This is a genomic window from Rhodoglobus aureus, assembly GCF_039527955.1.
GTDB classification, from domain to species: Bacteria; Actinomycetota; Actinomycetes; order Actinomycetales; family Microbacteriaceae; genus Rhodoglobus; species Rhodoglobus aureus.
Map to the genome: position 1 here is coordinate 57,672 of NZ_BAAAKW010000030.1, position 57,671 is coordinate 115,342.

50 protein-coding genes and 1 tRNA gene (2 of these 51 cut by a window edge) are annotated in these 57,671 nt (G+C 58.2%); 40 read left to right on the forward strand and 11 right to left on the reverse strand.

Going from position 1 to position 57,671, the window contains the following annotated elements; genetic code table 11:
* The 19 genes from ABD112_RS08540 to pyk all read left to right on the forward strand — a co-directional run.
* Window positions 1–562, forward strand: the 3' end of a protein-coding gene (locus ABD112_RS08540; protein ID WP_343924981.1) for a primosomal protein N' family DNA-binding protein. The gene continues 1,415 nt to the left of window position 1, outside the view; only the last 562 of its 1,977 coding nucleotides appear in the window; its start codon lies beyond the left edge, outside the window; it ends in the stop codon at window positions 560–562.
* 54 nt (window positions 563–616) lie between these two features.
* A complete protein-coding gene (gene fmt, locus ABD112_RS08545; RefSeq protein WP_343925157.1) occupies window positions 617–1,537 on the forward strand; it encodes a methionyl-tRNA formyltransferase in 921 nt (306 codons plus the stop codon).
* On the forward strand, window positions 1,534–2,898 hold the full coding sequence (locus ABD112_RS08550) for an RsmB/NOP family class I SAM-dependent RNA methyltransferase (protein ID WP_343924983.1): 1,365 nt from the start codon (window positions 1,534–1,536) through the stop codon (window positions 2,896–2,898). The genes fmt and ABD112_RS08550 overlap by 4 nt, the downstream gene beginning before the upstream one ends.
* A 13-nt stretch (window positions 2,899–2,911) precedes the next feature.
* Window positions 2,912–3,574: a ribulose-phosphate 3-epimerase gene (gene rpe / locus ABD112_RS08555; RefSeq protein WP_343924984.1), complete on the forward strand. Its 663-nt coding sequence runs from the start codon at window positions 2,912–2,914 to the stop codon at window positions 3,572–3,574.
* Window positions 3,575–3,610: 36 nt separating this feature from the next.
* On the forward strand, window positions 3,611–3,985 hold the full coding sequence (locus ABD112_RS08560) for an FKBP-type peptidyl-prolyl cis-trans isomerase (protein WP_343924985.1): 375 nt from the start codon (window positions 3,611–3,613) through the stop codon (window positions 3,983–3,985).
* Between the two features lie 61 nt (window positions 3,986–4,046).
* A complete protein-coding gene (locus tag ABD112_RS08565; protein WP_343924987.1) occupies window positions 4,047–4,310 on the forward strand; it encodes a phosphoribosyl-ATP diphosphatase in 264 nt (87 codons plus the stop codon).
* Window positions 4,311–4,354: 44 nt separating this feature from the next.
* On the forward strand, window positions 4,355–5,197 hold the full coding sequence (hisG, locus tag ABD112_RS08570) for an ATP phosphoribosyltransferase (protein WP_343924989.1): 843 nt from the start codon (window positions 4,355–4,357) through the stop codon (window positions 5,195–5,197).
* A gap of 2 nt (window positions 5,198–5,199) precedes the next feature.
* Window positions 5,200–5,952 carry an imidazole glycerol phosphate synthase subunit HisF gene (hisF, locus tag ABD112_RS08575; RefSeq protein ID WP_343924991.1) on the forward strand — a complete coding sequence of 251 codons (753 nt, stop codon included), beginning with the start codon at window positions 5,200–5,202 and terminating at the stop codon, window positions 5,950–5,952.
* A complete protein-coding gene (gene hisI / locus ABD112_RS08580; RefSeq protein ID WP_343924993.1) occupies window positions 5,949–6,326 on the forward strand; it encodes a phosphoribosyl-AMP cyclohydrolase in 378 nt (125 codons plus the stop codon). Before hisF ends, hisI begins: the two co-directional genes overlap by 4 nt.
* On the forward strand, window positions 6,319–7,845 hold the full coding sequence (locus ABD112_RS08585) for an anthranilate synthase component I (RefSeq protein ID WP_343924995.1): 1,527 nt from the start codon (window positions 6,319–6,321) through the stop codon (window positions 7,843–7,845). The genes hisI and ABD112_RS08585 overlap by 8 nt, the downstream gene beginning before the upstream one ends.
* On the forward strand, window positions 7,842–8,411 hold the full coding sequence (locus tag ABD112_RS08590) for a Trp biosynthesis-associated membrane protein (protein ID WP_343924997.1): 570 nt from the start codon (window positions 7,842–7,844) through the stop codon (window positions 8,409–8,411). Before ABD112_RS08585 ends, ABD112_RS08590 begins: the two co-directional genes overlap by 4 nt.
* A gap of 60 nt (window positions 8,412–8,471) precedes the next feature.
* Window positions 8,472–8,702 carry a DUF6704 family protein gene (locus tag ABD112_RS08595; RefSeq protein ID WP_343924999.1) on the forward strand — a complete coding sequence of 77 codons (231 nt, stop codon included), beginning with the start codon at window positions 8,472–8,474 and terminating at the stop codon, window positions 8,700–8,702.
* 1 nt (window position 8,703) lies between these two features.
* Window positions 8,704–9,474 (forward strand): indole-3-glycerol phosphate synthase TrpC, encoded by a 771-nt coding sequence (trpC, locus tag ABD112_RS08600; RefSeq protein ID WP_343925001.1) that lies wholly within the window; start codon window positions 8,704–8,706, stop codon window positions 9,472–9,474.
* Window positions 9,474–10,709: a tryptophan synthase subunit beta gene (gene trpB, locus ABD112_RS08605; RefSeq protein ID WP_343925003.1), complete on the forward strand. Its 1,236-nt coding sequence runs from the start codon at window positions 9,474–9,476 to the stop codon at window positions 10,707–10,709. Before trpC ends, trpB begins: the two co-directional genes overlap by 1 nt.
* The gene (trpA, locus tag ABD112_RS08610) at window positions 10,709–11,491 is read left to right on the forward strand and encodes a tryptophan synthase subunit alpha (protein ID WP_343925004.1); all 783 of its coding nucleotides are present in this window, start codon (window positions 10,709–10,711) and stop codon (window positions 11,489–11,491) included. The genes trpB and trpA overlap by 1 nt, the downstream gene beginning before the upstream one ends.
* Before the next feature lie 33 nt (window positions 11,492–11,524).
* Window positions 11,525–12,607: a prolipoprotein diacylglyceryl transferase gene (gene lgt / locus ABD112_RS08615; protein ID WP_425563817.1), complete on the forward strand. Its 1,083-nt coding sequence runs from the start codon at window positions 11,525–11,527 to the stop codon at window positions 12,605–12,607.
* Window positions 12,608–12,680: 73 nt separating this feature from the next.
* On the forward strand, window positions 12,681–17,255 hold the full coding sequence (gene gltB / locus ABD112_RS08620) for a glutamate synthase large subunit (protein WP_343925006.1): 4,575 nt from the start codon (window positions 12,681–12,683) through the stop codon (window positions 17,253–17,255).
* On the forward strand, window positions 17,248–18,705 hold the full coding sequence (locus tag ABD112_RS08625; RefSeq protein ID WP_343925007.1) for a glutamate synthase subunit beta: 1,458 nt from the start codon (window positions 17,248–17,250) through the stop codon (window positions 18,703–18,705). Before gltB ends, ABD112_RS08625 begins: the two co-directional genes overlap by 8 nt.
* 61 nt (window positions 18,706–18,766) lie before the next feature.
* Window positions 18,767–20,212, forward strand: coding sequence for a pyruvate kinase (gene pyk, locus ABD112_RS08630; RefSeq protein WP_343925009.1), 1,446 nt, complete (start codon window positions 18,767–18,769; stop codon window positions 20,210–20,212).
* Between the two features lie 158 nt (window positions 20,213–20,370).
* Here the strand turns inward: pyk and ABD112_RS08635 are convergent.
* Window positions 20,371–20,453, reverse strand: a tRNA-Leu gene (locus ABD112_RS08635).
* Between the two features lie 39 nt (window positions 20,454–20,492).
* On the opposite strand from ABD112_RS08635, the gene ABD112_RS08640 reads away from it, so the two are divergent.
* Complete coding sequence (locus ABD112_RS08640; RefSeq protein WP_343925011.1) at window positions 20,493–21,098, forward strand: ANTAR domain-containing response regulator; 606 nt, start codon at window positions 20,493–20,495, stop codon at window positions 21,096–21,098.
* Window positions 21,099–21,139: 41 nt separating this feature from the next.
* On the opposite strand, the gene ABD112_RS08645 is transcribed toward ABD112_RS08640, so the two are convergent.
* Window positions 21,140–21,571, reverse strand: coding sequence for a PaaI family thioesterase (locus ABD112_RS08645; RefSeq protein WP_343925013.1), 432 nt, complete (start codon window positions 21,569–21,571; stop codon window positions 21,140–21,142).
* 59 nt (window positions 21,572–21,630) lie between these two features.
* Between ABD112_RS08645 and polA the strand changes: the two genes are divergently transcribed.
* The 4 genes from polA to rpsA all read left to right on the forward strand — a co-directional run bounded on the left by polA (window position 21,631) and on the right by rpsA (window position 28,138).
* Window positions 21,631–24,297 (forward strand): DNA polymerase I, encoded by a 2,667-nt coding sequence (gene polA, locus ABD112_RS08650; protein WP_343925014.1) that lies wholly within the window; start codon window positions 21,631–21,633, stop codon window positions 24,295–24,297.
* 50 nt (window positions 24,298–24,347) lie between these two features.
* Window positions 24,348–24,614, forward strand: a complete 267-nt coding sequence (locus ABD112_RS08655; RefSeq protein WP_343925015.1) for an HPr family phosphocarrier protein — start codon at window positions 24,348–24,350, stop codon at window positions 24,612–24,614.
* Window positions 24,615–24,656: 42 nt separating this feature from the next.
* Complete coding sequence (locus ABD112_RS08660; protein WP_343925017.1) at window positions 24,657–26,375, forward strand: DUF885 domain-containing protein; 1,719 nt, start codon at window positions 24,657–24,659, stop codon at window positions 26,373–26,375.
* A 296-nt stretch (window positions 26,376–26,671) separates the two neighbouring features.
* A complete protein-coding gene (rpsA, locus tag ABD112_RS08665) occupies window positions 26,672–28,138 on the forward strand; it encodes a 30S ribosomal protein S1 (RefSeq protein WP_343925019.1) in 1,467 nt (488 codons plus the stop codon).
* 185 nt (window positions 28,139–28,323) lie between these two features.
* On the opposite strand, the gene ABD112_RS08670 is transcribed toward rpsA, so the two are convergent.
* Complete coding sequence (locus tag ABD112_RS08670) at window positions 28,324–28,911, reverse strand: DUF4126 domain-containing protein (RefSeq protein WP_343925021.1); 588 nt, start codon at window positions 28,909–28,911, stop codon at window positions 28,324–28,326.
* 39 nt (window positions 28,912–28,950) lie between these two features.
* On the opposite strand from ABD112_RS08670, the gene coaE reads away from it, so the two are divergent.
* Both coaE and uvrB read left to right on the forward strand, forming a co-directional pair.
* Complete coding sequence (gene coaE / locus ABD112_RS08675; RefSeq protein ID WP_343925023.1) at window positions 28,951–29,568, forward strand: dephospho-CoA kinase; 618 nt, start codon at window positions 28,951–28,953, stop codon at window positions 29,566–29,568.
* Between the two features lie 76 nt (window positions 29,569–29,644).
* Window positions 29,645–31,717: an excinuclease ABC subunit UvrB gene (uvrB, locus tag ABD112_RS08680; protein ID WP_343925025.1), complete on the forward strand. Its 2,073-nt coding sequence runs from the start codon at window positions 29,645–29,647 to the stop codon at window positions 31,715–31,717.
* Between the two features lie 10 nt (window positions 31,718–31,727).
* On the opposite strand, the gene ABD112_RS08685 is transcribed toward uvrB, so the two are convergent.
* Entirely contained in the window at window positions 31,728–32,765 is a 1,038-nt protein-coding gene (locus ABD112_RS08685) for a glycosyltransferase (RefSeq protein WP_343925027.1), read from the reverse strand.
* An 82-nt stretch (window positions 32,766–32,847) separates the two neighbouring features.
* Here ABD112_RS08685 and uvrA point away from each other — a divergent pair, with 82 nt between their 5' ends.
* The 10 genes from uvrA to ABD112_RS08735 all read left to right on the forward strand — a co-directional run bounded on the left by uvrA (window position 32,848) and on the right by ABD112_RS08735 (window position 44,209).
* The gene (gene uvrA, locus ABD112_RS08690) at window positions 32,848–35,721 is read left to right on the forward strand and encodes an excinuclease ABC subunit UvrA (RefSeq protein ID WP_425563815.1); all 2,874 of its coding nucleotides are present in this window, start codon (window positions 32,848–32,850) and stop codon (window positions 35,719–35,721) included.
* A 73-nt stretch (window positions 35,722–35,794) separates the two neighbouring features.
* Complete coding sequence (gene uvrC, locus ABD112_RS08695) at window positions 35,795–37,738, forward strand: excinuclease ABC subunit UvrC (RefSeq protein ID WP_343925032.1); 1,944 nt, start codon at window positions 35,795–35,797, stop codon at window positions 37,736–37,738.
* A gap of 12 nt (window positions 37,739–37,750) precedes the next feature.
* Window positions 37,751–38,626, forward strand: coding sequence for an RNase adapter RapZ (rapZ, locus tag ABD112_RS08700; RefSeq protein ID WP_343925034.1), 876 nt, complete (start codon window positions 37,751–37,753; stop codon window positions 38,624–38,626).
* Between the two features lie 45 nt (window positions 38,627–38,671).
* A complete protein-coding gene (gene whiA, locus ABD112_RS08705; protein WP_343925036.1) occupies window positions 38,672–39,652 on the forward strand; it encodes a DNA-binding protein WhiA in 981 nt (326 codons plus the stop codon).
* 108 nt (window positions 39,653–39,760) lie between these two features.
* Window positions 39,761–40,387: a superoxide dismutase gene (locus ABD112_RS08710; RefSeq protein ID WP_343925038.1), complete on the forward strand. Its 627-nt coding sequence runs from the start codon at window positions 39,761–39,763 to the stop codon at window positions 40,385–40,387.
* A gap of 109 nt (window positions 40,388–40,496) precedes the next feature.
* Entirely contained in the window at window positions 40,497–41,504 is a 1,008-nt protein-coding gene (gene gap, locus ABD112_RS08715) for a type I glyceraldehyde-3-phosphate dehydrogenase (protein WP_343925040.1), read from the forward strand.
* Between the two features lie 12 nt (window positions 41,505–41,516).
* On the forward strand, window positions 41,517–42,734 hold the full coding sequence (locus ABD112_RS08720) for a phosphoglycerate kinase (RefSeq protein ID WP_343925042.1): 1,218 nt from the start codon (window positions 41,517–41,519) through the stop codon (window positions 42,732–42,734).
* A complete protein-coding gene (gene tpiA / locus ABD112_RS08725; RefSeq protein ID WP_343925044.1) occupies window positions 42,722–43,519 on the forward strand; it encodes a triose-phosphate isomerase in 798 nt (265 codons plus the stop codon). Before ABD112_RS08720 ends, tpiA begins: the two co-directional genes overlap by 13 nt.
* 46 nt (window positions 43,520–43,565) lie before the next feature.
* Window positions 43,566–43,814 (forward strand): preprotein translocase subunit SecG, encoded by a 249-nt coding sequence (gene secG / locus ABD112_RS08730; RefSeq protein WP_343925046.1) that lies wholly within the window; start codon window positions 43,566–43,568, stop codon window positions 43,812–43,814.
* 32 nt (window positions 43,815–43,846) lie between these two features.
* A complete protein-coding gene (locus ABD112_RS08735; protein WP_343925047.1) occupies window positions 43,847–44,209 on the forward strand; it encodes an RNA polymerase-binding protein RbpA in 363 nt (120 codons plus the stop codon).
* 100 nt (window positions 44,210–44,309) lie between these two features.
* On the opposite strand, the gene pgl is transcribed toward ABD112_RS08735, so the two are convergent.
* From pgl to tkt, 6 genes are read right to left on the reverse strand one after another with little or no spacing between them, the layout of a single operon-like run.
* Complete coding sequence (pgl, locus tag ABD112_RS08740) at window positions 44,310–45,113, reverse strand: 6-phosphogluconolactonase (protein ID WP_343925048.1); 804 nt, start codon at window positions 45,111–45,113, stop codon at window positions 44,310–44,312.
* On the reverse strand, window positions 45,113–46,084 hold the full coding sequence (locus ABD112_RS08745) for a glucose-6-phosphate dehydrogenase assembly protein OpcA (protein WP_343925050.1): 972 nt from the start codon (window positions 46,082–46,084) through the stop codon (window positions 45,113–45,115). The genes pgl and ABD112_RS08745 overlap by 1 nt, the downstream gene beginning before the upstream one ends.
* A complete protein-coding gene (gene zwf / locus ABD112_RS08750) occupies window positions 46,081–47,622 on the reverse strand; it encodes a glucose-6-phosphate dehydrogenase (protein ID WP_343925052.1) in 1,542 nt (513 codons plus the stop codon). Before zwf ends, ABD112_RS08745 begins: the two co-directional genes overlap by 4 nt.
* Window positions 47,623–47,657: 35 nt before the next feature.
* Window positions 47,658–49,256: a glucose-6-phosphate isomerase gene (locus tag ABD112_RS08755; RefSeq protein ID WP_343925054.1), complete on the reverse strand. Its 1,599-nt coding sequence runs from the start codon at window positions 49,254–49,256 to the stop codon at window positions 47,658–47,660.
* The gene (tal, locus tag ABD112_RS08760) at window positions 49,253–50,365 is read right to left on the reverse strand and encodes a transaldolase (protein ID WP_343925056.1); all 1,113 of its coding nucleotides are present in this window, start codon (window positions 50,363–50,365) and stop codon (window positions 49,253–49,255) included. Before tal ends, ABD112_RS08755 begins: the two co-directional genes overlap by 4 nt.
* Before the next feature lie 23 nt (window positions 50,366–50,388).
* Complete coding sequence (gene tkt / locus ABD112_RS08765) at window positions 50,389–52,482, reverse strand: transketolase (protein WP_343925058.1); 2,094 nt, start codon at window positions 52,480–52,482, stop codon at window positions 50,389–50,391.
* Window positions 52,483–52,718: 236 nt separating this feature from the next.
* Here tkt and ABD112_RS08770 point away from each other — a divergent pair, with 236 nt between their 5' ends.
* Window positions 52,719–53,639 carry a heme o synthase gene (locus tag ABD112_RS08770; protein ID WP_343925060.1) on the forward strand — a complete coding sequence of 307 codons (921 nt, stop codon included), beginning with the start codon at window positions 52,719–52,721 and terminating at the stop codon, window positions 53,637–53,639.
* Window positions 53,640–53,653: 14 nt separating this feature from the next.
* Here ABD112_RS08770 and ABD112_RS08775 read toward each other — a convergent pair whose 3' ends face one another.
* On the reverse strand, window positions 53,654–54,595 hold the full coding sequence (locus ABD112_RS08775) for a COX15/CtaA family protein (protein ID WP_343925061.1): 942 nt from the start codon (window positions 54,593–54,595) through the stop codon (window positions 53,654–53,656).
* 246 nt (window positions 54,596–54,841) lie between these two features.
* Between ABD112_RS08775 and sufB the strand changes: the two genes are divergently transcribed.
* The 3 genes in view from sufB to ABD112_RS08790 are tightly spaced (each overlapping or abutting the next) and all read left to right on the forward strand, a layout consistent with a single transcriptional unit that may run on beyond the window.
* Complete coding sequence (gene sufB, locus ABD112_RS08780) at window positions 54,842–56,260, forward strand: Fe-S cluster assembly protein SufB (RefSeq protein ID WP_343925063.1); 1,419 nt, start codon at window positions 54,842–54,844, stop codon at window positions 56,258–56,260.
* Window positions 56,261–57,448: a Fe-S cluster assembly protein SufD gene (gene sufD, locus ABD112_RS08785; protein ID WP_343925065.1), complete on the forward strand. Its 1,188-nt coding sequence runs from the start codon at window positions 56,261–56,263 to the stop codon at window positions 57,446–57,448.
* A protein-coding gene (locus ABD112_RS08790) for a non-heme iron oxygenase ferredoxin subunit (RefSeq protein WP_343925067.1) crosses the window boundary here: on the forward strand, window positions 57,445–57,671 show its 5' portion. Its footprint extends 109 nt past the window's final position; 227 of the gene's 336 nt are visible here — the first part of the coding sequence; its start codon is at window positions 57,445–57,447; its stop codon lies beyond the right edge, outside the window. Before sufD ends, ABD112_RS08790 begins: the two co-directional genes overlap by 4 nt.

Here is a 57,671-nt window from a genome sequence, read left to right on the forward strand (position 1 = left end):
ACGGGGTGCCGAACCGGTCGCTGAGGGTGGCTACCGTGCGGTGCTGCTCCTTGACGGTGCAGGCATGCTGGCCCGTGAAAGTTTGCGCGTGTCGGAGGATTGCCTTCGCTGGTGGTCAAATGCGATTGCGTTGGCAGCCGACGGTGCGCCGGCCGTGGTCGTCGGGGTGGGCGGAGCCCTAGCGACGGCTCTCGTCACGTGGCGCCAAGAAGACTTCGCAAGCTCTGAGCTCGCGGATCGCCGAGAACTGCGGTTTCCGCCGGCGATTCGTGTGGCAACGCTCACCGGCAAAGTCGCACTCGTCGCCGCAGCGATAGAGCAATTGCCGGTTGAACCGCTGGATGTATTGGGCCCAGTAGATCTTCCTGATGGCGTCGTGCGCACGATCATCCGGTTCGACTACAAGGCGGGTCCTGCAGTTGCAGAACAGCTGAAGGCACTCGTTGTGGCTGCGACGACCGTGTCGCGCAGTAATCGCAAACCGGGAATGCCGCGAGCCAGCCAGCCGGCGCCCGGGTTGCGAGTTCACCTCGACGATCTTGAGCCCTTTGTTGATCTGTAGCCGCACTGTGCGAACCCCCGTGCAATTTCGCGAGAGAATTGGTGGATGACTTCGTTGCGAATTCTCTTTGCCGGCAGCCCCGAGGTTGCTGTTCCGAGTCTCGATGCACTCCTAGAGAGTGACCACGAGATCGCCGGGGTGCTCACCCGCACCGATTCTGCGCAGGGACGCCGCCGTGTAATGACTCCGACTCCCGTTGCCGCGCGGGCCGAGCACGCCGGCATCGATGTCATTCGGGCGAACCGTCTCGATGACGAAGCAAGCGCTGCAATCGATGCGCTCGGCGTCGATCTTGGTGTGATTGTCGCCTATGGCGGTCTCGTGCCCGCGAAGGTGCTCACGGTTCCGCGCCTGGGCTGGATCAACCTACACTTTTCGCTTCTTCCTCAGTGGCGCGGTGCAGCGCCAGTTCAGCGAGCGATCATGGGCGGCGATACTCTCGCTGGCGCCACTGTTTTCCAGTTGGTTGAGAAGCTAGACGCCGGCAACATTTTCGCGACGATGACAGAGCCGATCGGTGCACAACAGACTGCCGGTGCGCTGCTTAAGCAACTCTCCTTCTCTGGTGCGGACCTGCTCTCTCGGGTGGTTGATTCGTTGGCAGACGGCAGCGCTCTCGCGGTGCCGCAGTCAGGAGAGGTCACTTTGGCTCCGAAGCTGACATTGAATGACGGCCGAATCGATTGGTCTCTGCCAGCGCAGGCAGTACACGACCAGATCCGGGGTGTCACTCCGGAGCCCGGTGCATCGACCCAGGTCGATGGCAAGAGGCTAAAAGTTCTCGAGGCAGCAATTGCGCGCGAGACACCGGCCCTGCCTGTTGGGCGCATTGACTTCGTCGGCAAGAAGGTTTTTGTCGGCACAGCAACAGAACCAATCGAGCTTCTCCGGGTTCACCCGGAGGGGCGTAATGCAATGGATGCCGCAGCCTGGTGGCGCGGCCTGAATTCAGAATCAGAGGTGGTGGCTTCGTGAGCTACGCACAGTCAGCCCGTCGAGTCGCGCTCGATGTCATCATGGCGGTGCGCGAGTCCGATGCGTACGCCAACTTGCTTTTGCCGGTTCACCTCGAACGGGCGAAGCTTTCGCCAGCTGACGCAGGTCTTGCCACCGAACTTACCTACGGCACACTGCGCATGCAGGGCTACTACGACGCCGTGATTGCGCAGGCTGCTGGGCGTGCTGTCTCGAAGATTGATCCGCCTGTCCTCGATGTGTTGAGGCTCGCGACCCACCAGTTGTTGTCGATGCGCGTTCCCTCGCACGCCGCCGTTGACGAGTCGGTTCGCTTGGCGAAGACGATTGGTTCACGTTCGGCAGTGGGTTTCGTCAACGCAGTTTTGCGCGCGATCACGAAGCACGAACCAGAGGTGTGGCGGGAGCGTGTTATTGGTGCGGCGGGGTCGGGAGAGGAAGCCCTCGCGCTGGCGTATTCGCATCCGCTCTGGGTTACGCGTGCGTTCCGGCAGGTGTTGGTCGCTGAGGGGCGTGAAGTCGAGCTTGAGGGTTTGTTGGCCGCCGATAATGTTCCTGCCCGCGTGTCTGTTGCCGCTCTGCCAGGGTTCGCGGATGCCGCACACATTGATGTGACCATCGCCGAGTATTCGCCGGTCGGTGGAATTTTGCGTGAGGGTGACCCTGGCAAGAACGCAGCAGTCGCTTCGGGGCGAGCACGCGTGCAGGACGAGGGCTCTCAGTTGGCTGCACTCGCGTTGAGCCGAGCTCGGCCAATTGTTGCGGGTGAGTCATGGCTCGATATGTGCGCTGGCCCCGGTGGCAAAGCTGCGCTGCTCGCCGCTGAAGCCCTCCTTGGTGGCGCTCAGCTAACGGCAAATGAACTCATTCCTGCTCGGGCGAAGCTTGTGCGCAACGCTCTTGCCGTGTTTGATGTCCCTCCCGAGGTGTGGGAGAAAGACGGCGTTGAGATTGGCCAGGAGCATCCGGGGGAGTTCGACCGAATCTTGCTTGACGCCCCGTGTACCGGGTTGGGTGCTCTGCGGCGTCGCCCCGAAGCGCGCTGGCGTAAACAACCAGGTGATGTCGCCCAGCTTGGCGCTCTGCAGACCGCGTTGCTCCACTCCGCTCTTGATGCGCTGAAGCCGGGTGGGGTGCTTGCGTATGTCACGTGCTCTCCGCACGCCGCAGAAACGAAAGCGGTCGTTGGTTCGGTGCTTCGCAAGGTTCCGAGCGTAACCAAGATGGATACTCCAGCGGTCGTGCGCCAAATCGCAGTGCACGAACTAGACATGCCAGAAGCGAGTCACGTGCAGCTGTGGCCGCACCGCCACGGCACCGACGCAATGTTCATTCAGCTGCTTGTGAAGGCAGACTCCTAGATAGGCTCTCGCTATGTCAGTACGTATTAACCCCAGTATTCTCGCTGCCGATTTCGTAAACCTTGAACGCGATATTTCGCGGATCTCAAATGCTGACCTCGTGCACGTTGACATCATGGATAACCATTTCGTACCAAACCTCACGTTTGGGTTGCAGATGACTGAACGTATTCAGCAGGTCTCACCGATTCCACTCGATGTGCACCTCATGATTAGCAATCCTGAACGCTGGGCGCCTGACTACGCGGACTTGGGCGCTTTTGCGGTCACCTTCCACGCAGAAGCGGCAGAGGATGCTGTTGCATTGGCACGCACGTTGCGATCTCAGGGCACACGCGCCGGCGTCGCGCTGAAGCCTGGCACGGCCGTGGAGCCCTACCTTGAACTACTTGAAGAGTTCGACCAAGTGCTCGTCATGACTGTCGAACCCGGCTTTGGCGGTCAGAGTTTCATGGAAGAGACGATGCCGAAGCTGCGCCAGTTGCGCGAACTGGTCGACAAGCGTGGGCTCGACGTGTGGCTCGAAGTGGACGGTGGAGTCGACGAACGCACGATCGAAATTGCAGCAGCGGCCGGCGCCGACACTTTTGTTGCTGGCTCATCCGTCTTTCGCGGAGCTGATCCTTCGCGTCGTGTCACCGAATTGCGCGAACGTGCGAGCGCTCACCGTCACTAGTCAGCTCGTAGCTAGCGCGTCTGGTTGACTAGTCCCATGAGCGATTCAGGAAAAACCAAGCCAGAGGTCGAGTTCTATGAGGGTCAAGCGCCCGCTGAACTCGTTGTTATTGATATTGAAGAAGGAACCGGAGCTGAGGCCACAGCCGGCGCGACTGTCAACGTTCACTACCTGGGCGTCGATTTCGAATCGGGCGAAGAGTTCGACTCCTCGTGGAGCCGCGGAGAGTCAATCAACTTTCCGCTTACCGCTCTCATCAGCGGATGGCAAGAAGGTATCCCCGGCATGAAGGTTGGCGGACGTCGTCAGCTCATCTGCCCGCCGCACCTTGCCTACGGGCCCGCAGGCGGAGGACACCAGTTGTCTGGTCGCACCCTGACCTTCGTGATCGATCTTCTCGGCACTAACTAGGCAGACGTTCGCTTCTAGTAAAACGGCGAGGGACCGTCCTTCGGGACGGTACCCTTGACGTGTGAAAGACTTTGACGAACTTTTTGCAGAGCTAACCCGCAAAGCGGTTGATCGGCCCGACGACTCAGGCTCGGTTGCCCTTCTCGATGCCGGCGTGCATTCGATCGGCAAAAAGATCGTCGAAGAGGCTGCTGAAGTGTGGATGGCAGCCGAATTCCAGTCTGACGAAGAAACTGCCGAAGAAATATCACAGTTGATTTATCACCTCCAGGTTCTGATGGTTGCCAAGGGGCTTACTCCCGAGGACGTGTGGCGACATCTCTGACGCCAGTACACCCCCTTTTTCGCGCGAACTGACTGAGAGTTGACATGTTAAAAGTTGCAGTGCCCAACAAGGGTTCACTGAGCGATACCGCTTCCGAAATGCTTTCCGAGGCCGGCTATGTTGGCCGCAGAGACCCCCGCGCGCTCAACGTGCGCGACGAACGCAATGGCGTTGAGTTCTTCTACCTTCGCCCCCGTGATATCGCTACCTATGTCGGCTCGGGCGCCCTTGACGTCGGTATCACTGGCCGAGACTTGCTCCTGGATTCGCAGTCGCCAGCGGTAGAAATCGCGAGCCTCGACTTCGGGGGATCGACGTTTCGATTTGCCGGAGCCCCAGGGCGCTTTACTGAACTATCTGATCTCAACGGTGTGCGGGTTGCGACCAGCTACGCAGGGCTCGTTGGCGCATTTCTCGAGCGCAACGGCGTAGACGCCGAGCTCGTCAGCCTCGATGGTGCTGTTGAGTCCGCGATTCGGCTCGGGGTTGCGGATGCTGTCGCTGATGTCGTGTCGACAGGGTCGACTCTCCGCGCCCAGGGTCTCGAGATCTTCGGCCCCGTCATCCTCGACTCGACTGCGGTGCTCATTAGCTCCAGCACTGCGGAAGGCGATGGCGTTGCTACCCTTCAACGCCGCTTGCAAGGTGTGCTAGTAGCTCGTCAGTTTGTACTGATCGATTACGACGTGCCCGTGCGGCTTCTTGAAGCAGCGACGAAGGTGACACCAGGAATCGAGAGCCCTACGGTTTCGCCGTTGCAGGATCCTGAGTGGGTGGCTGTTCGATCGATGGTTCGCCGCAAAGACACCAACCACGTCATGGATGAGCTCTACGCCGTCGGTGCACGCGCCATTCTCGTCAGCACCATTCACGCAGCGAGGATCTAGCGATGACTGTCGCAGTCCGGGTTATTCCGTGCCTCGACGTCGCCGATGGTCGCGTCGTGAAGGGCGTCAACTTCAAGGACCTTCGCGACGCGGGTGACCCAGTCGAACTTGCCCGTATGTATTACGAGCAGGGGGCCGATGAGGTCACTTTTCTTGATGTGACCGCAACAGTAGAGGGCCGCGCAACGATGTACGACGTCGTGAGGTCTGCTGCAGAACAAATTTTTATCCCGCTAACCGTTGGCGGAGGAGTCAGGGAGCCGGATGACGTCTCCAAGCTGCTCGCTCATGGTGCTGACAAGGTTGGCGTCAATAGCGCCGCTCTCGCTCGACCGCAGCTCATTGACGAGATTTCTCGACGATTTGGTGCTCAAGTCTTGGTGCTGAGCCTGGACATCAAGCGGCGCGGGGACGGTTGGATCGTCACTACCCACGGTGGGCGCACTGAGACCGACCGTGATGCGATCGAGTGGGCGCACGAAGTGATGGAACGGGGGGCTGGCGAACTGCTTGTCAACTCCATCGACGCAGACGGTACCAAGCAGGGTTTCGACCTCGAACTCGTGTCTGCGATCAGTGAGTTTGCTACGGTGCCCGTCATCGCCAGCGGCGGTGCAGGCGCGGTTGAGCACTTCGCCCCAGCATTCGCGGCCGGTGCTGATGCCGTGCTCGCAGCATCCGTGTTCCACAATCGCCAACTGACAGTTGGCGATGTCAAAGAAGCCCTTCGAAATCATGGATTGGTTACCCGATGAGCGACGAACTCACCCCCGCAACCGTGAGCGATGTGCTCGAGCGCGCACAGTTTGCGCCAGACGGCTTGCTGCCGGCGATCATTCAGCAGTGGGATACCAAAGAGGTACTCATGCTTGGGTACATGAACGCTGAAGCTCTCACCAGAACCCTGACGGAGGGTCGAGTAACTTTCTATAGCCGCAGCCGCCAAGAACTGTGGCGCAAGGGCGACACCAGCGGTCACCGCCAGTACGTGCGTACGGCAGCGTTGGACTGCGATCGTGATGCTCTTCTCGTGGGAGTCGAACAGGTCGGGCCGGCGTGCCACACAGGAGCGCACTCGTGCTTCGAGGTTGACCCGCTCGATCCGCTTCAGGGATTCTCCGTTGAATAGCACCACAAACCACGCAGAGTTTGAGCGACTTGTCTCAGCGGGCAATCGAGTTGTTCCGGTCATCCGTCAGGTTTTTGCCGACGGTGAAACCCCGGTTGGCGTGTATCGCAAGCTTGCCAAGGCCAAGCCAGGAACATTTCTTCTCGAGTCCGCAGGGCAAGGCGGGATCTGGTCGCGTTTCTCCTTTGTCGGAGTCGCCAGCTTCGGCGTGCTCACTCAGCACGAAGGCAGCGTCGACTGGATCGACTACGGCCTGTCACGAGAGAGAGTACTCGGTGATGATTGCCCAACAGCACCGCTAGAGGCGCTTGCGCACCTCAACGAACGGTGGAAGACCCCCAGAGTGCCCGGTCATCCGCCTCTCACTGGGGGACTAGTCGGCTTCGTCGGCTGGGAGGCAGTGCGTGAGTTGGAGAGTCTTCCCGATGCTCCGCCCGCCGATTTCGACGTTCCGAGCCAAGCGCTGAGTTTCGTCTCTGACCTCGTCGTGCTTGACCACCGCAACGGCACAGTGCTGCTCATTTCGACCATACTCAACGACGGACTCCTCGACTCGGCAACGATGTGGGCCGAAGCTCAGGCTCGATTGGATGTGCTGCAGGCTGGTCTTGCTCGACCGACGGAGGCTTTTCTCGCTGAAGTCGATAGTGAGATCGAACCCACCCCAATCCCACGAAGTACTCCTGAGCAGTACGCGCACGCGATTGCTCGCTCCAAAGAATTCATTCGTGAGGGCGATGTCTTTCAGGTGGTGATTTCCCAGCGTTTCGATCATGAGCTCAGCGCGACTCCACTTGACGTCTATCGCGTACTCCGCACGCTCAACCCCTCGCCGTACATGTATTTGCTGTCACTGGTGGATGTTGACGGCCGCCCTTATTCGATCGTCGGCGCCAGCCCCGAAGCGCTCGTCAAAGTCTCGCAAAAGCGGGTGCACATGCATCCGATCGCTGGATCGCGCCCTCGCGGTGCCGATACCGAACACGACCTCGAACTGGCAGAAGAGCTTCTCGCAGATACAAAAGAGCGTGCAGAGCACCTGATGCTTGTCGATTTGGCTCGCAATGATCTCTTGAAGGTCTGCACGCCGGGCACTGTCGCTGTCACCGAGTTCATGCAAGTGGAGCGTTTCAGCCACATCATGCACTTGGTTTCTTCGGTAGAGGGCGACCTTTTGCCGAATGCATCAGCTGTCGATGTGTTCCGTGCGACGTTCCCCGCGGGAACTCTTTCCGGGGCGCCCAAGCCCCGGGCACTTGAGATCATCGATGAGCTCGAGCCAGCCCAAAGAGGTGTCTACGGGGGAGTCGTCGGTTACTTCGACTTCGCCGGTGACGCAGATCTCGCCATTGCGATCCGCACGGTCACCATCGTTGATGGAGTCGCTCGCGTTCAGGCCGGGGCTGGCTTGGTGGCGGATTCAGACCCTGCTGCCGAACACCAGGAGACAAAGAACAAAGCCGCGGCGCCACTACGTGCGATTGCGGTCGCAAATGCGATGCGGCGGCTGAATTCATGATCCTGAAACGCTCTCGGCCCATCGTGTTGGCTGGTCTCGTGCTTCTCGGCGCCACCGTAATGCTCTCGTGGACCCAGCGGTGGTTCACGGTCAGCCTGAACGAGGGATCTAGCGTTGACGTGCTCGGCAGTGATGCTGCCGGTTCGCTCGCAGCACTTGCACTCTCCATCTTCGCGCTGGTTGCGGCGCTCGGTCTTTCTTCGCTCATGGTTCGGCGCGTTCTTGGGGTTCTTGCTGCTGTTGTTGGGGGCGCAATAGTTGCCGTTGCCCAGTCAGCAATAGCCGATCCGCTGCGTGCGTCTGGCGCATTGATCACTGACGCCACCGGAATCGGCGGGGCGGATTCCCTTCGAGCCCTAGTAGACACGGTCAACGTCAGCGGGTGGCCGATTCCGGCTATCGCTGCCGGGGGACTCATTGTTATCTTAGGATTATTCGCTACCCTCACAGCGCATCGCTGGCCAGTGCCGACCAAGAAATACGACCGTGCATCGACAGTAGTTGCCGATGATCCCGCATCTCAGTGGGACGCTCAGAGCCGAGGAATCGATCCCACTGCTAGTTGAATGGCATAACCACGAGCTTTACTCCCGCTACAATTTAGGATCAGCAAAGAATGGAGCCTGATGAGTACTGATAATGATCCCGGCCACGGAAATTCTCCGGCGGCATGGACCGCCGTTGTCATCATGTTGGTCGCGTTCACGATCGGAACCCTCGCATTCTGGTTCGTCGTGCCGTGGCTTGTATTCGCTTCGGCAGGCCTCGTCGTCGTCGGGCTGATCGTCGGACTGGTTCTTCGCAAGCTCGGCTACGGCGTCGGTGGAGACAAGCTCACCGTCGAGCCCCACAACTAGAGTGCTCTCCGATTTAGTCGACGGCGCGCTCGAAGATGCCGCCGTTCGCCGTGAAGCTGTCAGCCTCGCCGATGTCGAACAGGCTGCCGCTGAAGCTGTGCCCGCTGTGGATGCCCTTGAGGCGCTGTCACCGCGAGAGCGCGTGCACATCATTGCTGAGATCAAACGATCGAGCCCCTCGCGTGGCGCACTGGCCGAAATCAGCGATCCTGCATCGCTTGCTTTGTCGTACCAAACTGGCGGCGCCAGTGCGATCAGTGTGTTGACTGAGCAGCGTCGATTTGGTGGTTCGCTCGAAGATCTCATGATGGTGAAGTCGGTCGTGCGTCTCCCGGTATTGCGCAAGGATTTTATTGCCGAGCCGTATCAGGTGTTCGAGGCACGCGCGGCTGGTGCAGATCTCGTGCTCCTCATCGTTGCGGCTCTCGATCAGCGGACTCTCGAGACGCTGTACAACCTGATCGTTGAACTCGGTATGACCCCGCTCGTGGAGACCCATTCCGCTGAAGAGGTGTCCCGTGCCCTTGATGTCGGAGCGAGCTTGGTTGGCGTCAATGCCCGCAACTTGAGCACCTTCGAACTCGACCAGAACCTGTTCGGTGAGCTTGCCGATCAGATTCCGAGCGGCGTTATTCGTATCGCCGAGTCTGCCGTGAAATCGGCGGCTGATGTTGCTCACTATCGCAAGGCTGGCGCCGATGTGGTTCTCGTGGGAGAAGCACTCGTCACCGGCGACCCTATTGCCACCCTGCAAGAGTTTTTGGACTGCTAATGCTGAGAGATGAACTAGGCCCATATTTTGGCGAGTTCGGTGGACGTTTCGTTCCCGAGTCGCTGATCGCAGCTCTCGATGAGCTTGATGCCGCGTACAACGCGGCCAAGAATGACCCGTCGTTCCAAGCAGAACTCGCAGAGCTCCATGCGAGCTACACGGGTCGACCCTCAATTATTACTGAGGCACCTCGTTTCGCAGAGCACGCTGGCGGTGCTCGCATCATCCTGAAGCGTGAAGATCTCAACCACACCGGCTCACACAAGATCAATAACGTGCTCGGCCAGGCTTTGCTTGCTCGTCGTCTCGGCAAGACACGGTTGATTGCTGAGACCGGCGCAGGTCAACACGGTGTTGCTACAGCCACGGCTGCCGCACTCTTCGGCATGTCGTGCGTCGTCTACATGGGCGAGGTCGATACAGAGCGTCAAGCCTTGAACGTCGCTCGAATGCGTCTTCTCGGCGCCGAGGTCATCCCGGTCACGGCCGGTTCGCGCACGCTGAAAGACGCAATCAACGAAGCGCTGCGCGACTGGGTAGCCAACGTCGAAGACACTCACTACCTCTTGGGCACAGTCGCTGGCCCACATCCGTTCCCCGTCATGGTGCGCGACTTTCACAAGGTCATCGGCGACGAAGCTCGCGAGCAGGTTCTCAAGCTCACTGGTGCGCTGCCTACCGCCGTGGTGGCATGTGTTGGCGGCGGCAGCAATGCCATGGGAATCTTCCACGCATTCCTCGATGACGCGGATGTTGCGCTCTACGGTTACGAGGCCGCAGGCGAAGGCCACCTCACTGAACGCCACGCTGCAACTCTCACGCGTGGACGTCCTGGCGTCCTCCACGGCGCCCGTAGCTACATGCTGCAAGACGAAGATGGCCAGACCGTCGAATCGCATTCGATCTCCGCTGGGCTCGACTATCCGGGCGTCGGACCTGAGCACTCGTGGCTGAAAGATATTGGCCGAGCCAACTATTTGCCCATTACTGATGCCGAAGCCATGGATGCTCTGCGCTTGTTGAGCAGAACTGAAGGAATCATTCCTGCGATCGAGTCTGCACACGCATTGGCTGGAGCCCTCGATCTGGGCAAGCAGCTCGGACCAGACTCGGTGATCTTGGTGAATCTCAGTGGCCGCGGCGACAAAGACATGGAAACTGCCGCGGAATACTTCGACCTCATTGATGCTGCGGCCGCGACTACTACCGCCGAGCCTGCTGCGGAGGAGAAGTAATGAGCGCTGTAGAAGACACCATTACACGGGCGAATCGTGACCGCGCCGGAGCCCTCATCGGGTATCTGCCGGTTGGTTTCCCCACGATCGCCGACAGCATCGAAGCAGCCGTAGCTCTCGCAGAAAATGGCGTTGACGTCATTGAACTCGGGTTGCCATACTCCGACCCTGTAATGGACGGTCCTGCCATTCAGAAGGCGACCCAACAGGCTCTGGCCAATGGATTCCGACTTCAGGATGGCTTCGACGCCGTTGCAGAGATTACCTCGCGCGTGTCGACGCCGGTGCTACTGATGAGCTACTGGAATCCGATCATGCAGTTTGGCGTTGATCGTTTCGCCGATGAGCTCACGGCTGCCGGAGGAGCGGGAATCATCACTCCCGACCTCGTCAGTGATGAGGCGTCGGAATGGATCGCTGCCTCTCAGCGCACCGGCCTCGATCGCGTGTTCTTGGCAGCACCGTCATCAAGCGACGAACGCTTGGTTCGCGCAGTCGAGGCAAGCACCGGTTTCGTCTACGCGGTATCCACTATGGGAATCACTGGCGCCAGATCCGATGTCGATAGTGCTGCGAAGACGCTTGTCGCCCGTTTGCGTGACGCCGGATCGACAAGCGCGTGCGTTGGTCTCGGTATTTCTACCGCAGACCAGGTACGTGAAGTTCTTAGCTATGCCGATGGTGCAATCGTCGGGTCAGTGTTCGTTAGCGCTTTGTCTGCCGGTGGGGTGAGCGCGGTCGCAAAGACTGCAGCCTCACTTTCGACCGGTACGCTTGCTTAGTCGCAGTCCAGAAAGGTGACCGTCTTGTCATTAGTGCCGTTCAGTATCCCGAGCCCGCCTGAGTCGTGGGTCACGTTGGTCACGATTCCCTTCGGACAATGGTTGAGCGGTGTGGGGTTTGACCCGAGCCAGGCAATCCTCATCCGCACCTATGCGATCTGTATTCTGGTGGGCATAGTCGCGGCGACATGGTTGACTTCGCGTCGGCTCACGAGCCGCGGCGCTGAGCCCGGCGTCGTGCTCGACATCATCATCTGGGCTATCCCTCTCGGCTTGGTCGGTGCGCGTTTGTATCACGTATTCACTCACCCCGGTGACTACTTCTATGAGGGTGCAGACCCGTGGGAAATCATCCGCATCTGGAACGGTGGCAATGCCATCTTTGGTTCGTTGATTGGTGGCGCCGTCGGTGCCTACATCGGCGCACGTCAGACCGGTATCCGTTTCTGGAGCTTCGCGGATGCACTCGCCCCCGGCATGCTTTTGGCTCAGGCCATCGGCCGTCTCGGCAACTATTTCAATCATGAGCTGTTCGGTCAGCCCACTGATCTGCCGTGGGGCCTCGAAGTTGAGGCCGGAAACTCGGCGATCCCCGCTGGATTGCCCGTCGACACGCTCTTTCACCCCACGTTCCTCTACGAAATGATTTGGAACGTAGTCGGTATTGTTTTCTTGCTCACGATGGAGCGCCAGTACGGTTTCGTCAAGAAGCACGTGCTTGGTCTCAACCTGCCCGTCTTCACCGCTACCGGCCCGATCCGCCTTCAGTGGGGCAAGGTTTGGGCGCTGTACATGATTTGGTACGGCATCGGCCGAAGCTGGTTTGAGTCGATTCGCATCGATCCGAGCGAGGTCTACCTTGGATTACGCGTCAACGTCTGGGGCGCGATCTTCGCAGTGGCTCTCGGCGTGATCTTGTTTGTCGTACAGTCGCGTCGTCATGTCGGTGTTGAACAGAGCGCCTATGTCGATGGTCACCGGTGGACCGCCGATGGTGTTGTAAACTCCGATGAAACCTATTCCGAGCATGACATTGTCGTCAACGCTGCCGAGGAGTCCGCTCCTGTCACTGCTTCGAAAGAGTCCGCCACAAGCGGCCACACCCCTCAGGCCTAAAAACTGGCACTGAATTGTCTCTGGGCCATAGAAGTCCCTCTCCGCACCAGTAACAATGTGAGGACGGTACGGCATGGCTGTTACCCCACCCTTTGAACGCTTTGGTTCGATCCCCGCAGCTGCAGGGATGTACGACCCATCCAATGAGAAAGATGCTTGTGGGCTCGCCATGGTGGCGACGCTTCGCGGCACGCCAGGGCACGACATCATTACGACGGCGCTTGAGGCGCTGCGCAACCTAGAACACCGCGGTGCGGTGGGCTCTGATGCTGGTACCGGTGACGGTGCGGGCATCATGACGCAGATTCCGGATGCCTTCTTCCGTGACGTTGTTGACTTTGAGCTGCCCAGCAACGGCCGCTACGCCGTTGGCAACGTTTTCCTGCCCCTCGATAGCGAGGCCCGTCACGACGTCAAGGCCGGCATCGAGAAGCTGGCAGAAGAAGAGGACCTTACGGTTTTGGGCTGGCGCGATGTCCCGATTCAGCCAGACGAGTTGGGAACCCTTGCTCGGGGAGCTATGCCTGCGATTGAGCAGCTGTTCCTGCGCTCCAAGCGCGTAGACCTCAAGGGCACGCTTCGCGGCATCCACCTTGACCGCCAGACGTATCGCCTGCGCAAGCGCGCCGAGCGTGACCTACACGCATACTTCCCGTCGCTCTCGTGCCGCACCATTACCTACAAGGGAATGGTGACGACACTTCAGCTGGAGCCGTTCTACCCCGACCTTTCGGATGAGCGTTTCGCCTCGAAGCTCGCTCTCGTGCATTCGCGCTACTCGACAAACACCTTCCCATCGTGGCCCTTGGCCCAACCGTTCCGAATGGTTGCTCACAACGGTGAGATCAACACAGTGCAGGGAAACCGCAACTGGATGCGTGCCCGTCAGTCACAGCTCGAATCGGCTGTTTTCGGTGACATCAAGGACATTCTTCCCGTCAACACGCCCGGAGCGAGTGACTCCGCGTCGTTTGACGAAGTTGTCGAACTGCTAAGCCTCGCTGGTCGACCCCTGCCGCACGCGATGATGATGATGGTTCCTGAGGCTTATGAGAATCAGGTAGACGCTGATCCGCGTCGCCGCGCGTTCTACGAGTACCACTCGATGCTCATGGAGCCGTGGGATGGCCCGGCTGCGCTGGTCTTTACTGATGGCTCGCTTGTGGGAGCAACACTCGACCGCAACGGACTTCGTCCAGGGCGTTATCTCGTGACAGATGACGGACTTGTCGTTCTCGCCAGCGAAATCGGCGTTTTCGATGTAGACCCGACCAAGGTCGTTCGCAAGGGTCGTTTGCGCCCAGGCAAGATGTTCTTGGTCGACACTCAGGCCGGCCGCTTGATTGAAGACGACGAGATCAAGGCCGAGCTTGCAGCATCACAGCCGTGGGCCGAGTGGCTTGAGAGCGGTCGGATTGCGCTCGAAGAGTTGCCGGAGCGTGAACACATCGTGCACACGCCAGCATCGGTTACCCGTCGTCAGCGCACGTTCGGTTATACCGAAGAAGAAGTGCGTATTCTCATCGAGCCAATGTCTCGTTTGGGCGCAGAACCTCTCGGTGCGATGGGTTCTGACACACCGATCGCAGTGTTGTCTGAGCGTCCTCGACTGCTTTTTGATTACTTCACCCAGCAATTCGCCCAAGTTACCAACCCGCCACTGGATTCCATCCGTGAGTCTGTTGTCACGTCGATGCGTTTAGGAGTTGGCCCGCAGCGCAACTTGCTGGCGGCAACTCCTGACCACGCCAAGCAGGTCGCGCTGCCGTTCCCTGTAATCGACAATGATGAGTTGGCCAAGATCCAGCACATCGAACCGCATCCGGGATCCCGTCTAGCCACAACCATTAAGGGCCTCTATCGGGTCGACGCTGGTCCCTCTGCGATGGAAGCCCGTTTGGCGGCAATGTGTGCCGAGGCTGACGCGGCGATTGCGGATGGCGCGGAATTCATCGTGCTGTCAGACCGCGATTCCAATAAGGACTTGGCACCAATTCCCTCACTGCTCATGGTTGCGACCGTGCATCATCACCTCATCCGCCAACAGGACCGTATGAAGGTTGGCCTGATGGTCGAGGCCGGTGACGTGCGTGAGGTTCACCATGTTGCGCTGCTGGTCGGTTACGGTGCATCCGCGATCAACCCGTACTTGGCCATGGAAACCGCCGAAGAGCTCGTGCGCAACGGCACGATCACCGATGTGAGCGCCGAGAAGGCAGTTCGCAACCTGATCACGGCGCTGGGCAAGGGTGTCTTGAAGATCATGTCCAAGATGGGTATTTCGGTGGTGAGTTCCTATGCCGGGGCTCAAGCCTTTGAAGCTGTTGGGCTTTCTCAAGCATTCGTCGATCAGTACTTCACCGGCACGAAGAGCATCTTGGGCGGCGTCAGTCTTGATGCAATCGCTCGTGAAAATGCCGCGCGCCACACTTCCGCTTACCCAGAAGATCGTGCCCCGACCGTGCACGAACGACTCAACACGGGTGGCGAGTACCAGTGGCGTCGTGACGGACCGCCGCACCTGTTCAACCCCGAAACTGTCTTCAAGTTGCAGCATTCAACGCGTACGCGTCGCTACGACATTTTCCGCGAGTACACGTCTCAGGTCGACGAACAAGCGGAAAACCTGATGACGTTGCGCGGTCTGTTTCGGTTCGTAACCGAGGGTCGCAAAGCTGTACCCATCGACGAGGTTGAGTCGGTAGCGAGCATCGTCAAGCGATTTAGCACCGGCGCGATGAGCTACGGCTCGATCAGTAAAGAGGCTCACGAAACGCTTGCCATCGCGATGAACCGGCTTGGCGCACGCTCGAACACCGGTGAGGGCGGCGAGGACGTTGAGCGACTGCTCGACCCCACCCGTCGCAGTGCCATCAAGCAGGTTGCGTCCGGTCGCTTTGGAGTCACGAGTATGTACTTGACTCATGCGGATGACATCCAGATCAAGATGGCTCAAGGAGCTAAGCCTGGTGAGGGGGGTCAGCTTCCCGCAAGCAAGGTTTATCCGTGGATCGCACGGACACGTCACGGCACGCCAGGCGTTGGCCTTATTTCACCGCCGCCGCACCACGACATCTACTCGATCGAAGACCTCAAACAGCTAATCTTCGACCTCAAGCGTTCGAACCCGTCAGCTCGAGTACACGTCAAGCTGGTCAGCCAGAAGGGCATTGGAGCAGTTGCTGCCGGTGTCACGAAGGCTAAAGCAGACGTTGTATTGGTCTCCGGCCACGATGGAGGAACGGGCGCTAGCCCGCTCAACTCGCTCAAACACGCGGGAACACCGTGGGAGATCGGTCTGGCCGAGACCCAGCAGACGCTCATGCTCAACGGAATGCGCGACCGCGTGACCGTTCAGGTTGATGGCCAGATGAAGACCGGTCGCGACGTCATCATCGGCGCACTTTTGGGTGCTGAAGAGTACGGATTCGCAACGGCGCCGCTCGTCGTTTCGGGCTGCATCCTTATGCGGGTCTGCCACCTCGATACGTGTCCGGTTGGTGTAGCAACGCAGAACCCCGAATTGCGTGAACGTTTCTCCGGCAAGCCAGAGTTCATCGTCAACTTCTTTGAGTTCTTGGCCCAAGAGGTTCGCGAGTATCTAGCTGAGCTTGGGTTCCGCACGCTAGAAGAAGCTATCGGCCACAGCGAGTTGCTCGACATGAACCGAGCTATTTCACACTGGAAGACTGATGGCCTCGACCTCAGCCCGGTATTTCACGGGCCAGTGTTCGATGACAATGAGCCGCGTACTCAGTCAGTGGCTCAGGACCACGAGCTTGACGAGCATTTCGACCAGAAGCTTATTGAGCTCAGCCGCAACGCACTAGAAAACAAGACGTCTGTGGCGATAGATCTGCCAGTGCGCAATACCGATCGTGCGGTTGGCACAATGCTCGGCCACGAAGTTACACGTCGCCATGGCGAGCACGGTCTCCCGACTGACACGATCACGATAACCCTGCACGGTTCTGCCGGCCAATCACTGGGTGCTTTCGTTCCCGCCGGTATTTCGCTGAAGCTTTACGGTGACAGCAACGACTACGTCGGCAAGGGACTCTCGGGTGGTTCGGTCGTTGTCCGACCTGATCTATCGAGTGTTTTCCCTGCGGAGACAAACGTGATCGCAGGAAACGTTATTGGCTATGGCGCCACGAGCGGAAGCATTTTTATCCGCGGCAAAGTCGGCGAACGCTTCATGGTGCGCAACTCTGGCGCTACGGCTGTAGCTGAAGGCGTTGGTGACCACGCACTTGAGTACATGACCGGTGGTCTTGTCCTTATTCTCGGCACGACTGGTCGAAATCTTGGCGCCGGGATGTCGGGCGGAACCGCTTACATCCACCAACTGCGTGAAGAGCGCGTCAACGGTGAATCGTTGAGTTCAGGCGAATTGGGTCTGACCGGACTCGGCAGCGCCGATGTCGAGATCCTGAAGGACCTGCTCGAACGTCATTTCGAAGAAACAGGGTCGGTTGTTGCTGAGCAGATGCTCGTCGATATGGATGCAACGGCAGCCCAGTTCACCAAGGTCACGCCCCGCGACTATGCGGCCGTGATTGAAACCCGAGCGACCGCATTAGCCGAAGGACTCGACCCCGACGGGGACGTTACTTGGGCGCGAATCAAGGAGGTAACCGGTGGCTGATCCCAAGGGATTCCTCAAGGTACAAGAGCGTGAGCTTCCCAAGCGACGCCCCGTCAGTCTGCGACTGATGGATTTCAAAGAAGTTTACGAACAGCAAGAGTCGGGCCAGTTGGCTCGTCAGGCCGGTCGTTGCATGGACTGCGGAGTGCCGTTCTGTCACCAGGGTTGCCCCCTTGGCAACCTCATTCCTGAGTGGAACGACCTTATGCGTCGAGGTGAGAGCGCTGAAGCAATCGAGCGTCTGCACGCCACGAACAACTTCCCTGAATTCACTGGTCGGCTGTGTCCCGCGCCCTGCGAGAGCTCGTGCGTTCTGGGAATCAATCAGCCAGCAGTGACGATCAAACAGATCGAAGTTTCGATCATCGATCAGGCGTTCGCTGACGGCAACGTCACACCGCATCCGCCCGGCCGTTTGACGGGCAAGACCGTTGCCGTTGTTGGTTCTGGGCCCGCCGGTTTGGCCGCAGCCCAGCAATTGACACGAGCCGGCCACACAGTTGCTGTGTTTGAGCGTGAAGACCGCGTTGGTGGTTTGCTGCGCTACGGAATTCCCGATTTCAAGATGGAAAAGCGCCACATCGAGTTGCGTTTGGCTCAGATGCAGGCTGAGGGGACTCGTTTCCGAGCTGGCGTTACCATTGGCGTAGATATTTCTTGGAGCGATCTGCGATCGCGTTATGACGCGGTTGTCGTCGCGACTGGTGCCACTGTGCCTCGCGACCTGCCGGTCCCGGGCCGTGACTCTCTTGGTGTGCACTTCGCCATGGAATACCTTGTGCAGTCCAACAAGGTTCTCGCAGGCGACGCAGTCAGCGAGCAGGTCACAGCCGAGGGCAAGCACGTTGTTGTTCTTGGCGGTGGAGACACCGGCGCTGACTGTATCGGCACAGCACACCGCCAGGGTGCACTCTCGGTGACAAACCTTGCGATCGGTGTTCAGCCGCCAGCCGAACGCCCAGAACACCAGCCTTGGCCTCTCACCCCGACACTCTTCGAAGTGTCGAGTGCTCATGAAGAGGGCGGCGAACGCCTCTACTTGGCCTCGACCGTCGAATTCGTGACCAACTCTGTTGGCGAAGTTCGGGCGATCAAGGTCGCAGAGACAGAGTCTATTGATGGCCGTCGCGTGCCGAAAGCGGGCACCGAGCGTGAGATCGTTGCCGACTTGGTTCTGTTGGCTCTGGGGTTCACCGGCCCTGAAACTGACACCCTCGACAATCAACTTCCGTTGGCTTCGGATGACCGCGGCAATCTCACCCGCGATGCTGACTACCAGAGCGATACCCCAGGCGTTTACGTTGTCGGGGATGCCGGTCGTGGTCAGTCGCTAATCGTGTGGGCTATTGCTGAAGGCAGGGCTGCGGCATCCGCTGTAGATCGGTACCTTGAGGGAGAGACACAATTGCCTTTCCCGGTTTCGCCCAGCGATCGCGGTATGACCGTTTAGCTGTTCCATCACCACTATCACCACCACCCGTTCCACCACCACTGAATTGTCAAAGGAAGTTATGAGACGCGCTAAAATCGTCGCGACACTCGGCCCGGCTACGTCGAGCTACGAGAACATCAGGGCAATCATCGATGCAGGTGTCGATGTTGCTCGCATGAACCTCAGTCACGGAACCTATGCGGTTCACGAAGAGGTGTACGCGAACGTGCGTCGCGCCGCAGAAGACGCTGGCCGCGCAGTTGCCGTGATGGTCGACCTCCAGGGTCCCAAGATTCGTCTTGGCAAGTTCGAGGACGGCCCCTACGACCTCGCCGTCGGCGACATTTTCAAGATCACGACCGACGACATCGCGGGTAACCGCGAAATCTGCGGAACCACCTTCAAGGGCCTTCCGCAGGATGTTGCTCCCGGCGATTTTTTGCTGATCGATGACGGCAAGGTCAAGGTCAAGGTTGTTAGCTCGACCGACACCGTTGTTACGACAGAGGTCATCGTTGCTGGTGCAGTCTCGAACAACAAGGGCATCAACCTGCCCGGTGTTGCCGTGAATGTTCCTGCTCTCTCTGAGAAAGACGAAGATGACCTTCGTTGGGGACTCAAACTTGGTGCCGACCTCATCGCGCTATCGTTCGTGCGCAATGCAGAGGACATCGTTCGTGTTCACGAGATCATGGACGAAGAGGGCCGTCGCGTTCCTGTCATCGCCAAGATCGAGAAGCCGCAGGCCGTTGACCACCTCGAAGCGATCATTGACGCCTTTGACTCGATCATGGTTGCGCGCGGAGATCTCGGTGTCGAACTTCCTCTCGAGGCAGTGCCGATTGTGCAGAAGCGCACCGTTGAGCTGGCTCGCCGTATGGCGAAGCCGGTCATTGTGGCAACGCAGATGCTTGAGTCGATGATTTCGAGCCCAGTGCCAACGCGTGCAGAAACTTCTGACGTTGCTAACGCGATCTTGGATGGCGCTGACGCCGTCATGCTCAGCGGTGAGACTAGCGTGGGGGAGTACCCCGTGATCACCGTTCAGACGATGGCAAAGATTGTTGAGTCCACCGAGGAGCACGGTCTCGACCGCATTGCAGAGCTCGGCACGAAGCCAAAGACTCAGGGCGGTGCGATTACTCTCGCAGCGGCTGATGTTGCCACCTTCGTCGAGGCGAAGTACGTGTGTGTATTCACGGAGTCTGGAGACTCAGCACGCCGGATGTCGCGACTGCGGTTCCGTATCCCGATGAAGGCGTTCACACCCAACCCTGAGATTCACCGCCGCATGGCGCTAATTTGGGGCATCCAGTCGTTCGTCGTTGACCGAGTTACTCACACCGATGCGATGTATCGCCAAGTCGACGAGGTTTTGCTTGATCAGAAGCTGGCTGAAGTCGGCGACAAGGTTGTTGTAATTTCTGGTTCCCCTCCCGGAATCGCTGGATCCACCAACGACCTGCGCGTGCACATCATCGGCGATGCGATTAACGCCAAGGCTCCGGCTTGGGAGAGCAAGTAGCTCAAGCTAGCCAATTAGCGAGACTGTGCCGGCGCCGAACCTCTGGGTTTGCGCCGGCACAGTCGTTAACAGCGGCACAGTCGTTAACAGCGGCACAGTCGTTAACGAATGAAACCGAGATCAGCCGTGCTGATCTCGGTTTCATTATCCAAATGTTGTGCCGAATGTGGGATTCGAACCCACACGTCCTTTCGAACAAAGCATTTTGAGTGCTCCGCGTCTACCATTCCGCCAATTCGGCTGACTACAACGCTGATTAGAATACCGTAGGCTTGCTCCTGTGACTGACCAAAACACCAATCCAACTGCTCCTCGCCGCGTCGTCGTTGCCGAAGATGAGTCGCTCATCCGCATGGACATCGTTGAGATCCTCCGTGACGCTGGCTACGAGGTTGTCGGTGAAGCCGGTGACGGTGAGACCGCTGTGGCTCTGGCAACAGAACTGCGCCCCGACTTGGTCATCATGGATGTCAAGATGCCTCAGCTCGACGGCATCTCTGCGGCTGAGCGCCTGAGCGCCAACCACATCGCCCCGGTGGTGCTCCTCACGGCCTTCAGTCAGAAGGAACTCGTAGAGCGTGCTTCAGAGGCTGGTGCACTGGCCTACGTCGTGAAGCCGTTCACTCCGAACGACCTTTTGCCTGCCATTGAGATTGCTCTCAGCCGCTACGCGCAGATCATCACGCTTGAAGCCGAGGTCAGCGACCTCGTCGAGCGTTTTGAGACCCGCAAGCTTGTTGACCGGGCTAAGGGCCTACTAAACGAAAAGATGGGGCTGAGCGAGCCCGACGCCTTCCGTTGGATCCAGAAGGCATCTATGGACCGTCGCTTGACGATGCATGATGTCTCGCAGGCGATCATCGACCAGCTAAGCGCTAAGAAGTAATTTCCTCTGCTGCGGGGCAGTAACGCTACATCCGCGCGGTCCTATGAAGTGTGCCGATCCTTCAGGATGTTCGTGATGCGCACAGTGGAGAGCCGACGCTCTTGCTCGTCGCGGACCACAATCTCGTGAGTGGCCAGAGTTCGACTCAGTGCGATCGCGGTGCACGTGGCTGTGACGATTCCTTCGCGTACCGCCCTGGTGTGAGTCGCGTTGACTTCGATGCCCATGGCAATTCGTCCTGGACCAGCGTGGATTGCTGAAGAGATTGATCCGAGCGACTCGCCCAAGACAACGTGAGCACCACCGTGCAGGATGCCGATCACTTGGGTGTTGCCCTCTACGGGCATCGTGGCAACAGAGCGTTCCGCTCCGAGCTCCAAGAATTCGATCCCCATTTTTCGGGTGAGTGCGCCTCCGCCTGACTCAATGAGGCGTGCGACAAGTTCAGGATCAAGGTCATCGGGATACTTCACAGAGGTGCCCTTCACGCTAAGTCGTTCCGGCTGTCGGCAGGCGCGGCTAGGCTGGCTGCGTGTCGGATAATCAAAAGCCTACCCTCATGATCATTGACGGCCATTCGTTGGCCTTCCGAGCGTTTTATGCGCTTCCGGTCGACAGTTTTCAGAACCGTGAGGGGCAACACACCAATGCCATTCACGGCTTCTTGTCGATGCTGATTTCTCTACTTCAGAATGAGAAGCCCACGCATCTAGCGGTCGCCTTCGATATTTCGCGATACTCATTCCGCACCAGGGAGTACCCCGAATACAAGGGAACCCGCGGCGAGACGCCGGTAGAGTTCGTCGGTCAGATTCCGCTCCTTGAAGAAGCCCTTAAGGCGATGGGGGTGCAAACGCTGAGCAAAGAAGATTACGAAGCTGACGACATTCTGGCCACCCTCGCGAATGAGGGATCGAACAACGGATTTCGCGTACTTGTGGTCTCGGGTGACCGCGACGCCATCCAGATGGTCAACGATGACGTCACGCTTCTCTACCCGAACGCTCGCGGTGTTTCAGAGCTGAAGCGCTACGACCGCGACGCTGTCTTTGAACGCTACGGAGTTGAGCCCCACCAGTATCCGGAGGTCGCGGCTCTCGTTGGGGAGACAAGCGACAACCTCATCGGCGTCGACAAAGTGGGGGAGAAGACCGCGGTCAAGTGGATTAACCTCTACGGATCGCTCGATGAAGTGCTCGCCCACGCCGAAGAGATCAAGGGCGTCGTTGGGCAAAACCTGCGTGATCAGATGGATCGAGCGGTACGCAACCGCAAGCTCAACCATCTGCTCACCGACGTTGAGTTGCCCGTCGCTGTCGGAGACCTAGACCGTCGCCCTATTGACGAGGCCGCTGTTCAGGAAGTATTTGATCGCCTTCAGTTCAAGACGTTGCTCCAGCGCGTGCTTAAGATAGCGGCAGCGGAGCGTGGCGATGAGCCTTCGGCTTCCGTACCGGTGGACACCGCAATCACCGTTCCCGTTGTGCGCACGATGGTCGATGAAGAACTGGCTAAGTGGATCGACACCAATAGCGTTCAGGGCACAAAGCCGCTCGGGCTTACGCTCGCGATCGTTGAGGGCACCGTTACCGGTCTCGGGCTGGCCACAGCCTCCGAAACCGCCTTCGTGCCGTGGGCTGCAGACAGACTCGACTACGTTGCGCTTTCTGAATGGTTGGCCGGCGATGCACCGAAGTTTATGCACTCTGCGAAGGCGCAGCTCAAGATCGCGTCAGCGAACGGGTTGGAGATCGCGGGTGTTGCTTTCGACACCATGCTCGCAGCCTGGGTTCTCAAGCCCAGTGGCAAGCCTGAGGAGCTTGAAGCTCAGGTTTACAACTACCTCGGCGAGACAATCGAACAAAGCGACCCCAATCAGCTCGTGCCAGAAACTGAGGCGCTGAGCCCCGCAACACTGTCGTGGTACGTGGTGCGCGTGGCCAAATACCTTGCAGGCAGACTCGACGAAGGTTCACTCGGTGTTCTTACCGAAATTGAGATGCCGCTCGTTCCGGTGTTTGCGCAGATGGAGCGCACGGGTATTGCCGTGAATCGGCAGTTGCTCAACCACCTCAGCACGTCGCTGTCAGAGACTGCGGCCGAAGTCGCGCGCAACGCCTTCGAAGTGATCGGGCGCGAGATCAATCTAGGTAGTCCCAAACAGCTTCAAGACGTGCTGTTTACTCAGCTCGAAATGCCCAAAACGCGGGCGAACAAGACCGGGTATTCAACGGATGCTGCGAGCCTGACTGACCTGCAAGAACAAGCGCCGCATCCATTTCTTGACCTGTTGCTCAAGCATAGGGACGCCACAAAGCTCGTTCAGATCATCACCGGCATCGAGAAAGCGATCGACGACTCCGGCCGCGTTCACACCACCTATGAGCAGGCCGGTTCGAGCACAGGGCGCATCGCATCGAACGATCCGAACCTGCAGAATGTGCCTATCAAGACAGCCACGGGCCGTCAGATCCGCTCAGCATTTGAGGCGGGAGCTGGCTTCGACACGTTGCTGACTGCCGACTACTCGCAGATCGAAATGCGCATCATGGCTCACCTGTCGGGCGATGAGGGTCTCATTCAGGCGTTCAACGAGGGTGAAGACCTGCACCGCTTTGTTGGTTCCCGCATTTTCGGCGTCGAGCCGGCCGACGTCACCGCTGAGATGCGCACCAAGGTCAAAGCGATGTCCTATGGATTGGCTTATGGACTTAGTGCTTTTGGTCTCAGCAAACAGCTTCGGATCGAGACCAGCGAAGCCAAAGCCTTGATGACTGATTACTTTGCCCGCTTCGGTGCCGTACGTGAGTACCTGCGCAACGTAGTAGAGCGGGCACGCGTTGACGGCTACACGACCACGATTTTCGGGCGCCGTCGTCCGTTCGGCGACCTCAACTCGAAGAACCGGGTGCTGCGCGACAACGCAGAACGCCAGGCGCTGAACTCGCCTATTCAGGGTTCGGCCGCAGACATCCTCAAACTTGCGATGTTGCAGATCGATACCGACATCCGCACCGAAGGGCTAACATCGCGGATGCTGCTCCAGGTTCATGACGAACTCGTATTCGAAATCGCTGCAGGCGAACTTGAGCGAATGACTACTATTGTCCATGAGCGAATGTCAGGAGCGGCAACACTCTCCGTACCGCTAGATGTTCACATTGGAACCGGTCACAACTGGGATTCCGCTGCCCACTAGGCACCGGGACCGCCACAACACGCATTAGCCACCGCCGCGAAGGAGCCGATATGACCAGCAGAACCGTAACCATCGGATCGAAGGTGGGGCTCCACGCGCGACCTGCGTCAGTGTTTGCTCAAGCGGTAGGTACCTGTGGAGTAAAGGTGATGCTCACCGACTCCACAGACAAGACTGTCAATGCGGCGAGCATCCTCAGCGTGCTCTCCATGGGGATAGAGTTCGGCGATTCCGTGACGCTGTCGTCCGATGATGAAGGCGCCGAGACTGCGTTGGATTCGTTAGCGGCGTTGCTGTCAAGCGAACTAGACACCTAGATAACTCAGTAGAGAACTCGACACAGAGGAAACCAGACAACGATGTCAGATTCGAAGCCTCAGCCCACCGATGCTAGCGTCAACGGCCCACGCGAGACCACGCCAATCGACGCGATCGCCGAGAAGTGGGTAGAGACTCTTACGGAGCTCAACCCCGCAATCGGCACATGGATCGGATCGCCGGGGGCGCACTCAGGCTATGCGGATTATTCTCCAGAGGGCCACGCGGGCGTCATTGACGCCACTCGTAGCGTGCTGGCTCACCTCGAGGCCGCAACAGTCATTGACGACGTAGATCTTGTCACGAAGACCGAGATGGTCTCGACGTTGCGACTCGATCTTGACTCTGATGCCGCGAGCTTGTGGATGCGCGATCTCAACAATTTGGCGAGCCCGGCCCAAGACATTCGTGGCGTGCTTGATCTCATGCCAACGGCGTCGAGCGACGATTGGTCGGTAATAGCAGACCGCCTCCGCAATATTCCGGCGGCTATCGATGGCTACATCGCCACCCTTCGACATGGCATCGATCAATCAGTGGTGCCCGCTCAGCGTCAAGTCGCAGAAGTAATCACTCAGGCTAAACAGATTTCGGCATCTGGCGGCTTTTTCGACGACTTCATCGCGGGAGCTCGCTCTCTCACTGGTGGTGATTCCACCCTAGATAGCGCGCTGACCAATGGTGCTTCTGAAGCGGCCAAGAGCTACCAGAAACTCGAAGAATTTCTCCGTACTGAACTTGCTCCGCGAGCGACGCCCCAAGACGCATTCGGGCGCGATCTGTATGCGCTCGAATCTCGGGGCTTCCTCGGCGCGGAGATCGACCTCGACGAGACGTACGAATGGGGAATCGAAGAGCTTGCTCGCATGACTCGCGAGCAGGAAGCAATTGCGCGTGAGATCTTGCCTGGCGCGACAGTTGCCGAGGCAATCGAGCATCTTGACTCTGACCCTTCGCGCACCCTCCATGGCACCAAGGCGCTCCGCCAATGGATGCAAAATCTGAGCGATGAGGCGGTGGATGCGTTAGCGGGCACCCACTTCGACATCGCTGAGCCGATGCGCGCTCTCGAGTGCATGATCGCCCCAACTCATGACGGAATCATCTACTACACCGGGCCAAGTGATGACTTTTCCCGCCCTGGCCGCATGTGGTGGTCAGTGCCAGAGTCGGTAACAGAGTTCACGACGTGGCGTGAAGCGACCACCGTCTATCACGAAGGCGTTCCTGGCCACCATCTGCAGATTGCGCAGGCTGTCTACAACCGCGATCAGCTAAACACCTACCGTCGGCAGTTGGCCGGAACATCGGGTCATGCTGAGGGCTGGGCGTTGTATGCGGAACGGTTTATGAGCGAGCTTGGTTTTCTGGATGATCCAGCCGACCGTTTCGGCATGCTCGACGGACAGCGTATGCGCGCGGCACGAGTGGTCCTAGACATCGGTGTGCACTTAGGAAAGCCGAAGCTAGACGGCACAGGAGTATGGGACTGGGACTACGCGCTGGAGTTCCTGACGAACAATGTCACGCTCGACCCCGCGAACGTTCGATTCGAAGTCAACCGTTACTTCGGCTGGCCAGGGCAAGCTCCTTCTTACAAGGTGGGGCAACGCATTTGGGAAGAGCTGCGCGATGAGTGCAAGGCTCGTGAGGGTGCATCCTTCGATCTGAAATCGTTCCATCGTCGTGCGCTGAACGTTGGGGGAGTAGGTCTCGATACCCTCCGAACCGCGCTTTTGGCGCCGTACGAACAGCACTAATTGGCGCCGTACGAACAGCACTAATTGGCGCCGTACGAACAGCACTAATTGGCGCCGTACGAACAGCGTTAATTGGCGTTAGTGCTCCCGGTTCGCGCCGGGGGAGCACCGTTTCTTGCGCTGGAGAGGGAAACACGGGGCTTTGCTGGTTGGTTTTAGCTAACGAGAGGCGTTAGGCTGGAGTGTCGCAATTGCGACTTCTTATTCGCCTGCCATCGGCGATCACAAAGTTACATTTCACCGTTGGCCCAATTGTGCGCTTCTCGAAGCGCAACCCATACCGGAGCTACTACTACATGACAATCGCAACGACCGACAAGGCACCCAAGCAGGTCGCCATCAATGACATTGGATCTGCTGAAGATTTTCTCGCCGCGGTCGAAAAGACTCTGAAGTTCTTCAACGATGGTGACCTTATCGAAGGTACCGTCGTCAAAATCGATCGTGACGAGGTTCTCCTCGACGTCGGTTACAAGACCGAGGGCGTAATCCCCTCCCGTGAACTTTCCATCAAGCATGACGTTGACCCCACTGAGGTTGTCAACGTTGGTGACACTGTTGAGGCACTTGTTCTTCAGAAAGAAGACAAAGAAGGCCGTCTCATCCTGTCCAAGAAGCGCGCACAGTACGAGCGTGCATGGGGCGACGTCGAACTGATCAAGGAATCGGATGGCGTTGTCACCGGTTCGGTCATCGAAGTTGTCAAGGGTGGGCTCATCGTCGACATCGGACTTCGCGGATTCCTCCCCGCATCGCTCATCGAGCTGCGTCGCGTTCGTGACCTCACGCCGTACCTCGGCCAGGAGATCGAAGCCAAGATCCTCGAACTCGACAAGAACCGCAACAACGTTGTTCTGTCGCGTCGTGCACTTCTTGAAGAGACTCAGTCGGCTAGCCGCACTTCGTTCCTCAACAACTTGGCCAAGGGCCAAGTTCGCAAGGGTGTCGTTTCCTCGATCGTTAACTTCGGTGCGTTCGTCGACCTCGGCGGCGTTGACGGTCTCGTTCACGTTTCCGAGCTCTCGTGGAAGCACATCGAGCACGCTTCAGAAGTTGTTGAAGTTGGCCAGGAAGTCACCGTCGAGATTCTCGAAGTTGACCTCGAGCGCGAGCGCGTGTCGCTGTCGCTCAAGGCAACTCAGGAAGACCCGTGGCAGGTATTTGCCCGCACCCACGCAATCGGTCAGGTTGCGCCCGGTAAGGTCACCAAGCTCGTTCCGTTCGGTGCGTTCGTTCGCGTCGCAGACGGCATCGAGGGCCTCGTACACATCTCTGAGCTGTCGGGCAAGCACGTTGAGCTCGCAGAGCAGGTTGTTTCGGTAGGCGACGAGGTATTCGTCAAGGTCATCGACATCGACCTCGAGCGTCGTCGCATCTCGCTTAGCCTCAAGCAGGCTAACGAGGGCGTTGACCCCGAGGGAACCGAGTTCGACCCGGCTCTCTACGGAATGCTCACCGAGTACGACGACCAGGGCAACTACAAGTACCCCGATGGCTTCGACCCCGAAACCAACGAGTGGAAAGATGGCTTCGAGTCACAACGCGAGAAGTGGGAGCAGGACTATGCTGCCGCCCAGGAGCGTTGGGAACAGCACAAGAAGCAGGTTGCAGCTGCAGCGATTCAGGAAGAGTCGATCAGCAGTGCACCCGCCGGCTCGTCGTCGTTCTCGAACGATGACGCAGCATCAAGTGCAGGTGCAGGAACGCTTGCAGACGACGAGACTCTCGCCGCTCTGCGCGAAAAGCTTTCCAGCAGCAACTAGTTTCTCGTTGAACGTTTGTGGCCAGTCTCCCTCGGGAGGCTGGCCACAGTCAGTTAACCGGACTCGCTCTAGCTGGTGCACTACACCCGAGAAGCGAGAAGCAAGACACACAGTATCCAGCAGCTGGCAGTCGTGGCAGCTGGCGGGCAACCGGCGGGGAGCAAGAATCGAACGGAGCGACCGTACTAGTTCAACAGTCGTGCACGCCGCGAGCGTCGGATGCGCAACACAACCAGGGTAATCATTCCGAGAAGTACGAAAAACCCGATCACTGGCACCAGCAGTGCCATGAAACTTAGCAACACACTGCTGATGTCTTCTGCGGCGCTAACCACGGGAGCTGCGGCGCCTGCGGTCGCGGCATTTAGCGCTGGTCGCGCGAGCATCTTGGCGGCGTGGGTGCCGAAGGCGAGTACTACGCCAATGGAGACCGGAACCCAAGCACTCGAGGTGAAGAATGAGGCCGGGTCGGTAACGACAGCCGTCTCAGAGGCCGCGCCTGTGCCGAATGCGATGCCACCCGCCACAGGTCGGATAACGCTCTGAATCCAGTCGTTGACGGAGTCGACGACTGGCACCTTGTCTGCAACGATTTCAACGACAAGAAGTACGCCGAGGACTACTAGCACCCAAGGGTTTTCAAGCCACGCCCAGGCCGTGGGTAGCTCGACGAAATCGAAGACGCGCCCTGCGAGCCCCAAGATCAACAGCGGAATGTAGGCATTGAGTCCGGCTGCGACAGCCAGACCACTACCGGTAAGCAGCTCGAGCATCCGGAGTTCCTTTCAACAGGCTGAGGCTAGCATTAGCGCATGCACTTAATAGCGCTCACCGGAGGCATTGCTTCAGGAAAGTCGACCGTGGCACGGCGCTGGCAGGATCAGGGTGCTGTGGTTGTCGATGCGGATGCTCTGGCGCGGGAAGTGGTTGAGCTGGGTTCGCCCGTGCTCGACCAGATCGCACAACGTTTTGGGCCAGAGGTAATCTCTGACGACGGCTCCGTGAACCGGTCAGCGCTTGGAGCATTGGTCTTTGGCGATACCGACGCGCGAGAAGCATTGAACGGCATCACGCATCCCGCGATCAGTCGTCTTGCCCAGAGCCGCTTTGATGATGCAGCGTGCATCAACGCTGAGGCAATCATTGTCTACGACATCCCGTTGTTGGTGGAGTCTGCTCAGTCGCTCGCGCGCTTCGATTTAGTCGTGACCGTAGAAGCTGACCCTAAAGTGCGAGTACAGCGACTGATCGATCATCGTGCGATGACGAGCAGCGAGGCGGAGGGGAGAGTGGCTTCTCAAGCCACGTCACTGCAGCGTCGTGAAGTGGCCGATTTCGTGATCGAGGCGAATGATTCACTCGCTGACACTGAGCGCCGCGCCGATGAAGTGTGGTCGCTAATTACTAGTCGGTTGCACAAACGCCTGTGATCAAGCATCTCTGGTCAAGCATCTCTGATCAAGCAGCTCTGATCAAGTTGTCAGTGCGCCTGCTTAGACTTGAGTAATGCAACCTACCCGCTCAGTGCGTCCGTTCGAGGTGATTAGCGAGTACTCACCTTCTGGCGATCAGCCCGAGGCGATTCGCCAACTCGCACAGCGCATCAACGCAGGTGAAACTGACGTTGTACTTCTGGGTGCTACCGGTACTGGCAAGTCAGCGACCACTGCCTGGCTGATCGAGCAAGTGCAGCGGCCCACGCTGATCATGTCGCACAACAAGACCCTTGCTGCTCAGTTGGCTAATGAGTTCCGCGACCTTATGCCGAATAACGCAGTTGAGTACTTCGTTTCGTACTACGACTACTACCAGCCTGAGGCCTACATTCCCCAGACGGACACTTTTATTGAAAAGGATTCATCGATCAATGCTGAGGTTGAGCGGCTTCGGCACTCCACCACCAACTCGTTACTGAGCCGCCGCGACACGATCGTGGTTTCTACTGTGTCGAGCATTTACGGCTTGGGCGCTGCTGAGTCGTACCTTGAGGCGATGATTGCGCTTCAAGTAGGCATGCGCATCAACCGTGAGACGCTCATCCGAAAATTTGTCGCTATGCAGTATCAGCGCAATGACTATGACTTCTCGCGGGGCAACTTCCGCGTGCGCGGCGACACTATCGAGATCATTCCTGTGTACGAAGAGCTGGCTATTCGCATCGAGATGTTCGGTGACGAGATTGAAGCGTTGTATTCGTTGCATCCGCTCACCGGCGAGATCGTCAAGAAGATGGATGCCGTCTCCGTCTTTCCTGGCACACATTACGCTGCGAGCCCCGAAACTATCAAGCACGCAATTGTGTCGATCCAAGCAGAGCTTGCGGATCGGTTGGCAGTGCTTGAGCGTCAGGGAAAACTGCTTGAAGCACAACGATTGCGGATGCGCACGACCTACGACATCGAAATGATGGAGCAGATCGGCTTTTGCAACGGCATCGAGAACTATTCGCTTCACATGGATGGTCGCCAGCCGGGGGAGCCACCGAGCTGCCTGCTTGATTACTTCCCAGAGGACTTCCTTGTCGTCATCGATGAGTCACACGTCACTGTGCCACAAATTGGGGCGATGTATGAGGGCGATGCTTCCCGAAAGCGCACCCTAGTCGAGCATGGTTTCCGGCTGCCGAGTGCACTCGATAATCGCCCACTCAGGTGGGAAGAGTTCTTGGAACGTGTTGGGCAGAAGATTTACCTATCAGCCACCCCGGGAAAATATGAGCTCGGGATCACTGACTCGATCGTCGAGCAGGTCATCCGCCCTACCGGTCTGGTAGATCCGCAGATCGTAGTGAAGCCGTCGAAGGGTCAGATCGATGACTTGCTCGAACAGATCACCACGCGCGTCGAAAAGAATGAACGCATTCTGGTCACAACTCTGACCAAGAAGATGGCAGAAGAGCTCACCGAGTTCCTCTCGGAGCACGGCGTTCGAGTGCGCTACCTGCACGCTGACGTAGACACTTTGCGTCGTGTCGAGTTGCTCACCGAGCTTCGTCAAGGCGTGTATGACGTTCTCGTAGGCATCAACCTACTTCGTGAGGGCCTTGACCTTCCCGAGGTTTCGCTTGTCGCAATTCTTGACGCCGACAAAGAGGGCTTCTTGCGTTCGTCAACCTCGCTCATCCAAACCATCGGTCGTGCGGCGCGAAACGTCTCGGGTGAGGTTCACATGTATGCGGATGTCATTACCCGCTCCATGCAGTTCGCCATCGAAGAGACCGACCGCCGCCGTGAAAAGCAGGTCGCATACAACACCGAACACGGCATCGACCCGCAACCACTTCGCAAAAAGATTGCTGACATTACCGATGCACTCCTCCGGGAAGGTGCTGACACAGCTGAATTGTTGTCTACCCGCAACCGAGATGGCAAAAAGCGGGCCCCGACTCCGAATCTTGCGCGCGAAGGCATCGCGGCGGCCGGTGGAAACGATCTTGAGCAGATCATCTCGGATCTCAACGAGCAAATGCTTCAGGCGGCATCCGAACTGAAGTTTGAACTTGCAGCGAGATTGCGTGATGAGGTTCAAGACCTCAAAAAGGAGCTACGCCAAATGGAGCAGGCAGGCCACCTGCGCTAGAGGCCGTGTGCTAGTTGAGTGAATCGTGAAGCTCAATCATCGCGCGCGATAGTGGCATTGCATCGAATCGCAGCGCTGTTTCGCGAGCGGCACGCCTGCGGCTCTCGACGGATACCTCGCTCAGCTTGCTGACCGCGTTCACGATATGAGCAGGGTCAGCAGCGGTGGTTACTCCACCACCGCTGCGAAATTCGATTCGACTCCGGATGCTCCCGCTCACGATCACGGGGGTGCCAGACGCGAGTGCTTCGAGAGCAACGGCATGACCAACAGAGCCGCCAGCAGTTACAAGGGCGAAGTCGGCCGTTGCGAAGACCTCTGCTCGTTCGGCGAGGGATAAGTTGCTGGCTCTCAAGAATTGCACAGGAAGCCCGTGTGCACTCCGCTCAAGACGATAGCGAAGGGGGCCGTCTCCCAGGACAACTAGATGAACGTCTGTTCCGTCTTCGGTGAGCTTGCGGATCGCGTCGATCGCGATCGATACTGAGCCGGTAGCGGTGAGGGGCGCGGCGCACACAGCGATGAGGTCAGCGCCGCTCGTGTCGCGAAGCGCGGAGTTATGACGCAAAGGAGTGAATATCTCCAGATCAACACCCGGCTGCATAGTCACAATTATGCCGGCGTCGGAGCGAACAGGGGAGAGTGTTGCGCCGTCGATCCCGCACACGACGCGGTCGTAGTTCTTTAGTGCGGCATCGGTCGCCCAGTCGGCAGGGACGTCATCCGCGAATAGCACTGCTGGAACGTGATTTTCTCGAGCCCACGCTCCGAGCTGACGGAAGCTGAGTCGATCTGCGACCTCTATGCGGTCGGGGACGAGTCTGTCGAGCGCACGTCGAATCGCGAGCGGGATCCGAACAAATCCACGTCGTATCGCTGCACCACGTGCGGGAACAGTTACTAGGGTGCCGTACTCAGTCCCCGCTACCGATGCGACAGTGCCCGGTACAATAACCGAAAACTCGTGCCCCGCCGCTCGATAGGCGATGCCTCGAGCGCGAACTGCGCTGGAGGGGGAGAGCGCCGGTACTGAATAGAAATTGGTCACGTGCGCAATGTGCATCTACTCATTATCGCCTGCATAGGGCAAACGTTCAGGCAATGTCAGTGGTCTCCGTAGAATAGTGAGAGTGACTACTGCTCAGTCGATCCCCAATTCTCACCTCAGCGTCCGTGGCGCTCGAGTTCACAACCTCAAGAATGTTGACCTCGAAATACCCCGCGATTCGCTCGTTGTCTTTACTGGTCTCTCCGGATCAGGAAAATCGAGCCTCGCGTTCGACACGATCTTCGCCGAGGGTCAACGCCGCTACGTTGAATCGCTTTCCGCGTACGCACGCCAGTTTCTTGGTCAGGTTGACCGTCCTGACGTCGACTTCATCGAAGGTCTGAGCCCGGCTGTATCAATTGACCAAAAGTCGACAAACCGCAACCCTCGATCAACCGTAGGCACGATCACTGAGATCTACGACTACATGCGGCTCTTGTGGGCTCGTATCGGGGTGCCCCACTGTGCCATCTGCGGCGAAAAGATCGAACGCCAGTCGGTTCAACAGATCGCTGATCAACTCATGAAGTTAGAGAGCGGCACGCGCTACCAGATTGTGAGCCCGGTTGTTTCGCAGAAAAAGGGCGAGTTCGTCGATCTCTTTGCCGAACTAACCTCGAGCGGATACTCGCGTGCGTTAGTTGACGGCGAAGTTGTTCAGCTGAACGATCCACCCAAGCTGAAGAAGCAGGTCAAGCACGATATTTCTGTGGTCGTCGACCGCCTTGTGGCAAACGACGACATCCTCACCCGTCTGACTGACTCACTCGAGACGGCGCTTCGGCTGACCGACGGAACTGTTGCGATCAACTTCGTTGACGAAGAGGGTCAGGCTGCTTGGCGCTCCTTCTCCGAGAAGCTGTCGTGCCCGAATAATCATCCGATTCAGCTCACCGAAATTGAGCCACGAACATTCTCGTTCAACGCCCCGTTTGGCGCCTGCCCAGAGTGCTCGGGTCTGGGGACGCGCATGTCGATCGACGCCGATCTTCTCATCGCCGACGACTCGGTAAGCCTGTCAGAGGGCGCAATCTTGCCGTGGACCAACTCCGGCAAAGGCCTTTACAACTATTTTGAAAAGCTCCTCGGCGGCTTGGCGTTAGATCTGGACTTCTCGCTCCACACACCTTGGGGCGAGCTTCCCGAAGACGTTCGTGACGCAATTCTCACCGGCAACAACTTCAAGGTTTCCGTCAAGTGGAAGAACCGCTATGGCCGAGAGATGAAGTATTCCACAGGGTTCGAGGGCGTAATTCCCTACATCGAACGCAAATATCTCGAGGCCGAGACTGACGTGCAACGCCAGCGTCACGCCGCTTATCTGCGCGAAATTCCTTGCCCTGTGTGTAACGGCAAACGTCTCAAACCAGAAGTACTCGCGGTGACTGTTGCTGACCGCAACATCTCTGACATTTGCGAACTGAGTCTGAGCGATGCGTATGGCTTCATGAACGGCATCACGCTCTCCGAGCGCGATGCTCGCATTGCAGCCCAGGTATTGCGCGAGATCCGACTTCGGCTGGAGTTCTTGGTCGAGGTCGGACTGAGCTATCTCAATCTTGCGCGTGCAGCCGCAACGTTGAGCGGTGGCGAAGCGCAGCGCATCCGACTCGCTACTCAAATTGGGTCAGGGCTCACGGGCGTTCTGTATGTGCTTGATGAGCCAAGCATCGGTCTTCACCAGCGAGACAACCGCCGATTGATCGAGACCCTCGTCAAGCTAAAGAATCTCGGCAACACCCTTATTGTCGTTGAGCACGACGAAGACACCATTCGAACTGCCGATTGGATTGTTGACATCGGGCCAGGCGCCGGCGAGCACGGTGGTGAGGTCGTTCACTCTGGTTCCTACGTCGACTTGTTGAAGAACACGAAGTCGATCACCGCTGACTACCTATCCGGCCGCAGAGCAATTGAGACGCCGAAGAAGCGTCGACCGATTGACCGCGAACGGCAAGTTACTGTCGAGGGCGCTCGAGCCAACAACCTCCAGAACGTGACTGTAAAATTTCCTCTCGGCACATTTACCGCGGTGACCGGCGTCAGCGGGTCTGGCAAATCAAGCCTTGTCAACGACATTCTGTACAAAGTGCTTGCCAACGAGCTCAATGGTGCGCGTCAGATTCCTGGCAAGCACACTCGTGTGACTGGGCTCGAGAACCTCGACAAGGTTGTGCACGTTGACCAAAATCCCATTGGTCGCACACCGCGTTCTAACCCCGCGACATACACGGGCGTATTCGACAAGATCCGCACGCTCTTCTCCGAAACTGGGGATGCCAAAGCACGTGGCTACCTTCCCGGCCGTTTCAGCTTCAATGTGAAGGGTGGTCGCTGCGAGAACTGCTCCGGTGACGGCACGATCAAGATCGAGATGAACTTTCTGCCTGACGTTTACGTCGCCTGCGAAGTGTGTGGGGGAGCGCGCTACAACCGCGACACGCTCGCCGTCAAATACAAGTCGAAGAACATCGCCGAAGTACTCGACATGCCCATTAGCGAAGCTGCAGAGTTTTTCGAGGCTATATCGAGCATCCACCGCTATCTCAAGACGCTTGAAGAAGTCGGGCTCGGTTACGTCCGACTCGGACAAAGTGCGACCACACTTTCTGGTGGAGAGGCGCAACGGGTGAAGCTCGCTACCGAACTGCAGAAACGGTCGATGGGTCGCAGCATCTACGTACTAGACGAGCCAACAACTGGTTTGCACTTCGAGGATGTGCGCAAGCTGCTTTTGGTGCTCAACAGCTTGGTAAATAAGGGAAATACCGTCATCGTGATTGAACACAATCTCGATGTGATTAAGTCCGCGGACTGGATCATTGATCTTGGCCCCGAGGGTGGTGCTGGTGGTGGTGAACTGCTATTCACTGGCACGCCAGAGAAGCTTGCGAAGGTCAAAGATAGCCATACCGGGCAGTTCCTCGCAGAGGTGCTTAGCGGCAACCGTGTCTAGCGGGACCACCGGATGTCTAGTGTGAATACTGTGTTTGGTGCAGAGACCGTGTCTAGGTGCAAAGGGGAGCGGAATGGCTGAAACAGTCAGTTGGCGCCCGCGAGCGGGTGATATTCCGGCGCAGCCTGGTGTCTACCGTTTCATTGATGAACGCACACGGGTGCTGTATGTGGGCAAAGCCAAGAACTTGCGTTCGCGACTCAGCAACTATTTCGCTCCGTTGTCTTCGTTGCACGAGCGCACTCGCCGCATGGTGCTCACTGCTACGAATGTTGAGTGGACAATCGTGGGCAACGACTTCGAAGCACTGCAGCTGGAGTACACCTGGATCAAAGAGTTCGATCCACCGTTCAATGTCCAGTACAAGGACGACAAGTCGTACCCATATCTTGCTATCACCATGGGCGATGCTGTGCCTCGCGTTCTGGTGACTCGCAATCGCAGCCTGCCCAATGCCCGCTATTTTGGTCCATATTCGCGTGCGTGGGCTATTCGCGACACTGTCGATGTGATGCTCAAGGCTTTTCCGATGCGCAGTTGTTCACCATCGGTCTACAAGCGAGCACAACAGACGGGGCGCCCCTGCCTTCTCGGCGACATCGGAAAGTGTGCGGCTCCGTGTGTCGGCCGGGTCACGCTTGAGGAACACAAGTCGATAGCCCTCGATTTTGCGTCGTTCATGGCTGGCAACGATTCGCGGATGCTCAAATCTATTCGTGAACGGATGAGTCAGGCCGCGGCAACTCAGGACTACGAATCTGCTGCTCGCTATCGGGATCAGATTGGTGCGATGGAGACGGCACTGGCGAAGAACCAGATCGTGCTGTCAGAAGATGTCGATGCAGACTTCTTCGGAATCGCCCACGACGAGCTGGCCGCCGCTGTGCAGCAGTTCGTCGTGCGAGGTGGCCGAATTCGTGGGGTGCGCGGCTGGGTCGTCGACAAGGAGCTCGATGTTGATCTCGGTGGGCTTGTGGAGTCTGTGCTCCAGAATGCCTACGACGATACGTCTCCTCCACCCGACGTTCTCGTGCCGGCACTGCCTGAAGACAGTACGGCGCTGGAAGAGTGGTTGACGCAACGAAAGGGAGTAGGTGCTCGAGCGCGTTTGCGGGTAGCTAAGCGCGGCGAGAAGGCGGCGCTCGCGCAGACTGTTGAGACGAATGCGAAGAACGCGTTGATGCTCTACAAGTCGAAACGCAGCGGCGATTTTGTGGCACGCTCTCAGGCGTTGGCGGATATCCAGGACGCGCTTGGCATGGCTGAGGCCCCACTGCGTATGGAGTGTTTCGACGTCTCCCATCTGTCGGGAACCAACGTTGTCGCGTCAATGGTGGTGTTTGAGGATGGGCTGCCGAAGAAGCAGCACTACCGACGGTTCAACATCGCGGAAACCACTGACGACACAGATTCGATCTACCAGGTTCTCAAGCGCAGGCTCGCGTACCTTGCGGTCGGGGCTACCGTGCCAGAGACAACTCCTGCGGTTGCTCCCGAGACAGCAGCCGGCGCCGCACCTGATGCCAACGCGCAGTTGGAGTTGAACCACCAACCGGCGGCATCTGCAAAGTTTGCCTATCCGCCACAACTGCTCATTGTTGATGGTGGTCAGCCTCAAGTATCGGCCGCTCAGCGGGCGTTAGAAGAGTCCGGAGTTTCAGGCATCCAACTTGCGGGCATAGCAAAGAGGCTCGAAGAGATCTGGCTCCCGAATGCAGACTTTCCCGTCATCCTTCCGCGCAATAGCGACGCACTGTTTTTGATCCAGCGATTGCGAGACGAAGCGCACCGGTTCGCAATTACTCATCAACGTCAGCGGCGTTCCAAAGATGTGTCATCAGTTCTCGCGACGGTTCCGGGCCTCGGCCCAACGCGGATCAAAGCTCTCCTCCAGCACTTTGGATCGGTGGCTCGGCTCAGGGCGGCCTCTGCTGAGCAGATCATTGAGGTGCCCGGGATTGGCACGTCGACTGCCGACGCCATTATCCAGAAGCTCGCCCCGCCCGACCTCGGGTAGTCTGGGAGCACCATGAAACCTGTTATCGAACAGCAAGAGATGCTCATCGTGACTGGCATGTCAGGTGCCGGTCGATCAACCGTCGGCAATGCTCTAGAAGATCTCGGCTGGTATGTCGTCGACAACCTCCCGCCCCAGATGTTGCTTCCTCTTGTCGACCTCGCTCACCGAGTGGGGGACTCTCTGCCTCGCGTGGCCGCCATCATCGATGTGCGCGGAGGAAAACACTTCTCAGACGCGCAAGAAGCCATCCAGTCTCTCCGTGGATCAACCTCACTCAGAGTGCTATTTCTTGACGCAGAAGATGCCGCGTTGGTGCGTCGTTTTGAACAGGTCCGACGGCCACATCCGCTTCAAGAGGAAGGCACTCCGCTCGACGGAATTGCCGCAGAACGCAGGCGGATGGCTGAGATTCGTGCCAGCAGCGACATCATCATCGACACTTCTGATCTGAACATCCACCAGCTAGCAACGACAATCATCGAGAAGTTCTCCGCGGAAAACGATGCGGGTTTGCGTATTACTATTGAGAGCTTTGGATTTAAGTATGGCCTTCCAGCAGACGCCGATATGGTGGCTGACTGCAGGTTCTTGCCCAATCCTTTTTGGATGCCTGAACTCAAAGCACTCGACGGACTCGATGAACGAGTGCGCGCGTACGTGGTAGGGGCAACCGGAGCACAAGAGTTCATTGCAGACTATGCACGAGCGCTTGAACCTGTTTTCGCTGGATACCAGCGCGAGAATAAGCGGCACGCAACGATCGCGATCGGCTGTACCGGTGGCAAGCATCGGTCGGTTGCGATTGCAGAAGAACTGTCAGCGATTCTGAGCGGCTTGCCCGGAGTAGCGGTAAGCATCAAGCATCGGGATCGCGGACGAGAGTAGATTACTCATCCATGAAGACCGTCATCCTGAAAGAAAGGCCAGTTAGTGGCATTAACTGCTGAAGTAAAAGACGAACTGGCACGGATTCAGTTGGGCAAGACCACCGAGCGCGCGGCTGAACTCGCAACGATTCTGCGTTTCTCGGGTGGACTGCACCTGATTTCGGGACGCATCGCCGTCGAGTCTGAACTAGAAACTGAACTTCTCGCTCGTCGAGTGCGACGCGACATCGCCGAACTCTACGGTGTGCGCTCCGAGGTGTCGCGCGTCGCATCATCTGGTGGGCGTCGCTCAAATAATCTTTTGGTGCGAGTTCTTGACGGGGGAGAGACCCTTGCGCGTCAAACCGGGCTCCTGGATGCTCGACGCCGACCAATTCGCGGGCTCCCCAACCGTGTGACCACGGGTGGGCGGGGCGAACTTGCTGCCGTGTGGCGTGGCGCCTTCTTGGCTGCCGGATCACTCACTGATCCTGGCCGCTCCGCGGCACTTGAAGTGACGTGCCCTGGCAACGAAGCCGCAATGGCGCTTGTCGGCGCAGCCGGCCGGCTCCGGGTTGCTGCCAAAGCTCGTGAGGTGCGCGGTGTGCACCGAGTCGTCGTTCGCGATGGTGAGGCTATCAGCGCAATGCTCACCATCATGGGGGCCGAGACAACAGTTGTCAGCTGGAACGAACTGCGTCAGCGTCGCGAAGTTCGAGCGACGGCGAACCGCCTCGTGAACTTCGACGACGCAAACCTGCGCCGCTCTGCTCAGGCTGCGGTCGCAGCGTGTGCTCGCGTCGAGCGTGCCCTCGAAATTTTGGGCGACGACGTGCCCAAGCATTTGCGTTACGCGGGCGAACTGCGTTTGAGTCACCGCGATTCGAGCCTTGATGAGCTCGGACATCACGCTGATCCGCCAATGACCAAGGATGCAGTTGCCGGGCGCATTCGACGTTTGCTGGCGATGGCCGACAAGCGAGCTAGCGACCTCGGTGTGGCGGGAACTGAAGCAAACCTGCCCCCCGAGTTGGAGGAAGCTTAGCGTTCTCTCGATGCGGCACGAGTGTCGTATGGACGTGGTTAGACTGGAAGCAACGGCCTGTTCGTGCTTGCCAGCCGCGCAGGATTCAAGATTCCAGGAGGACTTCCGATGGCTGAATACACCCTTCCCGAACTTTCGTACGACTACACAGCGCTTGAGCCCAGCATCAGCGCAATGATCATGGAGCTGCACCACAGCAAGCACCATCAGGCCTATGTGACCGGCGCAAACGCTGCCATCTCAGGCCTTGCTGACGCTCGGGATTCCGGGGATCTCTCAAACGTAAACAAGCTTGAGAAAGACCTCGCCTTCAACCTCGGCGGACATGTCAACCACTCCATCTTCTGGACCAACATGTCGCCGAATGGTGGAGACAAGCCCACGGGCGACCTCGAGAGCGCGATCAACGACCACTTTGGATCGTTCGACAAGTTCACCGCGCACTTCACCGCCACCGCCATGGGCGTTCAGGGTTCGGGTTGGGCTGTGCTCGCTTGGGACTCCATCGGAGAGCGCCTCATCATCGTTCAGTTCTTTGACCAACAGGGCAACTTGCCTGCGGGCATCGTGCCGCTGTTGATGCTCGATGTCTGGGAGCACGCGTACTACCTCGATTACAAGAACGTGCGTGCTGACTATGTCAAGGCGTTCTGGAACATCGTTGACTGGGCTAACGTTCAAGACCGCTTCAGCGCCGCGCGCTCGAAGACAAACGGTCTGCTGCTACTCTCGTAGCGGCATCGTGGCCGGGTTAGGCCCCGGCTTCAGCCCTGTCTCCGCTAGATAGCATCACCCCACCACTACAGCAAGACGCGTCCTAGACGCCTGATTTTCTGGAGCAACAGTGAGCGTAAAAATCGGTATCAATGGGTTCGGTCGCATTGGTCGCAACTTCTTTAGAGCAGCTATGGCCAAGGGCAGCAACATCGAAATCGTTGCGGTCAATGACCTCACAGACAACAAAACTCTCGCGCATCTCCTCAAGTACGACACGATCACCGGTCGTCTCGACGCAGAGGTAACGTTCGACAACGATCAGATCGTCGTGAACGGAACTGCGATCAAGGTTTTCGCAGAGCGTGACCCTTCCAACCTGCCCTGGGGCGAGTTGGGCGTTGACATCGTTATTGAATCGACCGGTCACTTCACCAAGTCGGTGGATGCCGCCAAGCACATCGCCGCGGGCGCCAAGAAGGTAATCGTCTCGGCTCCTGCATCAGGCGATGGCGTCGCAACAGTTGTTCTCGGAGTCAACGAGGGCGACTACGACCCCGCCGTCCATAACATCATCTCGAATGCTTCGTGCACCACCAACTGCCTTGCGCCGTTGGCCAAGGTGTTCATGGATAACTTCGGCATCGACACCGGATTCATGACTACGGTTCACGCGTACACCGCTGACCAGAATCTTCAGGATGGTCCTCACGGAGACCTGCGTCGGGCTCGCGCCGCTGCGCAGAACGTCATCCCGACGTCGACTGGTGCAGCGAAGGCGCTCGGCTTGGTACTTCCGGAGCTCGTCGGCAAGCTCGACGGCTACGCACTGCGCGTTCCTGTAATTACCGGTTCGATCACCGACCTCACGATCACGACGTCGTCCGAGGTCACGGTCGAAAAGATCAACGCCGCGTACAAGGCCGCAGCTGAGGGTCCCCTCAAGGGCATCCTCAAGTACACCGAAGACGAGATCGTTTCGAGCGACATTGTTGGCGACCCGCACTCCTCGATCTTTGATGCCGGTCTCACCAAGGTAATCGGCAACCAGGTCAAGGTCGCATCGTGGTACGACAACGAATGGGGCTACTCCAACCGTCTCGTTGACGTTGCAGAGTACGTCGGCGAACGCCTCTAACCCCCGACGAATATGAGCCTCAGAACTCTTTCAGCGCTATCGGATCTCCGTGGAAAGCGCGTCATCGTCCGATGTGATTTGAATGTCCCGCTTAAGGACGGCCAGATTACCGACGACGGTCGAATTCGCGCTTCGCTACCGACCCTCAACGCTCTCATCAACGAGGGTGCACGAGTTGTTATCGTGTCGCACCTCGGTCGTCCCGACGGGGAACCGGATTCGCAGTACAGCCTTGAGCCGGTCGCTCAGCGTCTCTCGGAACTTCTCGGCAAGGCAGTCGTCTTTGCCAAGGACACCGTGGGACACGCTGCCGAGCAAGCTGTTGCGGAGCTCGATGAGTGTGGCGTAGCGCTGCTTGAGAATCTGAGATTCAACTCGGGTGAAACCTCCAAGTCAGAGACGGAACGCGAAGAGTTTGCTGGCAAGCTCGCTCGCTTCGGCGACGCGTTCGTCTCTGACGGTTTTGGGGTTGTGCATCGCAAGCAAGCAAGTGTTTTCGAGCTTGCCAAGATCTTGCCGAGTGCCGCTGGATTGCTCATCGAGACCGAACTTGATGTTCTCGAGCGCCTGACGGTGACCCCTGAACGGCCATACACGGTTGTCTTGGGCGGCTCAAAGGTGTCTGACAAGCTCGACGTCATCGGCTCGCTTCTTCCACGCGTGGATTCGCTCCTCGTCGGCGGAGGGATGCTCTTTACCTTCTTAGCTGCACAGGGCCACAAAGTCGGCGCAAGTCTGCTTGAGGCAGATCAACTGGAGACAGTAACGAAGTATCTCGCGCAAGCGAAGGAACTCGGCGTCGAGATCATTCTCCCGACGGATGTCGTCGTAGCCGCGTCGTTCGGGCCTGACGCGGCTCATACGGTGACTGCCGCAGACGAGATCGAGAACACCGAATTCGGCTCGAATGGCATTGGCCTCGACATCGGCCCCGAAACGGCTCTTCGATTCGCAGAAGTTGTTCGAGCATCCAAGACGGTGTTCTGGAACGGTCCGATGGGTGTATTCGAGTTCCCAGCATTCGCAGCAGGAACCCACGCAATAGCGGAAGCCCTGACGAAGACTGAGGGCTTTGGAGTGGTCGGTGGAGGCGACTCCGCTGCGGCTGTTCGTGCACTAGGTTTTGACGACGACCAGTTTGGTCACATTTCTACGGGTGGTGGAGCGAGCCTCGAGTTCCTCGAAGGCAAGCCGCTTCCTGGACTGGAGGTACTTGGATGGCAAAGCTAAAGCGTGTTCCCCTGATCGCGGGCAATTGGAAGATGAATCTTGACCATCTTCAGTCGATCGCGTTCGTACAAAAGCTAGCGTGGACTCTGAAAGATGCTAATCACGACTTCGGTGTCGATGGCGCCGAAGTCGCTGTGTTCCCGCCCTTCACCGACCTGCGTTCTGTTCAGACGCTCATCGCAGCAGACAAGCTTGACGTCCGTTTCGGTGGCCAAGACCTTTCTGAGCACGAGTCGGGTGCGTACACAGGCGAGATCTCGGGTGCGTTTCTCTCGTCGCTCGACTGCCGCTACGTTTTGGTCGGTCACTCTGAGCGTCGCACGATGCACGGAGAAACCGATGAGCAGCTCTCACGCAAGGTCTCCGCTGCCCTGACGCACGGCCTCGTTCCGGTTCTCTGCGTAGGCGAGACTGCCGATGACCTCGAGCAGCACGGTCCCAGCGCTGTACCTGTTGCTCAGCTCAAAGCTGGGCTGGTTGGAATCTCGGGCTCGCCTGAGATCGTTGTCGCCTATGAGCCTGTATGGGCAATCGGTTCCGGCAAGGCCGCAACCCCTGAGCAAGCTGAGCAAGTTGCTGCTCGACTCCGCGAAACCCTCGCAGAAGTCCTGGGCGACGATGTCGCCGCAGCGACTCGAATTCTTTACGGCGGTTCGGTTAAGTCGGCGAACATTGCTAGCTTGATGCGGGAGCCCAACATTGATGGCGCTCTCGTCGGCGGTGCAAGCCTCGATGTCGCCGAATTCGCAAGCATTTCGCGCTTCTCCAAGCACGTCGGCACGTAGACGTTATACTGTTCGAGGCCTGTACGGCCTGTTCGAAAGGTTCTTTGTGGAAATTCTCCAAGTTGTGTTGCAAGTATTGCTCGGGCTAACGAGCTTGCTGCTCACACTTCTTATCCTGCTCCACCGCGGTCGCGGTGGAGGTCTCTCCGATATGTTCGGTGGGGGAGTAACATCCAACCTCGGCGCATCGGGAGTTGCCGAACGCAACTTGAACCGCATTACGGTGATCCTCGGAATCGTGTGGATCAGCTGCATCGTTGTCCTCGGTCTCATCACCAAGTTCAACGGCGCGTAAGAACCTTCAGCCTCACGAAACAAGGGAACATAGTGGCATCAGGCGGTAGTGCAATTCGCGGATCGCGCGTTGGCGCGGGTCCCATGGGTGAACAAGATCGTGGCTTCCATGCCGAGCGCATTCAGGTTTCATACTGGGATGCTCTAGGCAATGAGACGGTGCGCTCGTTTGCGGCAAACCTTCCAGACGAAGACGTCCCCGAGACGATTGATTGTCCGTCGTCTGGGCTTCCTGCTGGCCGTGACAAGGAAAATCCTCCTTTGGTGGCAAAACTCGCGCCATACAAGACGCATCTCGCCTATGTGAAAGAGCGCCGCAGCGACGACGAAGCAACTGAGTTGCTAGACGAAGCACTCCTTCAACTGCGCACTCGTCGCGGAACAGTAAGTTCCTAGCCAACGCGCGAAGTTGCTGACAGCCTCGAAAGACTGCTCACAGACTTAAAGTGATGGGCCCCAACCGAATCGGGTAGGGCCCATCACTTGGTTAACGCGACTAATGTTCGTCGGTCGAGTCCGCGCTCGTCCAGAACTCACCTGGATCGATCAGGGAGTCGGGAACTTGTGCAGCAGCATCCGAGTCCACAAAGAACAATGTCTTGCGGCGACCCTCAAGGCCGGCAGCTGGTACTTCGTTGTAGCTGGCTCCAGCGAGAGTCAGGCCTAGTGCTGATGCCTTGTCGCTCCCGGCAACCACAGCCCAAATGCGCACGGAAGAGTTGATCACTCTCAGGGTCAAGCTGAGTCGCTCGTTCGGCGGCTTGGGGGAGTTGCGAACGGCAATCACCGTGCGCTCTGTCTCGCGGATACCTTCGCGTTCCGGGAAGAGCGATGCAATGTGCCCGTCTGGGCCCACCCCAAGGAAAACGATGTCAAAGTTGGGGTATTTACCCGAGCGTGCGGCATGGTTTGCCAACTCTTGCGAGTAGGCCTCTGCCGCGTCATCCAAGCTCACACCGGCGTCTGAGGCGGCGTAGGGGTGAACGCGTGCGGCGTCAACCGAAACGTGGTCGAGCAGCGCCTTTCGCGCTTGCACATCGTTGCGTTCAGGGTCTCCTGCAGGCAACCACCGCTCATCGCCCCACCAGAAGTTGACGAGCGACCAATCCACTGCATCGCGCTTGGGGGAACCGTTGATTGCTTCGAGCACTGCCTGGCCCATCGTGCCACCGGTGAGCACGACAGTCGCCTCATCGAATTCAGCAATGATGTGGGGAACTTTGGAGAGAAAACGCTTGGCTACGGCCTTGGCTAGCTCTGGCTTCGTTGAATGGACAATTGCACGCCGCTCATTACTCACTAGTTCTTCGCCTTCGTCGAGGTGTCGATCTCAACACCGGTGATTTCGCTCACTCCGCGACGGACCACGTCACCAAAGAGGCTGTCAGGATCGAGACGCCGCAGCTCCTCCGCCAGGCAGTCACGCAGGTTGCGACGTGGCAGCGAGATGTCGTGAACAGGCTGATCTGGCTGCGTGAGGGTTGCGATGCTCACAATGTTGCGCTCGAGCGTGATGGTACCTGATTTGCGTTCCATGATGACCGCGTGGATACCAGAGGGCACTGGCGAACGGTCAGCCACCTCAAGAGACACTTTTAGCTCGAGTTGCATTTGCAGCCATGCCGCTAGGAGCATCGTCGACGGCGAATCGGCCGCGCCACTAACGGTGACGGCAGTGATCGGCTCGAATGGTGGCTGATCAAGCACTGCCGCGAGTTGCGCGCGCCACAGGGTGAGCCTTGTCCAGGCAAAGTCGGTGTCGCCCGGAACGTAGGTTTTGCACATGCGGTGCATGGCGTCCAGGGGGTTGGCATTGGAGGCGGCATCGGTGATGCGACGCTGAGCTATTCGGCCTAGAGGAGACTCTGAGGCACTGGCAGGCGCCTCACCGGGCCACCAGGCGACGACTGGCGCATCAGGCAACAACAACCCGGTGACGAGACTCTCTTGGTCGAGAGCGGCGTCTCCATGCGCGGTGACGACGATAACCTCGCTCGCGCCGGCATCGCCGCCGACGCGAATCTGTGCATCTACGCGCGATTCTTCCTCGCTGTCGGCTGCTGTACCGCTGGTCGATACCACCAGCACACGCATGGGGTGCTCACGAGATGCGTCATTTGCGGCCTGGATCGCCTCTTCTTCATTGCCAAATTCTGTAGCGATGATGAGAGTCAGCACGCGACCGAGCGCAACGGCGCCGCCTTCCTCGCGGATGCGGACAAGCGCCTTTGAAATCTTGGCTGTGGTGGTGTTCGGCAGATCTACGATCATGGTCGTCTCCAAACTCGTCCGTCGCGCGCCATGAGATCATCGGCAGACTTCGGTCCCCAAGTTCCAGGCCGATACTGCTCGGGTGCTCCCTGCGTTTCCCAGAACTCCTCGATGGGATCGAGAATCTTCCAGCTCAGTTCGACTTCTTCGTGGCGAGGAAACAGGGGAGGATCGCCGAGCAATACATCCAAGATAAGGCGCTCATAGGCTTCCGGGCTTGCCTCAGTGAATGCGTGGCCGTATCCAAAGTCCATGGTGACATCCCGAACGTGCATCTCGGCGCCGGGAACTTTTGAACCGAACCGGATTGTGACGCCCTCATCGGGCTGGACTCGAATAACGAGCGCGTTCTGGCCGAGCGCAGACGTCCGGCTCTCTTCGAAGAGATATTGTGGAGCTCGCTTGAAGACGACAGCGATCTCCGTGACGCGACGACCGAGGCGCTTTCCAGCACGAAGATAGAACGGGACTCCGGCCCAGCGACGGGTGCCGATGTCGAGCCGAATCGCGGCATAGGTTTCCGTCATCGATTCTGGATTCATTCCGTCTTCGTCAAGGAAACCAGCAACCTTTTCGCCACCTTGCCAGCCACCTGCGTACTGCCCACGTGCGGTGTGCTCCGAGAGATTAGAAGGAAGTCGGACCGCTGAAAGAACTTTTTCCTTCTCGGCGCGCAGGTCAGCGGCATCGAAGGATACTGGCTCCTCCATTGCGGTCAGGGCGAGAAGTTGCAGGAGGTGATTCTGGATGACGTCCCGAGCAGCACCGATGCCGTCGTAGTAGCCGGCGCGGCCACCAACCCCGATGTCTTCAGCCATCGTGATCTGCACATGATCGACGTGGTTTGAGTTCCAGAGAGGTTCGTAGAGCTGATTGGCGAAACGCAGCGCCAGAATATTCTGAACGGTCTCTTTGCCGAGGTAATGGTCGATACGAAAAACGCTGTCTGGCGGGAAAACGGATTCCACGACATCGTTGAGTTCGCGGGCGGTCTTCAGGTCGCTACCGAATGGCTTTTCAATTACGACACGGCTCCACTGGCCATCCCGCTGTTCGGCTAGTCCAGAACTGCGAAGTTGTTCGGTAACCTGCGGGAAAGACTTCGGTGGAATCGACAGATAGAACGCATGGTTACCCATGGTTCCGCGTTCCCGGTCGAGGCCCTCCAGCGTTGTCTTGAGCCGTTCAAATGCTGAAGCGTCATCGAACTCGCCCTGCACAAAACGAATTCCCTGTGCAAGTTGCTTCCACACATCCTCATCAAAAGGGGTGCGCGCGTACTGTTTTACAGCATCGTGAACCACCTTTTCGAAATCCTGATCCTCCCAGTCACGTCGGGCGAACCCGACGAGAGCAAAGCCAGGGGGAAGCAGACCCCGATTGGCGAGGTCGTACACAGCCGGCATCAACTTCTTGCGCGACAGGTCGCCTGTGACACCAAAAATAACCAGAGCGCTTGGACCCGCAATGCGGTTAAGCCTGCGGTCAGAACTCAACCGCAACGGGTTAAACTCGGCGCTGATTTCAACGGGGGACATGCTTCTCCTCTGTGTGCAGCACGAAAATGCGGCTGCTATCCGATCGCGTCGAGCAACAGCGGCAGCGAAACCTTGGGATTCGTGACCGTCAGGCTCAATACAGGTCGACCGTGCGCAGCAAGTACGCTGGCGTCGCCCGCAGCCTGCGCGCGGATGAACTGTCCGAAAGTGAATGGACGGTCAGGGATCTGCAAATCGGTCTCTTCGACCGTGATGATCTGAAGGAAGACACCAACAGCAGGTCCGCCCTTGTGGAACTGTCCGGTGGAGTGCAAGAACCGTGGACCCCACCCGAAGGTAACAGGACGCTTAGCTCGCGCTGCGGCGCGCTCACGGATCTCAGCCAACCCTGGGTACGCGATGCGATCGGCATACGCCTGAATTGCCACATATCCATCGTCATCTAGGTAGGAAAGAAGTGAGGAGATAACCCCGGCAAGGTCGCTGCTATCGGCCACGACATCGTCAGTGCCACGAACTTCGATGTCGCCAACCGTGAAGGCGGGGGCCGTTGGCGGAACCGGATTGTCGATAAGTTCTCGAGCGGCGATCTTGGCCGCTTCAACATCTGGCTGGTCAAACGGGTTGATCCCGAGAATACGACCGGCAACCACCGTTGCGTACTCCCAGAGGAGCAGTTGTCCGCCAAGCGAACCCGCAATCTCGATTTCCCCTTCAATGACCTCTTTCGTCTCGTCCCAGTCACGAACCAAACGAACAATTTGCAGGTCGTCAAGCCCTTCAGCGATCTCGGGGGAGTCTGTTTTCAGTACTACCGGAAGGAGTCCTTTTCCCAGTTTGCCCGTTGACTCGGCAATAAGTTGTTCTGCCCAGTCGCCGAAGCCGAGGATGTGGGTGCCGTCAGCGACAATGCCAAGCTTGTCTTTGAGCGGGTCGGTACCCGCGATTGCGGCGCCCAAGATCAGCCCGGGATTGTGGCGCTCATCAACCGCGAGCTCCACCATGACGGCCTCTGCCTCATCGAGGAGCTCGTTGAGGTCGACGCCTGCGAGTCCAGACGGAACAAGACCGAATGCGGTTAGCGCGGAGTAGCGGCCACCGACGTTGGGATCTGCGTTGAATACGCGGTACCCAGCTTCACGAGCGGCGGCATCCATCGGCGAACCTGGATCCGTGACAATAATTATTCGTTCACGCGGGTCGATCCCGGCATCCGTGAAGTACTTCTCGTAAATGCGCTTCTGAGAGTCAGTCTCAAGGGTTGAGCCAGACTTCGACGAAATGACAACCGCAGTAGTCGCTAGGCGATCGCCAAGAGCGCTGAGCACCTGCGCGGGATCGGTGGAGTCGAGAACAGTGAGCTCGACACCATAGGTGCGCGTGATCACTTCTGGGGCGAGTGAAGAACCGCCCATTCCACCGAGAACAAAGTGATTGATTCCATCAGCGCGAAGTTTGTCGCGAAGTGCGTAGATGTCGTCAACGAGCGGGCGACCAACGGAAACTGCCTCAACCCAACCCAGTCGCTTGGCCGACTCTTCTTCGGCCTCTTGGCCCCACAGCGTTGCATCTCCACCGGTTATGCGGCTGGCAACCAGATCGTTGACGAGCTGCGGAACAAGGCGCTCTGCGGCGCGAGCCGCAGCACCAGAGACGGCGAGTTTGACACTCATTTTGCTGCCTCGAGAGCTGCCGAAACTGTGTCGAGCAATTCGTTCCACGAGACGATGAACTTCTCTACGCCCTCCTTTTCAAGGAGCTCAGTGACCTCGTCGTACGAGATGCCCAGAGCAGTCAATGCGTCAAGAGTGATGTTCGCAGCGTCGTAGTTAGCGGTGACCTGTTCGCCGGTGATTACACCGTGATCGAAAGTCGCTTCGAGGGTCTTCTCCGGCATGGTGTTTACTGTCTCGTCGACCGCGAGCTCTGTGACGTACAGAGTGTCTGGCAGGCTCGGGTCTTTCACACCGGTCGATGCCCACAGCGGGCGCTGCTTGTTGGCGCCGGCGGCAATCAGTGCCAGAGCGCGCTCGGTTGAGAAAGCTGCATCGTACAACTGGTACGCGAGGCGAGCGTTTGCAACGCCGGCCTTGCTCTTGAGCGCCTTGGCGTCGTCAGTGCCGATCGCGTCAAGACGCTTGTCAATCTCTGTGTCGACACGCGACACAAAGAACGAAGCGACCGAGTGGATCTTCGAAAGGTCGTGGCCTGCGGCCTTCGCCTTCTCAAGTCCGGCCAGGTACGCCTCGATAACGTCGCGGTGGCGAGCGAGGCTGAAAATGAGGGTGACGTTGACGCTGATTCCCGCAGCAATCGTCTCAGTAATCGCCTCAAGTCCCTCAACCGTCGCGGGGATCTTGATCATTGCGTTCTCGCGGCCAACCTTTGCCCACAACTGCTGTGCCTGAGCAATGGTGCCTGCGGCATCGTGCGCGAGCCCAGGCTCAACCTCAATCGACACCCGGCCATCACGGCCGCCAGTCGCATCGTAGACGGGGCGGAAAATGTCGCTAGCGGCAGCAACATCGTCGGTAGTGATCTCGAATACTGCTTCAGTAACTGTCTTACCTTCAGCGGCAAGAGCGGCAACCTGCTCGTCGTATGCCTCGCCCTTGGCCAACGCCGAAGCGAAGATCGTTGGGTTAGTCGTTACGCCTACGATATTGCGCGACTCGATAAGCGACTCAAGGCCGCCCGAGTTGATGCGCTCGCGCGACAGATCGTCAAGCCAGATGCTCACTCCGAGATTGGAGAGTGCGGTGGTGGGGGTTTCGTTAGTCATTATTGTCTCCTTTTTCGGAATGCCTAGACGGCATCCAAAGAATCGCGTGCTGCGGCCACTACGGCCTCGGTGGTGATGCCAAACTCACGGAACAGAGTTTTGTAGTCAGCTGATGCGCCAAAGTGATCGATCGAGATGCTGCGACCTGCGTCGCCGACATACTCGCGCCATCCAGTGGCGACTCCGGCTTCGACCGATACGCGTGCACGCACAGTAGAAGGCAATACCGACTCGCGGTATTCCGCTGACTGCTCGGCGAACCATTCGAGGCTCGGTGCCGAAACAACGCGTGCGTTGATGCCGTCGGCCTTGAGGGTCTCGCGTGCTTCGACAGCAAGCTGAACTTCAGAGCCGGTGGCGATCAGGATGACGTCTGGAGTTCCGTTAGGTGCCTCCGCAAGCACATATGCGCCACGAGCAACGTTGGATGCCGAAGCGAAGGTCTCACCGCTGGCGTCGCCCTCACCGCGCTCAAATACCGGAATATTCTGGCGGGTAAGTGCGATACCAGCTGGGCCGTTGCGGCGCTCAAGGATCGTCTTCCATGCCCACGCCGTCTCGTTTGCATCGGCGGGACGCACAACATCGAGACCCGGGATCATGCGCAGGCTCGCGAGTTGTTCAATCGGCTGGTGGGTGGGACCGTCTTCGCCAAGCGCGATCGAGTCATGAGTCCACACGAAGATCGACGGAACGGCCATGAGCGCAGCCAATCGCACTGCTGGGCGCATGTAGTCGCTGAAGATCAGGAACGTACCGCCGAATGCGCGGGTGTTACCGTGCAAGACGATTCCGTTGATGATCGCGCCCATTGCGTGTTCGCGGATGCCGAAGTGCAGCACGCGGCCGTACTCGTTTCCTTTCCACTCTCCAGTGGAGTGCTCGCTCGGGATGAACGACTTTCCCCCGGCGATAGTGGTGAGGTTTGACTCTGCGAGGTCTGACGAGCCGCCCCACAGCTCTGGCATTACCGCCCCAAGAGCGCCGAGCACCTTGCCGCTTGCTGCGCGAGTCGATACGTCTTTGCCAGCTTCGAACTGGGGGAGTGCCTCGCTTATTCCTTCCGGAAGCTCGCCGGCAAGAACTCGGTTGAGCAGCTTTTTGCGCTCAGGATTTGCCCTGGCCCATTTGTCAAAGGTTTCGGTCCAGTCAGCACGCTCTTGCTTGCCGCGCTCGACAGCCAGACGCGTGTGAGCAATCACGTCATCGTCAACGACAAAGCTCTTCTCGGGGTCGAAGCCCAGTGCCTTCTTGGTGCCGGCAAGCTCCTCTGCGCCGAGGGCCGATCCGTGGATCTTTCCCGTGTTCTGCTTACTGGGCGCAGGCCACCCAATGATGGTGCGCAGGATGATCAAGGATGGCTGATCGGTGACGGCTTTGGCCGCTTCGATCGCGGCATTGAGGGCTTCGACGTCTTCGACGTATTCGCCAGTCTTCTTCCAGTCAACAACCTGAACGTGCCAGTTGTAGGCCTCGTATCGCATGTTCACGTCTTCGGTGAAGGCGATATTGGTATCGTCTTCGATCGAAATCTGGTTGCTGTCATAAATAGCAATGAGGTTGCCAAGCTTCTGGTGACCCGCGAGCGACGACGCTTCAGAAGATACGCCCTCTTGCAGGTCGCCGTCTCCGGCGATGACGTAGACGAAGTGATCGAAGGGGCTTTGCCCTGCTTCGGTCTCGGGGTCGAAGAGTCCGCGCTCAAAACGAGCGGCGTAAGCGAAACCGACTGACGATGCAATGCCCTGGCCGAGGGGACCAGTCGTGATCTCGACGCCCTTGGTGTGGCCATACTCGGGGTGACCTGGTGTGAGCGAGCCCCAGGTGCGAAGCGCCTTGAGGTCATCGAGCTCGAGGCCGTAGCCTCCGAGGTAGAGTTGAACGTACTGAGTAAGCGAGCTGTGACCGACCGAGAGGATAAAACGGTCGCGTCCCAACCATTGATCATCGCTTGGATCGCGACGCATCACCTTCTGAAAGAGCAAATAGGCGGCAGGCGCCAAACTCATCGCGGTACCGGGATGCCCGTTACCTACCTTCTCAACAGCATCAGCCGCAAGAATTCGAGCGGTATCTACCGCTTTGTTGTCGATGTGATCCCATTGAAAAGCTGCCACGAGAATAATGACCCTTCTGCAAGCGAAGTGCCTGACCGCGAACGATCGGGGCACATGAACAGCCCGCCACGCGACATCATTGGCTCGCTCAGTGGATTGACCCAGCTGCGTAAACGCGGTGCGTGGGCGTGGCCACCGAGAGGCGGGCAACCCAAGTATAGGGAACCGAGCAGGTGAACGCCGCCTTGCTACGTTCACGGTCAGCGCAATTTCTCCAGCGGCTTAGAATCGTAGGTATGGATGTCACTCTAGAAGCCCGAACGCAGCACGAACGCATCGGCATCCTCCGTAAGACTCTTGCCTATGTGGCGCTCACGAAGCCGCGGGTGATCGAACTCTTGCTCGTGACGACTGTGCCGGTCATGGTGCTTGCCGCAAACGGCATCCCGAACCTGTGGCTTGTACTAGCGACTCTCGTTGGCGGAATTCTCAGTGCATCGTCAGCAAACGCATTCAACTGCTACATCGACCGCGATATTGATCGGGTGATGGCCCGGACTAAGAACCGTCCACTGGTCACGGGGGAGTTGACCGACAGGGAAGCACTCGTGTTCGCGTGGGTCACGGGCGTCGGCTCCGTTGTGTGGCTTGGAGTGCTGACGAACTGGCTCGCCGCAGGCTTGTCACTGTTCGCGATTCTCTTCTATGTTTTCGTATACACACTGCTGCTGAAGCGCCGCACGCCGCAGAACATTATCTGGGGCGGAATCGCAGGCTGCATGCCGGTTCTCATCGGATGGGCAGCTGTTACTGGCGATCTGTCGTGGGCGTCACTCGTGCTCTTCGCCGTCGTATTTCTTTGGACGCCCCCGCACTATTGGCCGTTGTCAATGAAGTACCGGGCCGAGTATCAGTCGGTCGGCGTGCCGATGCTCGCAGTAGTGCGCGGCCGCGCTGCTGTCGGACTTCAGGTCATCCTGTATGCGTGGGCAACGGTGGTCTGCTCATTGCTTCTCGTGCCGGTAGCCGACATGGGCATCGTCTACACGGTGGTTGCTGCCGGCAGTGGTGCGTGGTTCATTGTCGAGTCGCACCGCCTGTACTCAACGGCGATTCGCCACGGCGAGGTTAAGGCCATGCGCGTCTTCCACAGCTCGATCAGTTACCTGACACTCGTGTTTCTCGCAGTGGGTATCGACCCGCTGCTTCCGTTCTAAGATCATCTCGGTAACTAGCGGGTAGCCAACGCTGCGTCAGGGGTGATCGATTCATCCTGCTGAGCCGAAGTCGAACGCAGCGACAGCACGACAACGGTCATCATCGCTGCAATTCCGCAGGCAATGATCATGTGGCTGCCAACCAACACAATCGGCAGACCACTCCGGGACTGAATAATGCCAATGAGCGCTTGAATAGCCTCAAGAGCCAGCAGCAGTACGGCAAAATCCATGATGCGGCGATGGCCGTTAATGGCGAGCACGATCACGAGCAGCAGTGTCGAGGCAATGAGTGCGTACCCTGGCCAGCTATGAACGTGCTGCAGGATGCTGGCATCTAGGCCATTGCGTGCGGAGCCGTCATCGCCAGCGTGCGGACCAGCCCCTGTAGTAAGGATTCCGGCGATCACGGTCACGGCGACGAGCAAACTGGTGACGTGCGTGAGAATCGCGATCGGGCGCGACACGGTCACCTGCTCGCCTCGGGGTCCCACCCACACCCGGTAAACGAGCGCGGCGCTTACCGCGACGAGAATTGTCGAGATTGCAAAATGTACGCCGACGACGCTCGGGTCGAGCTGAACACGCACGGAGAGACCACCAATTAGCCCCTGAAGCACAGTGCCGCCGAGGATGACGAGCGCCAGAGTCATCAGGTCTCGGCGTTCACGCCGAAGACGGATGAGCATCAGCACCATCAGAATTGCGACAAACCCCACGACGATCGACAACAAGCGGTTGCCGAATTCGATCGCGCCGTGCAAACCCATCTCAGGGGTTGCAATGAGCGAAGCGTCTGTACACAGTGGCCAGGTCGGGCATCCGAGGCCTGAACCGGTGAGACGAACTGCTCCGCCGGTGGCGACGATGAGAATCTGAATCACGAGAGAAGTCACTGCAAAAAAACGCACACGCGTGCTTACAGACTGGGGCAATCGTGCGATGACGGCATTCACGGCCGTACCTCCTGTTATTTCGGGCTTCTGCCTGTAGAATGGATTGCGTTCAGGAACACAGCCCACGCCGGGAAGTCAATGATGACAGCGAGGTAATGCCTTGCTTGTCCTGTTTCAGTCTAAGTTCGCCCGCATAGTGTTTTTTCACAGTGCACGCGTACCTCACGAAATATTCCCGGCAATGTGCTGTGCGAGGGAATGCCAACGCAGCCACCTTGGTTGATAGGGGCAAGAAAAGAGGTACCAATGTCCGACGTGCTGATTGATCGTCCGGAACTCAACGGCTTAGGCCAGTACGAGTTCGGCTGGGCCGACTCCGACGTTGCAGGAGCCTCTGCACGACGAGGCATCAACGAAGAAGTCGTCCGCGACATCTCAACGCTGAAGAACGAGCCAGAATCGATGCTGAAGAAGCGTCTAAAAGGTCTCGAGCTCTTCGGCCGCAAACCGATGCCGAAATGGGGTGCAGACCTCTCGGGAATCGACTTCGACAACATCAAATATTTTGTCCGTTCCACGGAGAAGCAAGCGCAGACGTGGGAAGACCTTCCCGCAGACATTCGGGACACCTACGAAAAACTGGGTATTCCCGAGGCAGAGCGCAATCGTCTCGTCTCCGGCGTAGCCGCACAGTACGAGTCTGAAGTCGTCTTCCACTCCATCAATGCTGAACTCGAAGCCAAGGGTGTCATCTTCATGGACACCGATACTGCTTTGCGCGAGCACCCGGAGTTCTTTGACGAGTACTTTGGCGCAGTCATTCCTGCTGGCGACAACAAGTTCGCGGCGTTGAACACTGCCGTGTGGTCGGGGGGCTCTTTCGTTTACGTTCCTAAGGGCGTCCATGTCGAGATTCCGTTGCAGGCTTACTTCCGCATCAACACTGAAAACATGGGGCAGTTTGAACGCACCCTGATCATTGCTGACGAGGGTTCTTATGTTCACTACATTGAGGGTTGCACGGCTCCGATTTACAAGTCGGACTCGCTTCACTCTGCGGTAGTCGAAATCATCGTGAAAAAGAACGCTCGCGTTCGGTACACGACAATTCAGAACTGGTCGAACAACGTCTACAACCTCGTTACCAAGCGCGCGATCGCACATGAAGGTGCAACTATGGAGTGGATCGATGGAAACATCGGCTCCAAGGTCACCATGAAGTACCCGTCGATCTACCTCGTCGGCGAGCACGCAAAGGGCGAAACGCTTTCGGTTGCTTTCGCTGGCCCTGGTCAGCACCAAGATGCCGGCGCGAAAATGATCCACATGGCGCCGTACACGACGTCCTCGATTGTCTCGAAGTCGGTAGCTCGTGGTGGTGGTCGTGCAGGCTACCGCGGTGAAGTTCGCGTGGATGAGAAAGCTCATCACTCCGCCAACACAGTGCGTTGCGACGCGCTCTTGGTCGATACCATCTCTCGATCTGACACGTATCCGGCAATCGACATCCGAGTGGATGACGTTCAGCTTGGCCATGAAGCGACCGTATCCAAAGTGAGCGCCGAGCAACTCTTTTACCTGCAGTCTCGCGGGATGCAGGAAGACGAAGCGATGGCGATGATCGTTCGAGGATTTATCGAGCCCATCGCGCGCGAACTGCCCATGGAGTACGCCTTCGAACTCAATAAGCTCATCGAACTGAGCATGGAAGGATCCGTCGGCTAAATGACCATCGTTACACCAGAACAACATGGATTCAAAGCTCACAGCGATGGTGGATGGGACGCGAACGAAAAAGGTTTCGTTCCCGTTCAGACGCGCTCAGCGCGCCCCAAATCTTTTGAGCACGCCGACTTCGCTCCGGTAACCGGAATAGAAGCTGACTGGAAGCTCACGCCAGTAAAGCTCATCAAGCCTTTGCTTGATGATGCCCTCGACGGCGCGCACTATCCATTCGAAGCGAACGCGCCTGATGGCGTTGTCGTTGAATGGGTCGCCAGGGATGACAAGCGAATTGCCACTGCCGGTGCTCCTGAAGAGCGAGCATCCGCAAATGCGTGGTCAAGTTTCGAGCAGGCACTAGCGATCACCGTGACAAGCGAAGAACACGTAACACTGCGCTTGACTCGCACGGAACTCGGGAGTGCAGCGCGAGCAGCGCACACCGTGATCACAGCGCGACCGCACAGCAACAGCACGGTCATCATCGACTCGGCTGGTCAAGCCCTACTCAGCGAGAATGTTGAAGTCGTCGTAGAAGAGGGCGCAACGCTCAACTTTGTCAACGTTCACGACTGGGACGAGGAGGCGATCCACCTCGCTAGCCACTTCGCTCAGGTTGGCCGCGACGCACACCTCAAACACACGATTGTGTCGCTTGGCGGAAAAGTTGTTCGAGTCAATCCATCGGTGCACCTCTCGGGAGAAGGCTCGGATTGCGACCTTAACGGCCTCTATTTTGCTGACAAGGGTCAGCACCTCGAACAGCGCGTCTACATGCACCACAAGGCGGCGCATACGCGCGGCCGCGTGAACTACAAGGGCGCGCTGCAAGGCGAAGGAGCGCGCACTGTTTGGGTTGGCGATGTTCTGATCGGCCGTGAAGGTGCTGGCACCGACAGCTACGAACAGAACCGCAACCTGGTGCTCACTGAAGGCACTCGCGCGGATTCGATTCCGAACCTCGAAATCGAGACCGGTGATATCCAAGGTGCCGGCCACGCAAGCGCAACTGGTCGTTTCGACGATGAACAGCTCTTCTACCTGCAGGCTCGGGGAATTTCTGAAGTAGAAGCTCGACGCCTCGTTGTCATCGGCTTTCTCGCAGAAATTGTGCAGAAGGTCGGCGACGAGCAGTTGGAGACTCGCCTCACGGCAGCGATAGAAGCTGAGTTGGAAGGAACCCTCTCGTGACTGCTCAGCGTGTCTGCGCGGTCGACGAGCTGGAGCCAAACAAGGCGTATCGGGTCGAGCTAGATGGCACTGCAATTGCGATTGTGAAAGATTCAGCCGGAAAGGTGCACGCTATTGGCGATACCTGCACCCACGGTGAAATCTCTCTCGCCGAGGGTTTTGTTGAAGACGGAGCGATCGAGTGCTGGGCACACGGCTCGCTGTTCTCGCTCGACACCGGAAA

Excerpts from the sequence above, each read along its gene's own strand:
- ABD112_RS08710 (WP_343925038.1), top strand. The coding sequence starts at position 39,761 with ATGGCTGAATACACCCTTCCCGAACTTTCGTACGACTACACAGCGCTT.
- trpB (WP_343925003.1), top strand. The coding sequence starts at position 9,474 with ATGCTGAGAGATGAACTAGGCCCATATTTTGGCGAGTTCGGTGGACGT.
- hisG (WP_343924989.1), top strand. The coding sequence starts at position 4,355 with ATGTTAAAAGTTGCAGTGCCCAACAAGGGTTCACTGAGCGATACCGCT.
- hisF (WP_343924991.1), top strand. The coding sequence starts at position 5,200 with ATGACTGTCGCAGTCCGGGTTATTCCGTGCCTCGACGTCGCCGATGGT.
- rapZ (WP_343925034.1), top strand. The coding sequence starts at position 37,751 with ATGAAACCTGTTATCGAACAGCAAGAGATGCTCATCGTGACTGGCATG.
- tal (WP_343925056.1), bottom strand. The coding sequence starts at position 50,365 with ATGACTAACGAAACCCCCACCACCGCACTCTCCAATCTCGGAGTGAGC.
- sufD (WP_343925065.1), top strand. The coding sequence starts at position 56,261 with ATGACCATCGTTACACCAGAACAACATGGATTCAAAGCTCACAGCGAT.
- ABD112_RS08595 (WP_343924999.1), top strand. The coding sequence starts at position 8,472 with ATGAGTACTGATAATGATCCCGGCCACGGAAATTCTCCGGCGGCATGG.
- ABD112_RS08560 (WP_343924985.1), top strand. The coding sequence starts at position 3,611 with ATGAGCGATTCAGGAAAAACCAAGCCAGAGGTCGAGTTCTATGAGGGT.
- sufB (WP_343925063.1), top strand. The coding sequence starts at position 54,842 with ATGTCCGACGTGCTGATTGATCGTCCGGAACTCAACGGCTTAGGCCAG.
- uvrB (WP_343925025.1), top strand. The coding sequence starts at position 29,645 with ATGCAACCTACCCGCTCAGTGCGTCCGTTCGAGGTGATTAGCGAGTAC.
- pyk (WP_343925009.1), top strand. The coding sequence starts at position 18,767 with ATGAGACGCGCTAAAATCGTCGCGACACTCGGCCCGGCTACGTCGAGC.
- ABD112_RS08670 (WP_343925021.1), bottom strand. The coding sequence starts at position 28,911 with ATGCTCGAGCTGCTTACCGGTAGTGGTCTGGCTGTCGCAGCCGGACTC.
- ABD112_RS08590 (WP_343924997.1), top strand. The coding sequence starts at position 7,842 with ATGATCCTGAAACGCTCTCGGCCCATCGTGTTGGCTGGTCTCGTGCTT.
- uvrC (WP_343925032.1), top strand. The coding sequence starts at position 35,795 with ATGGCTGAAACAGTCAGTTGGCGCCCGCGAGCGGGTGATATTCCGGCG.
- ABD112_RS08720 (WP_343925042.1), top strand. The coding sequence starts at position 41,517 with ATGAGCCTCAGAACTCTTTCAGCGCTATCGGATCTCCGTGGAAAGCGC.
- ABD112_RS08755 (WP_343925054.1), bottom strand. The coding sequence starts at position 49,256 with ATGAGTGTCAAACTCGCCGTCTCTGGTGCTGCGGCTCGCGCCGCAGAG.
- trpA (WP_343925004.1), top strand. The coding sequence starts at position 10,709 with ATGAGCGCTGTAGAAGACACCATTACACGGGCGAATCGTGACCGCGCC.
- coaE (WP_343925023.1), top strand. The coding sequence starts at position 28,951 with ATGCACTTAATAGCGCTCACCGGAGGCATTGCTTCAGGAAAGTCGACC.
- ABD112_RS08745 (WP_343925050.1), bottom strand. The coding sequence starts at position 46,084 with ATGATCGTAGATCTGCCGAACACCACCACAGCCAAGATTTCAAAGGCG.
- zwf (WP_343925052.1), bottom strand. The coding sequence starts at position 47,622 with ATGTCCCCCGTTGAAATCAGCGCCGAGTTTAACCCGTTGCGGTTGAGT.
- tpiA (WP_343925044.1), top strand. The coding sequence starts at position 42,722 with ATGGCAAAGCTAAAGCGTGTTCCCCTGATCGCGGGCAATTGGAAGATG.
- gltB (WP_343925006.1), top strand. The coding sequence starts at position 12,681 with ATGGCTGTTACCCCACCCTTTGAACGCTTTGGTTCGATCCCCGCAGCT.
- rpsA (WP_343925019.1), top strand. The coding sequence starts at position 26,672 with ATGACAATCGCAACGACCGACAAGGCACCCAAGCAGGTCGCCATCAAT.
- hisI (WP_343924993.1), top strand. The coding sequence starts at position 5,949 with ATGAGCGACGAACTCACCCCCGCAACCGTGAGCGATGTGCTCGAGCGC.
- ABD112_RS08660 (WP_343925017.1), top strand. The coding sequence starts at position 24,657 with ATGTCAGATTCGAAGCCTCAGCCCACCGATGCTAGCGTCAACGGCCCA.
- ABD112_RS08655 (WP_343925015.1), top strand. The coding sequence starts at position 24,348 with ATGACCAGCAGAACCGTAACCATCGGATCGAAGGTGGGGCTCCACGCG.
- ABD112_RS08770 (WP_343925060.1), top strand. The coding sequence starts at position 52,719 with ATGGATGTCACTCTAGAAGCCCGAACGCAGCACGAACGCATCGGCATC.
- rpe (WP_343924984.1), top strand. The coding sequence starts at position 2,912 with ATGTCAGTACGTATTAACCCCAGTATTCTCGCTGCCGATTTCGTAAAC.